General features: G+C 61.6%; 56 protein-coding genes, 2 tRNA genes and 1 pseudogene (1 of these 59 only partly in view). 28 read left to right on the forward strand and 31 right to left on the reverse strand.

Features of this window, described 5'->3' with window-relative positions; all coding sequences use genetic code 11:
* Positions 1–227: 227 nt before the first annotated feature.
* The 9 genes from AC788_RS13685 to pilB form a co-directional block, all read right to left on the reverse strand.
* The gene (locus AC788_RS13685) at positions 228–1,130 is read right to left on the reverse strand and encodes an alpha/beta hydrolase (RefSeq protein WP_049861145.1); all 903 of its coding nucleotides are present in this window, start codon (positions 1,128–1,130) and stop codon (positions 228–230) included.
* Positions 1,130–3,367, reverse strand: a complete 2,238-nt coding sequence (locus tag AC788_RS13690; protein WP_049861146.1) for a TonB-dependent siderophore receptor — start codon at positions 3,365–3,367, stop codon at positions 1,130–1,132. The genes AC788_RS13685 and AC788_RS13690 overlap by 1 nt, the downstream gene beginning before the upstream one ends.
* Positions 3,368–3,452: 85 nt before the next feature.
* Positions 3,453–4,817, reverse strand: coding sequence for a HAMP domain-containing sensor histidine kinase (locus AC788_RS13695; RefSeq protein ID WP_049861147.1), 1,365 nt, complete (start codon positions 4,815–4,817; stop codon positions 3,453–3,455).
* Complete coding sequence (locus AC788_RS13700; RefSeq protein ID WP_330218331.1) at positions 4,817–5,527, reverse strand: response regulator transcription factor; 711 nt, start codon at positions 5,525–5,527, stop codon at positions 4,817–4,819. The genes AC788_RS13695 and AC788_RS13700 overlap by 1 nt, the downstream gene beginning before the upstream one ends.
* A gap of 58 nt (positions 5,528–5,585) precedes the next feature.
* A complete protein-coding gene (gene yacG / locus AC788_RS13705; RefSeq protein ID WP_049861149.1) occupies positions 5,586–5,789 on the reverse strand; it encodes a DNA gyrase inhibitor YacG in 204 nt (67 codons plus the stop codon).
* The gene (gene coaE, locus AC788_RS13710; RefSeq protein WP_049861150.1) at positions 5,786–6,409 is read right to left on the reverse strand and encodes a dephospho-CoA kinase; all 624 of its coding nucleotides are present in this window, start codon (positions 6,407–6,409) and stop codon (positions 5,786–5,788) included. Before coaE ends, yacG begins: the two co-directional genes overlap by 4 nt.
* Positions 6,406–7,278 carry a prepilin peptidase gene (locus AC788_RS13715; RefSeq protein WP_049861151.1) on the reverse strand — a complete coding sequence of 291 codons (873 nt, stop codon included), beginning with the start codon at positions 7,276–7,278 and terminating at the stop codon, positions 6,406–6,408. The genes coaE and AC788_RS13715 overlap by 4 nt, the downstream gene beginning before the upstream one ends.
* Before the next feature lies 1 nt (position 7,279).
* Positions 7,280–8,497: a type II secretion system F family protein gene (locus tag AC788_RS13720; RefSeq protein WP_049861152.1), complete on the reverse strand. Its 1,218-nt coding sequence runs from the start codon at positions 8,495–8,497 to the stop codon at positions 7,280–7,282.
* A gap of 2 nt (positions 8,498–8,499) precedes the next feature.
* Positions 8,500–10,206, reverse strand: coding sequence for a type IV-A pilus assembly ATPase PilB (gene pilB, locus AC788_RS13725; protein WP_049861153.1), 1,707 nt, complete (start codon positions 10,204–10,206; stop codon positions 8,500–8,502).
* A 223-nt stretch (positions 10,207–10,429) separates the two neighbouring features.
* Here pilB and AC788_RS21405 point away from each other — a divergent pair, with 223 nt between their 5' ends.
* From AC788_RS21405 to AC788_RS13740, 5 genes are all read left to right on the forward strand, one after another.
* Positions 10,430–10,849, forward strand: a complete 420-nt coding sequence (locus AC788_RS21405) for a pilin (RefSeq protein ID WP_082223673.1) — start codon at positions 10,430–10,432, stop codon at positions 10,847–10,849.
* A gap of 88 nt (positions 10,850–10,937) precedes the next feature.
* On the forward strand, positions 10,938–11,354 hold the full coding sequence (locus AC788_RS22230) for a prepilin-type N-terminal cleavage/methylation domain-containing protein (RefSeq protein ID WP_082223678.1): 417 nt from the start codon (positions 10,938–10,940) through the stop codon (positions 11,352–11,354).
* Positions 11,355–11,394: 40 nt separating this feature from the next.
* Positions 11,395–11,470 (forward strand) — tRNA-Thr (locus tag AC788_RS13730).
* Between the two features lie 89 nt (positions 11,471–11,559).
* On the forward strand, positions 11,560–12,105 hold the full coding sequence (yecR, locus tag AC788_RS13735) for a YecR family lipoprotein (protein WP_049861154.1): 546 nt from the start codon (positions 11,560–11,562) through the stop codon (positions 12,103–12,105).
* A 77-nt stretch (positions 12,106–12,182) separates the two neighbouring features.
* Positions 12,183–12,584: a VOC family protein gene (locus AC788_RS13740; protein ID WP_049861155.1), complete on the forward strand. Its 402-nt coding sequence runs from the start codon at positions 12,183–12,185 to the stop codon at positions 12,582–12,584.
* Here AC788_RS13740 and AC788_RS13745 read toward each other — a convergent pair.
* Positions 12,581–13,354 (reverse strand): hypothetical protein, encoded by a 774-nt coding sequence (locus AC788_RS13745; protein ID WP_049861156.1) that lies wholly within the window; start codon positions 13,352–13,354, stop codon positions 12,581–12,583. The two genes, AC788_RS13740 and AC788_RS13745, sit on opposite strands and share 4 nt — an antisense overlap.
* Positions 13,355–13,515: 161 nt before the next feature.
* Here AC788_RS13745 and AC788_RS13750 point away from each other — a divergent pair, with 161 nt between their 5' ends.
* Positions 13,516–13,779, forward strand: a complete 264-nt coding sequence (locus AC788_RS13750) for a hypothetical protein (RefSeq protein ID WP_049861157.1) — start codon at positions 13,516–13,518, stop codon at positions 13,777–13,779.
* A 142-nt stretch (positions 13,780–13,921) separates the two neighbouring features.
* Positions 13,922–14,167 (forward strand): hypothetical protein, encoded by a 246-nt coding sequence (locus AC788_RS13755; protein WP_049861158.1) that lies wholly within the window; start codon positions 13,922–13,924, stop codon positions 14,165–14,167.
* Positions 14,168–14,222: 55 nt separating this feature from the next.
* On the opposite strand, the gene AC788_RS13760 is transcribed toward AC788_RS13755, so the two are convergent.
* Positions 14,223–14,402 carry a hypothetical protein gene (locus AC788_RS13760; RefSeq protein WP_049861159.1) on the reverse strand — a complete coding sequence of 60 codons (180 nt, stop codon included), beginning with the start codon at positions 14,400–14,402 and terminating at the stop codon, positions 14,223–14,225.
* A 123-nt stretch (positions 14,403–14,525) separates the two neighbouring features.
* Here AC788_RS13760 and AC788_RS13765 point away from each other — a divergent pair, with 123 nt between their 5' ends.
* From AC788_RS13765 to AC788_RS13785, 5 genes are all read left to right on the forward strand, one after another.
* Complete coding sequence (locus AC788_RS13765; RefSeq protein ID WP_043192846.1) at positions 14,526–14,744, forward strand: hypothetical protein; 219 nt, start codon at positions 14,526–14,528, stop codon at positions 14,742–14,744.
* A gap of 260 nt (positions 14,745–15,004) precedes the next feature.
* On the forward strand, positions 15,005–15,604 hold the full coding sequence (locus AC788_RS13770; protein WP_049861160.1) for a LemA family protein: 600 nt from the start codon (positions 15,005–15,007) through the stop codon (positions 15,602–15,604).
* Entirely contained in the window at positions 15,601–16,362 is a 762-nt protein-coding gene (locus AC788_RS13775) for a TPM domain-containing protein (protein ID WP_049861161.1), read from the forward strand. The genes AC788_RS13770 and AC788_RS13775 overlap by 4 nt, the downstream gene beginning before the upstream one ends.
* An 18-nt stretch (positions 16,363–16,380) precedes the next feature.
* Positions 16,381–16,998, forward strand: a complete 618-nt coding sequence (locus AC788_RS13780) for a TPM domain-containing protein (RefSeq protein WP_049861162.1) — start codon at positions 16,381–16,383, stop codon at positions 16,996–16,998.
* 90 nt (positions 16,999–17,088) lie between these two features.
* Positions 17,089–17,862, forward strand: a complete 774-nt coding sequence (locus AC788_RS13785) for an EAL domain-containing protein (protein ID WP_049861163.1) — start codon at positions 17,089–17,091, stop codon at positions 17,860–17,862.
* Between the two features lie 13 nt (positions 17,863–17,875).
* On the opposite strand, the gene AC788_RS13790 is transcribed toward AC788_RS13785, so the two are convergent.
* From AC788_RS13790 to nadC, 5 genes are all read right to left on the reverse strand, one after another.
* Complete coding sequence (locus AC788_RS13790) at positions 17,876–18,232, reverse strand: type II toxin-antitoxin system HicB family antitoxin (protein ID WP_049861164.1); 357 nt, start codon at positions 18,230–18,232, stop codon at positions 17,876–17,878.
* Positions 18,229–18,480 (reverse strand): type II toxin-antitoxin system HicA family toxin, encoded by a 252-nt coding sequence (locus AC788_RS13795; RefSeq protein WP_049861165.1) that lies wholly within the window; start codon positions 18,478–18,480, stop codon positions 18,229–18,231. Before AC788_RS13795 ends, AC788_RS13790 begins: the two co-directional genes overlap by 4 nt.
* A gap of 210 nt (positions 18,481–18,690) precedes the next feature.
* A complete protein-coding gene (locus tag AC788_RS13800) occupies positions 18,691–19,275 on the reverse strand; it encodes an SMI1/KNR4 family protein (protein WP_049861323.1) in 585 nt (194 codons plus the stop codon).
* 238 nt (positions 19,276–19,513) lie between these two features.
* On the reverse strand, positions 19,514–19,768 hold the full coding sequence (locus AC788_RS13805) for a hypothetical protein (RefSeq protein ID WP_049861166.1): 255 nt from the start codon (positions 19,766–19,768) through the stop codon (positions 19,514–19,516).
* A gap of 44 nt (positions 19,769–19,812) precedes the next feature.
* Complete coding sequence (gene nadC / locus AC788_RS13810) at positions 19,813–20,661, reverse strand: carboxylating nicotinate-nucleotide diphosphorylase (RefSeq protein WP_049861167.1); 849 nt, start codon at positions 20,659–20,661, stop codon at positions 19,813–19,815.
* Between the two features lie 281 nt (positions 20,662–20,942).
* Here nadC and AC788_RS13815 point away from each other — a divergent pair, with 281 nt between their 5' ends.
* The 3 genes from AC788_RS13815 to ampE all read left to right on the forward strand — a co-directional run bounded on the left by AC788_RS13815 (position 20,943) and on the right by ampE (position 24,653).
* Positions 20,943–23,165, forward strand: coding sequence for a DUF1631 domain-containing protein (locus tag AC788_RS13815; RefSeq protein WP_049861324.1), 2,223 nt, complete (start codon positions 20,943–20,945; stop codon positions 23,163–23,165).
* Between the two features lie 91 nt (positions 23,166–23,256).
* Positions 23,257–23,820 carry a 1,6-anhydro-N-acetylmuramyl-L-alanine amidase AmpD gene (gene ampD, locus AC788_RS13820; protein ID WP_049861168.1) on the forward strand — a complete coding sequence of 188 codons (564 nt, stop codon included), beginning with the start codon at positions 23,257–23,259 and terminating at the stop codon, positions 23,818–23,820.
* The gene (ampE, locus tag AC788_RS13825; RefSeq protein ID WP_049861169.1) at positions 23,817–24,653 is read left to right on the forward strand and encodes a regulatory signaling modulator protein AmpE; all 837 of its coding nucleotides are present in this window, start codon (positions 23,817–23,819) and stop codon (positions 24,651–24,653) included. Before ampD ends, ampE begins: the two co-directional genes overlap by 4 nt.
* Before the next feature lie 76 nt (positions 24,654–24,729).
* On the opposite strand, the gene AC788_RS13830 is transcribed toward ampE, so the two are convergent.
* Together AC788_RS13830 and cra are read right to left on the reverse strand one after the other, a co-directional pair.
* On the reverse strand, positions 24,730–25,518 hold the full coding sequence (locus AC788_RS13830; protein ID WP_049861170.1) for a TatD family hydrolase: 789 nt from the start codon (positions 25,516–25,518) through the stop codon (positions 24,730–24,732).
* Between the two features lie 2 nt (positions 25,519–25,520).
* Complete coding sequence (gene cra / locus AC788_RS13835; RefSeq protein ID WP_049861171.1) at positions 25,521–26,516, reverse strand: catabolite repressor/activator; 996 nt, start codon at positions 26,514–26,516, stop codon at positions 25,521–25,523.
* A 335-nt stretch (positions 26,517–26,851) separates the two neighbouring features.
* On the opposite strand from cra, the gene ptsP reads away from it, so the two are divergent.
* The 3 genes from ptsP to AC788_RS13850 are packed head-to-tail and all read left to right on the forward strand — an operon-like array spanning position 26,852 to position 32,408.
* Entirely contained in the window at positions 26,852–29,725 is a 2,874-nt protein-coding gene (gene ptsP / locus AC788_RS13840) for a phosphoenolpyruvate--protein phosphotransferase (protein ID WP_049861172.1), read from the forward strand.
* On the forward strand, positions 29,725–30,666 hold the full coding sequence (pfkB, locus tag AC788_RS13845; protein ID WP_049861173.1) for a 1-phosphofructokinase: 942 nt from the start codon (positions 29,725–29,727) through the stop codon (positions 30,664–30,666). The genes ptsP and pfkB overlap by 1 nt, the downstream gene beginning before the upstream one ends.
* Before the next feature lie 11 nt (positions 30,667–30,677).
* Complete coding sequence (locus AC788_RS13850; protein WP_049861174.1) at positions 30,678–32,408, forward strand: PTS fructose-like transporter subunit IIB; 1,731 nt, start codon at positions 30,678–30,680, stop codon at positions 32,406–32,408.
* Positions 32,409–32,487: 79 nt separating this feature from the next.
* Here AC788_RS13850 and AC788_RS13855 read toward each other — a convergent pair whose 3' ends face one another.
* Positions 32,488–35,013 carry a PepSY domain-containing protein gene (locus AC788_RS13855; RefSeq protein ID WP_049861175.1) on the reverse strand — a complete coding sequence of 842 codons (2,526 nt, stop codon included), beginning with the start codon at positions 35,011–35,013 and terminating at the stop codon, positions 32,488–32,490.
* A gap of 160 nt (positions 35,014–35,173) precedes the next feature.
* A complete protein-coding gene (locus AC788_RS13860) occupies positions 35,174–37,483 on the reverse strand; it encodes a TonB-dependent receptor (RefSeq protein WP_049861176.1) in 2,310 nt (769 codons plus the stop codon).
* Between the two features lie 205 nt (positions 37,484–37,688).
* On the opposite strand from AC788_RS13860, the gene AC788_RS13865 reads away from it, so the two are divergent.
* A complete protein-coding gene (locus AC788_RS13865) occupies positions 37,689–38,369 on the forward strand; it encodes a Fe2+-dependent dioxygenase (RefSeq protein ID WP_049861177.1) in 681 nt (226 codons plus the stop codon).
* Positions 38,366–39,124 (forward strand): tetratricopeptide repeat protein, encoded by a 759-nt coding sequence (locus AC788_RS13870; RefSeq protein WP_049861178.1) that lies wholly within the window; start codon positions 38,366–38,368, stop codon positions 39,122–39,124. The genes AC788_RS13865 and AC788_RS13870 overlap by 4 nt, the downstream gene beginning before the upstream one ends.
* A gap of 41 nt (positions 39,125–39,165) precedes the next feature.
* On the opposite strand, the gene AC788_RS13875 is transcribed toward AC788_RS13870, so the two are convergent.
* Complete coding sequence (locus AC788_RS13875) at positions 39,166–40,329, reverse strand: type III PLP-dependent enzyme (protein WP_049861179.1); 1,164 nt, start codon at positions 40,327–40,329, stop codon at positions 39,166–39,168.
* A gap of 348 nt (positions 40,330–40,677) precedes the next feature.
* Positions 40,678–41,547: an isocitrate lyase/PEP mutase family protein gene (locus AC788_RS13880; RefSeq protein ID WP_049861180.1), complete on the reverse strand. Its 870-nt coding sequence runs from the start codon at positions 41,545–41,547 to the stop codon at positions 40,678–40,680.
* Between the two features lie 228 nt (positions 41,548–41,775).
* Between AC788_RS13880 and AC788_RS13885 the strand changes: the two genes are divergently transcribed.
* Together AC788_RS13885 and AC788_RS21415 are read left to right on the forward strand one after the other, a co-directional pair.
* Positions 41,776–42,993 carry an MFS transporter gene (locus AC788_RS13885; RefSeq protein ID WP_049861181.1) on the forward strand — a complete coding sequence of 406 codons (1,218 nt, stop codon included), beginning with the start codon at positions 41,776–41,778 and terminating at the stop codon, positions 42,991–42,993.
* 22 nt (positions 42,994–43,015) lie between these two features.
* Positions 43,016–43,201, forward strand: a pseudogene (locus AC788_RS21415) (VapC toxin family PIN domain ribonuclease); the annotation flags it as partial.
* A 73-nt stretch (positions 43,202–43,274) separates the two neighbouring features.
* Here AC788_RS21415 and ychF read toward each other — a convergent pair.
* From ychF to AC788_RS13925, 8 genes are all read right to left on the reverse strand, one after another.
* Positions 43,275–44,375, reverse strand: a complete 1,101-nt coding sequence (gene ychF, locus AC788_RS13890; protein ID WP_049861182.1) for a redox-regulated ATPase YchF — start codon at positions 44,373–44,375, stop codon at positions 43,275–43,277.
* A gap of 21 nt (positions 44,376–44,396) precedes the next feature.
* Positions 44,397–44,981 carry an aminoacyl-tRNA hydrolase gene (pth, locus tag AC788_RS13895; RefSeq protein ID WP_043192904.1) on the reverse strand — a complete coding sequence of 195 codons (585 nt, stop codon included), beginning with the start codon at positions 44,979–44,981 and terminating at the stop codon, positions 44,397–44,399.
* A 73-nt stretch (positions 44,982–45,054) separates the two neighbouring features.
* A complete protein-coding gene (locus AC788_RS13900) occupies positions 45,055–45,660 on the reverse strand; it encodes a 50S ribosomal protein L25/general stress protein Ctc (protein ID WP_049861183.1) in 606 nt (201 codons plus the stop codon).
* Positions 45,661–45,798: 138 nt separating this feature from the next.
* Positions 45,799–46,740 carry a ribose-phosphate pyrophosphokinase gene (locus tag AC788_RS13905; protein ID WP_043192909.1) on the reverse strand — a complete coding sequence of 314 codons (942 nt, stop codon included), beginning with the start codon at positions 46,738–46,740 and terminating at the stop codon, positions 45,799–45,801.
* A 47-nt stretch (positions 46,741–46,787) separates the two neighbouring features.
* Positions 46,788–46,862 (reverse strand) — tRNA-Gln (locus tag AC788_RS13910).
* Between the two features lie 39 nt (positions 46,863–46,901).
* Positions 46,902–47,747: a 4-(cytidine 5'-diphospho)-2-C-methyl-D-erythritol kinase gene (gene ispE / locus AC788_RS13915; RefSeq protein WP_049861325.1), complete on the reverse strand. Its 846-nt coding sequence runs from the start codon at positions 47,745–47,747 to the stop codon at positions 46,902–46,904.
* Between the two features lie 19 nt (positions 47,748–47,766).
* The gene (gene lolB / locus AC788_RS13920; protein WP_442965543.1) at positions 47,767–48,378 is read right to left on the reverse strand and encodes a lipoprotein insertase outer membrane protein LolB; all 612 of its coding nucleotides are present in this window, start codon (positions 48,376–48,378) and stop codon (positions 47,767–47,769) included.
* 27 nt (positions 48,379–48,405) lie between these two features.
* Positions 48,406–50,133, reverse strand: coding sequence for a tetratricopeptide repeat protein (locus AC788_RS13925; RefSeq protein ID WP_049861185.1), 1,728 nt, complete (start codon positions 50,131–50,133; stop codon positions 48,406–48,408).
* Positions 50,134–50,297: 164 nt separating this feature from the next.
* Here AC788_RS13925 and hemA point away from each other — a divergent pair, with 164 nt between their 5' ends.
* From hemA to AC788_RS13955, 6 genes are all read left to right on the forward strand, one after another.
* Entirely contained in the window at positions 50,298–51,575 is a 1,278-nt protein-coding gene (gene hemA, locus AC788_RS13930) for a glutamyl-tRNA reductase (RefSeq protein WP_049861186.1), read from the forward strand.
* A complete protein-coding gene (gene prfA / locus AC788_RS13935) occupies positions 51,572–52,654 on the forward strand; it encodes a peptide chain release factor 1 (RefSeq protein WP_049861187.1) in 1,083 nt (360 codons plus the stop codon). The genes hemA and prfA overlap by 4 nt, the downstream gene beginning before the upstream one ends.
* A gap of 3 nt (positions 52,655–52,657) precedes the next feature.
* A complete protein-coding gene (prmC, locus tag AC788_RS13940) occupies positions 52,658–53,488 on the forward strand; it encodes a peptide chain release factor N(5)-glutamine methyltransferase (RefSeq protein WP_049861188.1) in 831 nt (276 codons plus the stop codon).
* Positions 53,482–54,237 (forward strand): molybdopterin-synthase adenylyltransferase MoeB, encoded by a 756-nt coding sequence (locus AC788_RS13945; RefSeq protein ID WP_049861189.1) that lies wholly within the window; start codon positions 53,482–53,484, stop codon positions 54,235–54,237. The genes prmC and AC788_RS13945 overlap by 7 nt, the downstream gene beginning before the upstream one ends.
* Complete coding sequence (gene murI, locus AC788_RS13950) at positions 54,230–55,021, forward strand: glutamate racemase (RefSeq protein ID WP_049861190.1); 792 nt, start codon at positions 54,230–54,232, stop codon at positions 55,019–55,021. The genes AC788_RS13945 and murI overlap by 8 nt, the downstream gene beginning before the upstream one ends.
* Before the next feature lie 116 nt (positions 55,022–55,137).
* Complete coding sequence (locus tag AC788_RS13955) at positions 55,138–55,656, forward strand: acyloxyacyl hydrolase (RefSeq protein WP_049861191.1); 519 nt, start codon at positions 55,138–55,140, stop codon at positions 55,654–55,656.
* Positions 55,657–55,729: 73 nt separating this feature from the next.
* Here AC788_RS13955 and phrB read toward each other — a convergent pair whose 3' ends face one another.
* Positions 55,730–56,142, reverse strand: the final stretch of a protein-coding gene (phrB, locus tag AC788_RS13960) for a deoxyribodipyrimidine photo-lyase (protein ID WP_049861192.1). The gene runs 1,009 nt beyond the window's last position; the window shows 413 of its 1,422 coding nt (coding positions 1,010–1,422); its start codon lies beyond the right edge, outside the window; it ends in the stop codon at positions 55,730–55,732.

Below are 56,142 nucleotides of genomic sequence, written 5' to 3' on the forward strand. Positions count from 1 at the left end.
GGAACCGGCCCACCCCGCGCGCGCGGTTCGCGCCGCGCCTCCGACAGCCCCCACTCCCGGGAGGACGCGGACACTACCCGCGAGGACAGCGCAGTCCCCTGTAGGAGGGATCTCTGCCCGGGAAGGCCCCTCTGCGGTGACTCAGCCAGGCCGCTTGCAACCCGGACGCGGCTTGCGCCCCCTCCCCCGCTAAACGCCCACCCCCCGGCAGAACGGGGCCAAACGCCTCACCCGTACACCCCATTCTCCAATACATATCGCAGCGAGGCAGGCAGCATCGGCCCATGCCCTAGCCCGGGAAATACGTGGTAATCGACGCGCAAACCGGGCACGCCGCGAACACCTTTCAACAACCGCTCCATGGCCACCCCCGGCCCCTGCGTCGAGCGCCCCGGCCCACCCGGCCCAGCTGATTCGGCGTCACCCCGCATCAACGTCAACCCCACCTCGCTCTGGCCGACTCGGTCCGCCAGGCCGTCCAACGGCTCGAGCGCCGCACCGTTTCCCCACCACAGCGAAGGACTGGCCGCGGCGTAATGCTGAAACGCCCCAGGCCGGGTCAGCAGGGCATGCAGCACCAGCAATCCGCCATAGGAATGCCCCCACAACGTTTGCCGTTTCACATCCACCGGTACGGCGTGCTGCACCAGCGGTTTGATTCGCTGCTCCAGCAGGTCGAGAAACTGATCGGCACCGCCGCTGGGCAACCCGGAGGGCGCATCGATCTGCGTGTCGCCGGTCACTTGAGGCGTGTAATCGAAGGTTCGCGCCGGACGGTCGATACGCAGCGGCGTGGTCGAGCCGATGGCGACGATCAGCGGTGCGTCCGCGCCTTCGTTCAAGCGCCGTAGCAGTGTCTGGTCCAATGAACCCACGGCAGCATTGCCATCGAGCAGGTACACCACCGGGTAGCCAGCGGCCGGGGCGGGCTGGTCCGGGCGGCCGATGTACAGCCGGTAATGCCGCTGCCCGTCCGCCGAGTCCAGGGTTCGGGTGGTGAACCCATAGCCAGTGTCGGGCCGTTCCAGCACCGGGGCCACCATGGGCTGCTGCGGGTCCGGACGTGCTTGCGCGGCGCCGTGTGAAATCAGGGCGGCCATTGCCAGTTCGCTGATGATCGTATGCTTCATCAGAACGACGCCGTCAGGCTGGTGTAGAGCGTGCGGCCCGACTCGTTGTAGGTGGCGGCACCCGCGCCTTCGATGTTGTTCACACCCTGGGCATTACCCTCGCGGTACAGGCGCTTGTCGAACAGGTTGTCGATGCCCGCCGTCAGGCTCAGGTGCTGAGTCAGCGCGTAGGTGCCACTGACGCCGACCAGCGCGTAGGGCGACAGCTGATTGTTGGATGTGCCGGTCACTCGTGCACCGTGGTAGTCGTATTTCTTGGGCTTCTGCTTGCCGTACCAGGCCACATTGGCCTGCAGCGACAGCGCTTCGCTGGCCTGCCAGTCGAGCATCGAATTCAGGGTGTACTTGGGCGTCACCGAAAGCACATCACCGGTTTCCTTGTTCAACGAACGCAGCATGTAGGTGAAGTTGTTGGTCCAGTTCAGATCATCCGTTACGGGCAAGGTCAGGTTGCCTTCCAATCCCTCGACCAAGGCCTTGGGCACGTTTTCCCACTGGAAGATGCTGGCGTTGGCAGTCGTCCCGCTGCCACCGATGGCGGTGCCGACCGGGGTCAGGCCCGATTCGATCTTGTTGCGGTAGTCGTTGCGAAAGTAGGTCAGGCCGGCCACCACGCCGTCTTTGCGATATTCCACGCCCAGCTCCTTGTTGACGCTGGTTTCGGCTTCCAGGTCGGCATTGCCCTGCAGGTAGCAACTGGTGGTCTGGCCGTAGCAACCCTGACCGTTGCTGTACAGCAGGTAGTTGGGGTTCAGTTGGTAGAGGTTCGGCGCTTTGTAGGCACGGGCGATGCCGGCCTTCACGGTCACAGTGTCAGTCAGCACCTGGGACAGGTTGAGCGACGGACTCCAGTTGTCGCCGACGATGTCGTGATGGTCCAGGCGCAAGCCGGGGGTCAGCTTGGTGCCGGGGAACAGCTCGATGTTGTCCTCGACGAACAGCGAAGCGATGCGTGCCTCCGAACTACCGCTGCGGTTGCTGCTGGCCAGGCCCGGTATGGCGCCACCGGCCGTGGTGGTCTGCACGTTGGAATTGGGGTCGCCAAGGCTCTGCTCGACCCACTCCGTGCCCAGGGTCAGCATCTGATCGACGCCCCAATGCAGCGGCAGGCTGACCTCGCCGTGGGCAGTCAGGTCGCGCACCACGTTGGTGGTGAAATCAGTGCTGGAAAAGATGCCCTCGGTGCCACCTGCCAGGCCTTCCTTCACGCGTCGATTGCGGGTCTTTTCATACTGCAGATAGGCCAGCGAGGTGCCGAAATCCCAGTCGCCGCGGTGGGTCAGGGCGTAGTTCTCGCGATAGAGAATGTTGGTTTCATGGCCCACCAGGCTGCGCACCGTGGCGTTGCTGTTGGTGTTCTGGGTATCACCGGTGTAGATGTTGCCCTGGCGGCTGTAGCCCGCTTCCAGATCTACAGTCTGCTCGGGGCTGAGCTTCCAGCTCAGCAGCCCGTTGATGTCCTTGTTGCGCACGCCTTCGCGCCCGGCCGGCAGGGTGCCGATCTGGTTGCCGGTGCGCCGCGACTCATGGCCGCTGTTGATGTCCTGATCGTCGGCATCGCTCTTGGCGACATTGCCGAACACGCGGTAGCTCAGCGCATCGGTCAGCGGCCCGTTCAGGCCGAAAGTGACCCGCTTGGTGGCGCCTTCCGCGCTGTGTTGCGAAAAGGATTGGTAGACCGTCGCCGAACCGTGGGTCTGGGTACCCGGCTGCTTGGTGATGATGTTCACCACGCCGCCCGCCGCGCCATTACCATAACGGGCCGCGGCCGGACCCCGAATGACTTCGATACGCTCCACCTGGTCCGCGGGCACCCAGTTGGTGTCACCGCGGCTGTCGCGCTCGCCGCGCCAGCCATAACGCACCGAATTGCGGCTGTTCACCGGTCTGCCGTCGACCAGGATCAAGGTGTTTTCCGGCCCCATGCCGCGAATATCGATCTGCCGGTTGTTGCCGCGCTGGCCGCTGCTGGAGTTGCCGGTCAGGTTGACTCCCGGCATGGTGCGGATGATCTGCGACAGGTCGTTGGCCGGCGGACGCTTGCGAAGGTCTTGCGCCGTGATAATCGACACACCGGGCGCCTGCTTGATCTCTTCTTCGGCCGTGGCCACCACCGAAGACGCTTCCAGCTCCACGGGCTCGGCTGTCGTGTTGTCGGCCAACGCGGTTGCGGGGAGCAGATGGCAAGCGCCCAGAAGTACGGCGAAATAGGGCAGGGGCGGCAGGCGCAGGCGCATCGTTGGATCTCCATGAACTGGCCAGGGTGGCCGGAAGATCGAAGATGATAATAATTGCTAAATGATAGTAAAGCGCATTAACTTTCTAAACACTTGGCGTCTGGCTCGACGAGTCATGGGCCAACAGACGCAGGTTCATGCGCAGACCGTGATCCCCGCGGCTGGCCCACAGCTGGCCGCCCTGCAACTCGATGGCACGGCGAGCGATGCTCAAGCCCAGGCCGAAGCCCTTGCCCGGCGTGCCATCCAGGCGCAAAAACGGCTCGAAGATCCGCTCCAGGTCGGCGACGTCGACACCGGGCCCTTGGTCCTCTACGCACAAATGCCAGAAGAGGCCATCACGGTGGCCATGAAGTGTCACCCAGCCTTGCGCTGGCGAGTGCCGGACCGCATTGCGCAGCAGGTTTTCCAACGCCTGAGCGAGGCTGTTCAGGTGGGCCTGCACCACGCAGTCGTCCGGCACCTCGCAGCGCAAGCGATGGGCCGGCCAGTGGCTCTCGAACTGTACGTCTTGCACCAGCGCCTCCCATACCGAACGTACCCGCACCTCTTCTCGGGGCAGGTCGGGCCGTTCGGTATCGAGCCAGGCCAGATCCAGCGCGTCCTCGACCAGTCGCTGCATCTCGTCGACTTCGCGCGACACGCGCGCCTGCAATTGCCCGTCCGGCGGGCCGCTGTCGCTGGCCACACGCAGACGGGTCAGCGGAGTACGCATCTCGTGGGACAACGTGCGTAACAATTGACGTTGCTGTTGCAGGCTCTGCCGCACACGCTGGGCCATGTGCTCGTAAGCCTGGGCCAGTTCGCCCAGTTCGTCTCGCCGTTGCGCGACCGCACTGCTGGCGACCGGCTCGAGGTCGTCGGCACGCAGCGCGTTGGCGCGTTCGCGCAGTTCATTGAGCGGCACCACCAGATGCCGATAAAGCAACAGCCCCAACAGCAGCGCCAGCGCAGCCGGCATCAGGCCGTGAGTGACGATGTGGGTCCAGGGCGTGAGCCCCTCCGGTAGCAGCCGTTCCGGCAGTTGCAGTACCAAGCGACCTTGTTCGGGATGCCGAGGAAAGGCGATGCTGACATACGGCAGTTCGTCGTCCAGGCGTCGGCTCATGGGCCAGTCGAGCTTGCGCATGAAGGTCAGGTGGCTGGATTCATCGTGGCTCAAGGCGCTGGTGCCCAGGCTTTGCAGTTGCGGACCGATCACCGCTGCCCAGGTTCGCTGATCGGCCATGAACCGTTCGCGCCATCGCTCCACACCGTCTGCGCCTTCGTTCAGCCAGCGCTGTTCGGCCTGCTCGGCATGGGCCGCCAGACCCTGTCGGGTGGCAGGGTCTAGAAAATAACTGCGCCGCTCCACGTGCAGGCCCCAGAACCACACCAGCCACACCAGCAGCAGGCAGAAACCCGTCTGCAGCAAAGCCAGCTTCCACAGCAGCGAATGACGCCGACGCATCACCCTGCGACCACCAGTACGTAACCCTGGCCGCGTACTGCCTGGATCTGCACATGGTCGGCACCGATCTGGCCCAGCTTGCGCCGTATGTTGCACACATGCACATCCAAGCCGCGGTCCAGCCGTGTGTAGCTGCGGTGCAGCACCTGTTGATAGAGGAACGCCTTGCTCAAGGCCTCACCAGCGTGGTCGAGCAGGGTGCACAGCAGCCGGTACTCGGAGCTGGTGAATCCAGCCGGGCGTTGGTGGTAGTGGATGTCCTGAGCATGGCCGTCACGGATCAACCCGGCCATATCGGTTTCAGCGCGGGTCGGCGTGGCGCGGCGGTCCAGGGCCACTCGGCGCAGCAGCGCGTCGATACGCGCATCCAGCTCGGCCAGGCTGAAAGGCTTGGGCAGGTAATCGTCCGCGCCCTGGGTGAAACCGCTGATGCGATCCTGCTCGGCGCCCAGGGCCGACATCAGCATGACCGGCGTACCGTGAGCCTGGCGCAATTGGCTCAAGACCTTCAGCCCGTCGAGGCCGGGCAGCATGATGTCCAGCAGAATCAGGTCGAACGGTTCACGCTGCGCCAGCAGCAAGGCTGCGTCACCGCGTTCGCACACCTGCACCACCAGACCGCGACGTTGCAGGTGCAGGCACAGCTGTTCGCGAAGCTCGGCGTCGTCTTCGACCAGCAGTACGCAAGGGGGGGGTTGATAGTCATTCACAATTGCGCAATTGTTGCATCCCGAAGACTGCATCACAATCGCGCAATGCAACGCTGCTTCAATGACCGCGCGGTGGCAGGTCCTCGCTGAACAGCTCGTCCTCGGCATCCGGACTGACCGGAATCTTGTGTTCCTCGGCCGCCCAGGCGCCCAGGTCGATCAGTTTGCAACGGTCGGAACAGAACGGCCTGTTCACATTCGCTGCCGTCCATTCCACCGGCGCCCCGCAAGTCGGGCAATCAACGGTCAAGGGTTGGCTCATTCTCGGCCTCCACGCAAAGTCAGGTAAAAAGTATGCAGCCGCTCGACTTCCGAGTGCAGCCAGGCCAGATCACGATCGTTGACCAGCACATCGTCCGCCAGCGCCAGCCGCTGCTCGCGGCTGGCCTGGGCTTTGAGAATCGCCTGGACCTGCTCCGGCGTAGTGTGGTCGCGCAGGAGGGTCCGCGCGACCCGCACCGCCTCGGGCGCATCCACCACCAGCAGGCGCTGAGTGATGCGGTATTGGCCGGACTCGACCATCAAGGGTGACACGAACACCGCGTAGGGCGACGTCGCCGATGCCAGCGATTGCGCAATTTCCTCGGCGATCAGTGGGTGCAACAACGCTTCGACCCAGCGCCGCTCCTGCGCATCCTCGAAGATCACCTTGCGCAGCGCTCCGCGATCCAGGCTGCCATCGGCCTGCAACAGCGCCGCGCCATAGCGCTCGACCAGCGCCGCCAACGCCGGACGCCCCGGCTCCACCACCCAGCGCGAGGCCTGGTCGGCGTCCACCACGTGCACGCCCAAATCGGCAAAGCGCTGCGCCGCCGCGCTCTTGCCGCTGGCAATGCCACCGGTCAGACCCAGCACCCACGGTTTATCCACAGCTGTTGTCATCGGAACCCGGCAAACTGCATGTATGAAGTGGTTATTTGATCACCCCACAGCAATGCAATCCACCCCGCGATGGCCAGATAAGGTCCGAACGGGATCGGCGTACTGGTTTGCGCGTTGCGCATCCGCAGCATGATCACCCCCAGCACCGCCCCCACCAGCGACGACAGCAGAATGGTCAGCGGCAGAATCTGCCAGCCACCCCAGGCCCCCAGCATGGCCAGCAACTTGAAATCGCCGTAGCCCATGCCTTCCTTGCCGGTGATCAACTTGAACGCCCAATACACCAGCCACAAGCTCAGATAACCGGCCACCGCGCCCCACAGCGCGTCATACAAGTTCGTGAACAAGCCCTGCCCATTGACGATCAACCCCAGCCACAACAGCGGCAGCACCAGTACATCCGGCAACAACTGGTGATCGGCATCGATCAGACTCATGGCCAGCAGCCCCCAGGTCAGCACCAGAAACGCCGCCGCCTCCCAGCCCAGGCCGAAGTGATACACCACGAACGCACTGAGAATGCCCGTGGCCAACTCGACCAGCGGATAACGCAGACTGATCTTCGCCCGACAACTGGAGCACTTTCCCCGCAGCATCAGGTAGCTCACGACTGGAATGTTCTCCCAGGCGCGGATCTTGTGCGCGCAGTGCGGACACTCGGAGTGGGGGAGCAGGAGGTTATAGGTGGCGCCCGCGGGCTCCGGTGGCAGGCCGAGCATTTCCCGGGACTGCGTGGTCCAGTCGCGGTCGAGCATGATGGGCAGGCGATGGATAAGGACGTTGAGGAAGCTGCCGATGATGAGGCCGAGGAGGAGGGCGCTTGGAAGCGAAATGAATTGTGAGTTGAAGAGCGATTCTGGAAAAGGCATGTTAAACAATGGCACCGAGTTTGAAGATAGGTAGATACATAGCGATGACCAAGCCGCCCACGACCACGCCCAAGACTGTCATGATCATCGGCTCCATCAGGCTCGTGAGACTGTCAACCGCGTTGTCTACCTCAGCCTCGTAGTAAGTTGCCACTTTCTCGAGCATTTCATCAAGCGCACCAGATTCTTCACCGATAGCAGTCATTTGGATCGCCATGCTCGGGAAGATCGCTACAGACCGCATAGAGACGTTGAGCTGCGTGCCGGTCGAGACATCCTGCTTGATGGTGTTCACTGCGTTTTTGAATACCACGTTGCCTGTTGCGCCCGCTACTGAGTCCAGTGCATCTACCAGTGGAACACCAGCCGCGAAGGTAGTAGATAGAGTACGTGCGTACCTGGCAACCGCTGATTTATAGAGTATTCCTCCCACGATAGGTGCTTTTAGCAGCGCCCGGTCAATAGTATCCCGTACTGGCTTGCTTGTTCTGTACACGTGACGGAAAGCGAAGAAAAAAGCGCACAAAAAAACCAGTACGATCAGCCACCATTCTTGTAAAGCATTTGAAAGATCAATAACCATCTGTGTAAACGCAGGGAGCTCGGCGCCAAATCCCGCAAATACAGATTGAAATTGAGGTACTACTTTTATTAATAGAATTCCAGATACGATAAAGGCTACGACAAGTACTGCGGCGGGATAAGTCATCGCTTTCTTGATTTTTGCTTTAAGTGCTTCGGTTTTTTCTTTGTAGGTCGCGATTCTGTCCAGCAACGTCTCAAGTGCACCAGCTTGCTCGCCGGCATCCACTAGATTGCAATACAGTTCATCAAAGTATAAAGGGTGCTTTCGTACCGAGGAAGCCAAGCTGTTGCCAGCGGCGACATCTTGCTTCACGTCTTCTACAAGCCTCCTCATGTTGGGATTATCAACGCCTTCGGCAATGATATCGAAAGATTGGAGTAGGGGGACTCCAGCTTTCATCATCGTAGCTAGCTGTCGCGTGAATAACGCTACAGCAAGTGGTTTGATTTTCTTTCCTTTATTGAAAATAGAGGTGGTTTTCTTCTTTATTTTTACAGGTGTGACTCCTTGCTTCCTTAGGTATGCCTTTGCGAGTGCAGGGCTAAGTGCCGTTAACTCACCTCTGACAAGATTGCCTTTTTTGTCAGTGCCTTCCCACGCAAATGTTGGAGGCTTTGCCGGTTTAATGGCCATAGTTAATCCTTGGTTACTCGGTTGACTTCTTCAAGGCTGGTGACGCCTTGCATGACCTTGATCAAACCAGAGGTTCTGAGATCATTGAAGCCTTCTTTTCGCATTTGCTCGGCAATTTCTATCGCATTAGCCGCAGCCATGATCATACGCTGCAGTTCCTTTGTGTTTTTGACGACTTCATATATTCCCACTCGGCCTCTGTAGCCGCCGTTACACTGGTCGCAGCCTTTGGGTTCGTAAATTTTGAACCGACCGATCTCTTCTTTCGGAAATCCTTCCTCGATTTGAGCTTGAACAGGAATGGATTTTTCTGTCTTACAGACAGGACAAAGCTTTCTAGCTAGACGTTGGGCGATGATCAGGTTTACAGATGTGGCGATGTTGAAGCCAGCAACGCCCATGTTTTGCAGGCGAGTCAACGTTTCTGCTGCACTGTTCGTATGGAGCGTGGAGAGCACCAAATGCCCTGTTTGCGCCGCTTTTATCGCGATTTCTGCCGTTTCTAGATCTCGAATCTCGCCCACCATAATGACATCAGGGTCCTGTCGCAGAAAGGAGCGCAGCGCTTGGGCAAAATCAAGGCCTTGGCGAGGGTTAACGTTGACTTGGTTAACGCCCTCCATATTGATTTCAACCGGATCTTCAGCAGTGGAGATGTTGATATCGACGGTGTTGAGTATATTAAGTCCCGTATAAAGCGAGACCGTTTTGCCCGAGCCGGTAGGACCAGTTACCAGAATCATACCTTGAGGCTGACGGAGTGCCTGGAGATACAATTCCTTTTGAATCGTCTCGTAGCCAAGCGCATCGATACCCATTTGCGCGCTGGACGGATCCAAGATCCGCATTACGATTTTTTCACCCCATAGCGTCGGTAGTGTATTGACTCGAAAATCTATCGTTTTGAGCTTGGATATCCTCATTTTAATGCGGCCGTCTTGAGGCTTTCTCCGCTCTGAAATATCAAGGCTTGCCATGACCTTGAGTCGTGCAGCAATTCTACCTGCAAGATTGATTGGCGGACGAGCAACCTCTTTAAGCATGCCATCAGTGCGGATTCTAACTCTGTAGATTTTCTCGTACGGTTCGAAGTGCAGGTCCGAGGAACCGCCTCGGATAGCGTCAAGGAGCATCTTGTTAACGAATCTTACGACGGGTGCATCATCCGCATCTTGCCCTTGCCCAACTATGTTATCTTCTCTGTCCACGCCATCGGCTGTAATATCGACACCATCAAGGTCAATATCAGCCATCTCTTCCAGGCCGGTATGCCCGTTTTCAAAGTATCGCTCGATTGCGTCAGATAGCTTGTCATCCTCTACCAGAATTGACTCTGTAGTTAATCCTGTGCTGAACTGAATATCGGTTATGGCTTGATGGTTCGTTGGATCAGCTAGAGCAACAAATAGTTTATTTCCGCGGCGCCAAAGGGGTAGCGCATGATGCTGACGTATAAGTTTTTCACTGACAATATTTCTAGGCTGATGTTCTTTGTCGATCGCAGATAGGTCGAATAGAGGACTGCCAAATTGATCGGCAGCTATTTCTGCGACAGCTTTGCTACTGGCGAGTTTTGCCTGCACAAGATAGTGGACCAGTGACAACTTGCTTTTTTGGGCTTGATGTACTGCCTGCTGAGCCGCTTTTTCTGTTAGCAGTTCCGCTACCACCAACTGTTTGGCAAGGCCAGTAAGGGCCAAATCGTTCATCTCAGCACCGATCCTTTCAAATTTACGTGGTTATAGCGCACAAGCACCAGTTAAGCCAAGCTCGGTTAATCGTGGTGACAAAATGCGTCACTTTGTGTCCTGCTTGCGGTTTCAATGCTATGTTCTAGCTGAGGACTAGCCTTCCTGTGTGCATTGGCTCGTTGGCACGGCTCGTGCTTGGGCTTCTGTAACGACGAATACCCGTCATTTTCGGAGATGTGCAATGAGCTCGCAAAAAGGCTTTACGCTGATTGAATTGATGATCGTAGTGGCAATTATTGGTATCCTGGCAGCTATCGCGCTTCCTGCTTATCAAACTTATACCGGTAAGTCGCAAGTCACTGCTGCTTTGGCCGAAGTGACTCCTGGAAAAACTCAAGCTGAAGCGAAGCTGAACGAAGGACTTACCGCCGAGATCACTACTGCAGCGGATGTTGGTCTTACGACATCCGCTCGCTGCACGGCATATGCTGTATCGGTCAAAACTACCGGTGAAGCATCTATCGCCTGCACCATGGCAGGTAATCCTGACATCGCCGGAAAAGCTTTGACTCTTGCACGTACCACTGCCGGTGTTTGGAGCTGTACCACAGCGGCGCTTGCCAAATACGCGCCTGCCGGCTGCACCGGTGCTGCAAAGTAATGACTTTGCGATAGTTTTTGAGGGTGGTGGATCCTGTTCACCCCCTGTTTTTTTGCAGTTTTTGCGGTTGCGCCGAAGAGTGATCAGCATGATACGCTCACGAAACCATGGATTCACGCTCATTGAAGTGATGGTCGCCATCGCAATCGTTGGTATTTTATCTTTCTTAGCGGTCTATATGTTTCAGACGTACTCTAGCAAAGCAAAAGTATCGGCTGGTGTAAGCGAGCTCAAGAGTTTATCTATACGGTACGACGCTCTACATGTTGGTGGGAATGGTAATCCCAGTCTTGCCGATCTCGAAGTTAATGACTCGAATCGATGCAAGTTTTCAATGAAATCAGCTCTTGCCGATGAAGTGAGCATTGCATGCGAGCTTGTCAGCGTATCTGGCTCAATAGTCGGTGGTATTTTGACTTACTCAAGGTCTGCAGATGGCCGTTGGAAGTGCAGCGCTAACGCGGTACTTGCGTCTGATGTTCTCCCTATGGGTTGCAAGCTATAGGATTATCATTGTGCAGAAAAAAAGCTAAAATGATTACATGGCCGGTGTAGCTCAGTCGGTAGAGCAGCGCACTCGTAACGCGAAGGTCGTAGGTTCGATTCCTATCTCCGGCACCATCTGAAATCACCTGTGTCAGCTTCAGATTTTCAGACCCAGCAAGCCTGATGTAGCACCGCTGCTCAAGAACTCAGAATACGGATATCACATGCCTCTCCTAAACTTCAGCCGCCGAACAGCGGCTTTCGTGTTTTTGGCGACCCTTGCAGGCTGCGCCACGCACAAGGACTTCCAAGCCACAGGCGGAAGTCGCGCAGATGGCGTCATTGACGTTGCGTACGAATTCAGTAGCTTCGAAACCCCCGTGGTCGATCAGCAGCAGGCGTATGCCATCGCCCGCTCCAAGTGTTCTTTATGGGGTTATGTCGACGCAGAGCCTTTTGGTGGAACAAACCAGGAATGCACGCTCAGACGCGGTTACGGCGACTGTTCCGCATGGCGTGTATCGAAGAAATATCAATGCCTTGGCAACCTCGGCAGCGTATCTGCGCCACCCAACTACCTTGGCCCAAGCCAAGCTCCTGTTGCCGTCCCTGCGCGACAGACGACAGCACCCTACCAAGCCGCGCCCAGTACCGCGCCTGCGCCCTTATCCTCCTCTGAATATCGCGAACGGCAGATCGATTTGCTGATGCAGCAGAACTTGCCTTACGACGAGTATCAAAAGAGATATCAGACGATCATGGCGCAGTAGCGAATCGGAGGCAGGGCAGAAGCTGTCCAGCTCGGTTGCTCTCACGCATAGCCCACACTACATGCCCAGGAGCCCCCATGTTCAGCCACATCCAAATCGGCGCCCGCGATCTCCCAAAAATGCTCGCCTTCTACGACTGCGTCCTCCAAACCCTGGGCCTCATCCGCATCCCCGAGGAAGACGACGGCGGTCCAGCCGGCGCCGGTTGGCAGCGGCCGGGCAAGCCCTGGCCTCAGGTCTACGTCCAGCTCCCGTTCAACGGCCTGCCAGCCACGTGGGGCAACGGCATGCAGGTGAGTTTTGCGGCGCAGTCGCAGCAGCAGGTGCGGGACGCGTGGCAGGCGGCGTTGGATAACGGCGGCACGGACGAGGGCGTGCCGGGTTTGCGGCCGCAGTATGCGCAGGACTATTTCGGGGCCTATTGTCGGGATCCCGAGGGCAACAAGTTATGTTTCGTGCACACCTCTGATATGGCTTAGGCCGCTTTCCGGCGCAGGTTGGCCAGTCGCGCGACGACGGCCGTGATTACTACGGCCAGGACCACGCCCGTCGCCACGGCGTGCAGTATGCCCAGTTGCGTCGCCATCCCCTGCAGGCTGAGGTAGAAGCCGATCACGCCGACGGCGCCAATGGCGTTGCCGCGCACGATGGCGGCGAGTTCCTGGCGTCCGCCCTGGACGTGGGCGAACACGGCCAATGGCCACGCGATGATGGGGATGGGTGCCAGGTAGCCACTGACGACGGGGCCTAGCCACTGTGCGCCGGCGGTGATCAGCAGGAGCAGCAGGGTGGCGGTGAGCATCCGCATCGGGATGATCCAGCTGGGCAGCGGCACCGGTTTAGCCGGCCGCTCGCCGGTTCTTGAGGTGGCCATGATCAGTACGACGATCAGGCACAGGGTGACTGCGATGGACGCCGGGAGTGAGCCCAGCCAGTTCATGAGCAAGGCGGCGACCACGTAGAAGGCCAGCGCTGCCACGCAGCCGAGGAATGCCGAAAGGCGCCGGGTCACGGTGAGGTAGAACAGGTAGGTGGCCTGAATCGCCGCAACGCCCGCCAGCGCACCCGGTACTGCCATCGCTACGAATCCAGGGCCTTGTTCAAGGCTCAGAAACAGCATCACCACGGCCGAGGTCACCGGAAGCCCCGACAGCAATCCGCCGACATGGGTGCCCCAGCGTTTGGCGGCGATGGAGATCGAGAGCATGAGCAGCGGGGTGATGAGCAGCTTGAGGTAGAAGACGGTCATGAGCGTGCGTCGTTGTTTTTGGTTCGTACGTTTTACAGGATTCGATAGCCCGGTGTGTGAGCGCTCATCTGTCTGGCGCACTCTGGCGCGGTTTGTGGGCATCTACTACCGTTAGAGTCGATGGAGTCAGTGGCTCCGGCCGTTCAAACAGGAGTGTTGCCATGGGTAAGTGGGTCCCTTCAATCGCTACCGCTTTGCTGCTGATCTGTGCCGTGGCGCCTGCCACGCAGGCTGAAGATGAACTGGACAAGGGCATTCGTCACGACAATCGTGAACTCGACAAAGGTGTCGAGCACGATGCCAAGGAAATCGACAAGGGCGTCAAACACGACGCCGCCGAGGTCGATAAAGGTCTTAAGCACGACGATGATGAGCGGCACAAGGCTGACAAACACCTCGACAAGGAGGCGAAAAAGCATTTGTGACGGTGGGCTGTGACGTGATCGGCAGACGCAATGGAGGGGAGCACTCCCACAATGGCGATTGTTCGCTTCGACCTGTATCGTTTTCACCGCGTCTGTCGACCGCACATGCGCCCGCATTACATTTTGGGCAAGGAAGCCAACCGTGAAGTACCTTCTTGTCATTCTCGCCAGTTACGCGTCGGTCTATCTGTGCGTCTCGCCGCTGCTCGATGCGCGGGTGCAGGACATTATCGAAGGTCTGGAGATGCGCCGCCGAGCGGCTGACATCGAGGTCTACATCGAGCAGGTAATCGACTCGTTGAATCGCACCAAGCTGGAGTACGCCTTGTTCGGCGGTACGCTGCTCGCCGGGTTGATCTGCGCCGGGGTCTGGTTGCTTAGCCGTTAGGCGCAGCTGCGGGGCCTGACGTGCAAATCAGCTGGGTTCTGCACGCCACCCGTAGTCACTCGTTGCCTTGGTCCTTTTCGCTGAACTCCACCGCCAGGGCGGCGGCCTCTTCGTCGTTGGTGCGGATGTGCAGCTCGCCCTCGGCGTCCTGTACTTGAAACACCAGGTCCATGCCTTGTGCACGGTATTGCTCGGGGACGTCATCGCCTTCGAGTTTCTTCACTGAAATGGTCATGGTTTTCCTCCCAAAGAAACTGTGACCCGTGCCTGTGGGTAACGTGCGGTCAAAAGTTATGCACAGGAACTTACCTCGCCTGCAAAGCCTCGAATCGTTACCTAACATCAGAGGCTTCCTACCATGACCACACGCGATGAAATCCAGCCAAAAGCTCCGACCCTCGACGCGAGCGGCAAGCCCGTGAACGTGGTCGAGCGCGATATCGAGAACGAAACCCCGGCGACCGAAGGCGTCGACAAGGTCATCACGCCCACCTCCATCAAGGAGAAAGAGCAGGACGCCGAGACCTTGCAGCGCAAGACCGCCGAGATCGAACGCAAGATCGCAGACGGTCGTTGATGTCGTGAAAAAGGAGAAAAGTGCAGCTAACTGTCCGTTCACATCCGTTTCACGCGGTGTTCACATTCTCGGGCGTAATGTTGACCTTGCTCCTTCTTCAAGCCCGCTTTCCTCCCCGTCGGCGGGCTTTTCTTTGCCTGCGATTTGGCGTTTCGCCCATCCAGGCCTGCTAACCTCTCTTATTCAAGCGTCGACCCGAACCGGATGTCGGCGCGTTGCAGCGCCTTGTTGCGCTGCCTTCCAAGGAGCTTGACCCCGCCATGACCATTTCTCTGCGCACACGGCTGCTGACCGTGTTGATGTTCACCACGCTGCTCAGTGGCTGCGGCATCAATAACATTCCGCAATATGACGAACAGGTGAAATCGGCCTGGGCTCAGGTGGAGAACCAGTACCAGCGTCGTGCCGACCTGATTCCCAATCTGGTGGAAACGGTGAAGGGTTACGCCAAGCAGGAACAGGACACCCTGACCCGGGTCATCGAGGCGCGGGCCAAGGCCACTTCGATCCAGGTCGACGCCAATACCCTGGACGATCCGGCCAAGCTGCAGCAGTTCGACCAGGCTCAGCAGCAACTCAGCGGCGCCCTGAGCCGGTTGATGGTGACGGTCGAGCGCTATCCTGACCTGAAATCGAACCAGAACTTCCTGGCCTTGCAGTCGCAGCTTGAAGGGACCGAAAACCGCATCGCGGTGGCACGTCGTGACTTCATCGCCTCGGTCGAGAAGTACAACACCGAGATCCGCACCTTCCCCGGCAAGCTGTGGCAGATGACCATGTACCGTGACCAGAAGGTTCGCGAGAACTTCAAGGCCACGGCACCCAATGCCGAGCAAGCGCCGAGCGTGAAGTTCCAATGAAGCCATGGCGGTGCCTGCCGCTGCTGATGCTGCTGTGGGTCGCCACCGCCGGAGCGCTGGAGTTTCCAGCGCTCAGCGGCCGGGTGGTGGATCAGGCGGGCCTGCTCGACGGGCAGACCCGCAGTCAGCTCAGCCAGATGCTCGAAGCACACGAGCAGGCGACCTCCGAGCAGGTCGTGGTGGTGACCGTACCGGATCTGCAAGGCACGGATATCGCCGACTACGGCTATCAACTCGGACGCGCCTGGGGCATCGGGCAGAAGGGCAAGGATAACGGCGCCCTGCTGATCGTGGCCAAGGCCGAGCGCAAGGTGCGCATCGAAGTGGGCTACGGTCTGGAAGGGCAGCTCACCGACGCGCAGTCCTCCATCATCATCAATAACGTGATCGTGCCGTCGTTCCGCCAGGGCGATTTCGCCGGTGGCATTCGTGCTGGCGCGGCCGCCATGTTGCAGGTGCTGGGCGGTGATCCACTGGCCGAGCCTCAGCGCAGCAATGCGCAGGCTGAAGGTCGGGAACAGCAGCGCTTGCCGTGGCCGGCGTTTCTCATCTTGATCATCATCGTGATCGTGATGATCCGTGGTGGGGGAGGCGGACGTGGCGGCCGAGGCGGTGGTGGCGGTTCGGTACTCACCGGTGCGGTGCTGGGCAGTGTGCTCGGCGGCGGCCGTGGCGGCGGTGGTTTCGGCGGCGGCGGTGGCGGTTTTGGTGGCGGTGGCGGCGGCTTCGGCGGCGGGGGTGCATCGGGTGGCTGGTAAATCGAGCAGGTACGCAGCATGACATTACTGGACGAAAGCGCGCAGAAGCGCGTTGCCATGGCGATTGCCGAGGCGGAACTGCACACCGACGCCGAACTGGTCACAGTGCTCGCACCGCAATCCGACGACTACACCTACATTCCGCTGCTGTGGGCGGGGCTGATCGCGTTGTTGGTGCCGGGCCTGATCAACTATTACCCCGGTTGGCTGAATGCCCATCAGTTGTTGCTGGTGCAGTGGGCGACCTTCATCGTGATGGGGCTGCTGTTCCGCATTCCTGCATTGACCACGGCATTGGTGCCGCGTCGTGTGCGTCACTGGCGGGCGGCCAACATGGCCCGTCGGCAGTTCCTGGAGCGCAAGTTGCACCACACCCAAGGCGCGACGGGAATGTTGATCTTCGTTTCGGAGGCGGAACGGTACGTGGAAATCCTGGTGGACGAGGGGATTTCCAGCCGAATTGGCGATGACACCTGGAACGCGATCGTCGAGGCGTTTACCGCGCGGGTCAAGCGGGGTGAAACGATGGAAGGATTCGTGGGTTGTATCCAGGCGTGCGGTGAGGTATTACGTCAACACGTACCTGTAACCCATCCTCGCAACGAGTTGCCTGATCGGTTGGTCGTGCTGGGCTGACCGCTCAGCCCTGCCAATGGACCTAACGAGGTTACGAGCTGTCAAAGTGGCATTACGCTATCATTCGCACTTTGCCCACGGAGCCTCGCCATGAGCTCGATCATTTTTCCTCAGCCGTTCAAAGCGGTTGGCTGCTCCGACTGTCGAAACCTGGATGCCCTGGGTTTCGACTTCACCATGGCATTCCAGCCGATCCTCAACGTGCGCAGCGGGCAGCCATGGGCCTATGAAGCCCTGGTGCGTGGCATCAACGGTGAGTCTGCGTACAGCATCCTGAGCCAGGTCAACGACGGCAATCGCTACCGTTTCGACCAGTCCTGCCGCGTCAAGGCCATTGAGCTGGCCACCCGGTGGGGTCTGCTGGACCTGCCTGACTGCCTGCTCAGCATCAACTTCCTGCCCAAGGCCGTCTACCGCGCTGAAACGTGCATCCGCGCCACGCTCGAAGCAGCCCGCGAATTCGGCTTTCCGTTGAATCGGCTGATGTTCGAAGTGACCGAAGGCGAGCGTGTAGACGACCCGCTGCATCTGCAGTCGATTTTCAGCGAATACGAGAAACAGGGATTCGTCACGGCGATCGATGATTTCGGGTCAGGGTATTCCGGCCTGAACCTGCTGGCGACCTTCCAGCCCAAGGTGCTGAAGATCGACATGGCACTGACTCGCGATCTGGATCATGACGCCGTGCGCCAAGCCATCGTGGCGGGGATCGTACTGGTGGCCGGCAAGCTGAACATCACCGTCGTGGCCGAGGGCGTGGAAACCGTCGGCGAAAGCACGGCCCTGCAGGGGCTGGGGATCGACCTCCAGCAAGGCTACCTGTTCGCCCGTCCGGCCATTGGCATGCTTCCGCTCAAGCATTGAGCAAGAGGTTGCTTCAACTTGCGCGAGTCGCTGACTCCTGGTGAAGGTAGCTTGCAAGGGCCTGCTTGGTCAGGTCGTTGAGCGTAATGCTTTGCCGGTTAGCAGCAATACTGGCTGCCAAGTGCAACTCGTGGCCTATTCGCACATTGAACGACCCTTTACAGGGTACTTCCGGCGCCACCTTCAGGTTGGCGCATGTTTCCAGATAATCGTCTACGGCTGTGTGAAACGCTGCGATGAGTTGTGAGACTGTTTGTCCTTCATAGCTGATCAGCGCCCGCACGAACTGCGCTTTGCCATATAGGCAGTCGTCTTCAGCGCTCGCCTCGATCGATCCGAAATAGCCGCGGTATTGAAGCAATGGGTTCATGGGATCAGGCCTCCGTTTTTCAATTGAGCAATGATCTGCCGCCGGATATAGGGTTTGATTTCATTACCCGGATGAGCACGATGTAGGCTGATTAAGGCCTTCGGATCACCATTGTAGAATTTGACACGGCTACCACTGCCTTGAATTGGCTCGTAGCCAAACCCCTGCAGTACTTTCACCAGTTCATTCCATGTGAAATCGCCATCCTGCGAGATCAGTTTGGCGATGAGCTTTCCTTGCCTGGACATACCTCTCCCTAGGTGCGACTAAATTTAGTTGCTCATCAATTGCGCGTCAATATCTGCTGCTTGGCTAGGTTTAGATCAGGAATGAGGATGTAGGCGAGGGGAAATGATACGAAGGATGTGCAGGAGTGCCCGAGGGAAGCATAGGTGGGGGGTCAGACCGTCTTGCCAGTAGACGAGCTCACCAGGCAGGTGGGCTCGTCTGCTGCAGCATCAATCCTCGAGAATGAACGCGAACTTGTCGTCGATCAGCATCTTCAGGTAGGCGTCGAAGCTGTCGGCGATGACCACGTATTCGTCCGGGTCGTGGACGAAGCGGATCACTTGGCCTTTGGTGCCTTTGCTCGTGGGGTTGAAGTCGATGAACAGCGTGGAGGTACCACCGTTGTTCATGCAGTGCGAGAAGCACAGCCGTTCGCCCAGAATGACATCGGGATCGATGCGTTTGTCGACCATGTCCGGGTTTTCCAGGAACAAGTCGTCGTAGATGTCGGCAATGCTTTTGTCGTTGGCGGTGCGGTCTTCGAGGATCTGTTCGACCGAGCGCAGGTAGTACGGGTACTCGGCGATGTCGGAGCCCAGGATGAGCACTGAGACTTCACCTTTTTCGTACTTCTGCCAGTGCGTGCCGTTCACCTTGGCGAGCAGGTGAAGGAGGCTGTCCGGGCAGTCGGGGTAGACTTCTTTGAGCGCATCCAGTTGGGTGGAAGAGGCGCCGATGGCGAACGCGAGTTCGTCAAGGCTGGCGGCGGGCAGGGCGGCTTTGAGGCCTGAGTGAAACTGTTCGACGATGCTCAAGGCTGCTTCCTTACGCGAGTTTTGTTTGAGCACCATTGGGCGATTCGTGGGGGGGAGTCAAGGGAATTTACTGTTTGGGGGATTTGTGGGGGCTTGGGATGTGTGGGGAGGCGACTGGCCTCTTCGCGGGCAGAGCCCGCTCCCACAGGGCCTGCTTCCACAGGGCCTGCTCCTACAGGGCCTGTTTTCACAGGGCCTGCTTTCATAGGAGCTGCTTGCACAGAGGCCAGCGGGGGTGTCAGCGCCAGCGGACGGTGTAGTGCGCGGGGACGTCGCTCATCTGGGGCTGGAAGTGGGTGTTGGAAATGACGTGGGTCTGCACGTCTCCGGCGGCGTCGTGCAGTTCGATGCGGTCGCCGGCGCCAGCATTGAGGGTCACCTCGTAGATCAGGGCCTTGTTGGGCTCCAGGGACGATTCGAAGGGGCCGAAACGGGTGCCGTCGATGCGAACGATGTAGACCTGGTGGGCGCCTTGGGTGGATGTGCTGGTCACTGCTAAAACTCCATACCTTTGCTGGTCGATATCTATGTGGGCTGTCACAGGCTCAGGCGCATGGACAGGTCTACCGCTTTTACATCCTTGGTCAGGGTGCCGATCGAGATGTAGTCCACACCCGTTTCGGCAATGCTGACCAAGGTCGAATCATTGATGCCGCCGCTGGCTTCGAGCTTGGCCTGGCCGGCATTGATGCTCACCGCTTCGCGCATGTCCGCAAGGCTCAGCTCGTCGAGCATGACGATGTCGGCGCCCGCGGCCAGTGCCTCGCGCAACTCGTCCAGGCTTTCGACCTCGATTTCCACGGGCTTGCCCGGTGCGATGCGTTGCGCAGCGGTGATCGCCTGGGCCACGCCGCCGCACGCGGCGATGTGGTTTTCCTTGATCAGGAATGCATCGTACAGGCCGATGCGGTGGTTGTGGCAACCGCCGCAGGTCACTGCATACTTTTGCGCCAGGCGCAGGCCCGGCAGGGTTTTGCGCGTGTCCAGCAGCTTGACCTGAGTGTGGGCAACCCGCTCGGCGAACGACTGCGCGCGGGTGGCGACGGCTGACAGCAACTGCAGAAAATTCAGCGCACTGCGCTCTCCGGTCAGCAGCGACCGTGCCGGGCCTTCGAGGTGAAACAACGGCTGGTTGGCTTGTGCCTGCTGCCCGTCCACTACCTGCCAATGCACTGCCACGCGGGGGTCGAGCTGACGAAACACGGCATCGACCCAGGCGGTGCCGGCGATGGTGCAGGTGTCGCGGGTAATGATGGTGGCCTTGGCCAGGCGCTCGGCCGGGATCAGTTGCGCGGTGATATCGCCGCTGCCCACATCTTCGAACAACGCACGGCGCACGTTGGCTTCGATTTCAGCGGTCAGATCGGCAAGACGAAGATTGGGCATGACGCGCTCCATCGGCAAAGTGGGGCGGATTATAGGATACTGCGCGGCTCGGAGCGAAGCCCTGCGCCTGGCGCCGTAATGTGGTGCAAAAAGAGATGCATTTGGTCGGCTCAGATGAGCTTTTCAGCTTATTTACGGTCAATCTTCTACTTAGCTCCGTGCTCGCTGAACTGCTTGTCACCTTGGTAGTCAGAGATCACTGTCTGTGAGGTCAGGTGGGCGATGACGTCACGCGGTTGGCAGGGATGTCGACGCTCTTTTTCGTGGGTGGGGGGTTCTTGATGGCGAACGATGGGAAAGTGGTTTCACTGAACAAGGCGGCCGTCGATCCAGCGAGCCAGCCTGCCAGTGTGCGCCTGCCTGTCGTCCTGTTGCAGGTGCGCGACAAAGCCGCGCTGCAACTCAAGCAGGCCCTTCAGGTGTTGTTCGACAACGCTGACGACACCCTTTTCGAAATGGCCGACCGGGCGTTGAACAACGTCGATCAGAACACCTTCTTCGAAGCCATGCGCGACTTGCGCCTCAAGCGCAAGAGCATCGAGCGCGGCTTCCTCGAGAAATTCTACGAAAGCTTCGTGCGCGTGGGTCAGTACGACACGGCCGACACCAATGCACCTGCGCCGCTGAGCTACGACAAGCTGGCCTTGGTGCCCAACGACGAGCTTGAGCGCACGGTGGCGCTGGACGCCATGGTCAGCAAGGTGCTGAGCCGTGACAGCTTCGCCCTTGGCCAGTTGACCACCCGTTTGAACGTGCTGCTCACGCGCCGCCTGGATGATTCCACCAATCCCCTTGGCCCGGTCATGCTTTGCGACTATTTCCTTCAAGCCGGGCGCAGCCTGGGCGTGGAGATCAAGGTCAAGCTGATCATCCTCAAGCTCTTCGAAAAATACGTCCTGACCGATACCGATCAGCTCTACGCCGAGGCCAATCAGTTGCTTATCGCCGCCGGAATCTTGCCCGAGCTCAAGGCCGCGCCGGCCCGTCGCGCCGCCGATCGCTCCAGCGACCGTGCGCGCCCCGCGGCCGTCGAACCGGAAACGCGCACCGAAGCACCGAGCAAGCCTGCCCAGCGCGATGAAAGCGTGCAGGAAGTGTTCGGGGCCCTGCAGGATCTGCTGCACGATCTGCGTGGCAGCATGGCACCGAAGATGGAGCCGCCCAGCGAGGCCATGCCGATCTCGACCAGCGACCTGATGCGTCTGCTGTCTCATCTACAGCATCACGTTCCCCAGCAGACGCCGCAGAACGATTACGACCTGCGCCAACAACTGGAGCAATTGCTGACCCGAGTCAGCGTCAAAAGCGGCAAGTTTCGCGTGGTGGGGGTGGTGGACGAGGACGTCATCAACCTCGTTGCCATGCTCTTCGAATTCATTCTCGACGATCGCAATCTGCCTGACTCGCTCAAGGCCTTGATCGCGCGTCTGCAGATTCCCATGCTCAAGGTCGCAGTGCTGGACAAGAGTTTCTTCAGCCGTGGCGCCCACCCGGCCCGGCGCCTGCTCAACGAAATCGCCTCGGCGGCGATGGGGTGGGGCAGCCGCGACGATTACCAGCGCGATGCCTTGTATTTGCGGATCGAGCAGATCGTCCAGCGCCTGCTCAACGATTTCGTCGATGACACCTCGCTGTTCTCCGAACTGCTGGTCGATTTCCTTGCCTTCAGCAATGACGAGCGCCGCCGCAGCGAGTTGCTCGAGCAGCGCACCCGCGATGCCGAAGAAGGCCGCGCTCGCGCGGACCTTGCACGTCATCTGGTGGAGAAGGAACTCAACAGCCGCTTGCTGGGCCGCACGCTGCCGCTGGTGGTGGTCAATCTGCTGCAGGATGCGTGGAGCCGAGTGCTGTTGCTGGTGTGCCTGAAGCATGGGGCCAACTCGGATGAGTGGCAGGCGGCATTGGCGACTGTCGACGATTTGATCTGGAGCGTCGAGCCTCACGATGACCCGGACATGCGCATGCGCCTGCTGGAATTGGTGCCGGGTCTGCTCAAGTCCCTGCGCGACGGCCTCACCAGCACCGCGTTCGACCCGTTCGCCACCAGTGAATTCTTCAGCCAGCTGGAAGTGCTGCATGTCCAGGCATTCCAGCGCGAACTGGCGGATGTCGAGGGGACTTCGAACGGCGACGAGTCGTTGGTGCAGGTGGTTGAGGAGATCGTCCTGGCACCGGTCGGTGAAACCGCCGATGGTGAAGCCCAGCTGCGTCTTCCGGAGGATGACCCAGGCCTGCTGCAGGTCGACAAGCTGCGCGTCGGCACGTGGGTGGAACTGCAGGAAAACGAAGAGTTCAAGCTGCGCTGCAAGCTGACCGCGATCATCGAGACCTCGGGCAAGTATGTGTTCGTCAACCGTACTGGTATGAAGGTGCTGGAAAAGACTCGCATGGGGCTGGCGGTCGAGTTCCGCCGCGGTACCGTGCGAGTGCTCGATGACACGCTGTTGTTCGACCGGGCACTGGATTCAGTGGTCACCAACCTGCGCAAGCTCAAGGCGAATTGACCGGCCCTGGGTGCAGGCCGTCTTCCTGGGTCTGACTTCTCAGGTCTGAGAGTTCATACTGGGGCTCCTTGATTGGCCAGCAGGACTCCAGATGCGGTTGAACGGTTTCACGGGATGGTGCGAAGGCGCTCGGCATTGTCCCTCGCCCAACTTCAACGAGCGCCCTGACGGCGAAGTCTCGCTGTTGGTCATCCACAACATCAGCCTACCGCCCGCGCAATTTGCCACGGGCAAGGTGCAGGCCTTCTTCCAGAACCGTCTCGATGTCACTGAGCATCCCTATTTCGAAGGGATTTCCCATCTGCGGGTGTCCGCGCACTTTCTGATCGAGCGCGACGGTGGGGTGACGCAGTTCGTCTCTTGCCTGGACCGCGCCTGGCACGCTGGGGTGTCGTTGTTCGACGGCCGCGAAAACTGTAATAATTTTTCGGTAGGCATCGAACTGGAAGGCACCGATGATCAGCCCTTCGCCGATGCCCAGTACGAGGCGCTCGTCACCCTGACCCGGCTGTTGCTGGAGCGCTTCCCGGCGTTGAGCGTGGAGCGGATACGCGGTCACAGCGATATCGCCCCGGGTCGCAAGACCGACCCCGGCCCCTGTTTCGATTGGGCGCGTTACCGTGCCGCCTTGCTCAATGAAGAGGATGCTCGATGATCTTTCTAGTGCTGCTGTTGGTCTTGCTGGCGGAGAAGTTTTCCGGTCTGCGCCAGCGCGTGCAACGTGATGGGTTCTTCCTCGGTGAACTGCACCGGCTAGAGGCGCGGTCGGGCCTGGCGCGCGAGCCATGGCTGGTGCTGGGTATCAGCGTGGCACTGCCAACGCTGCTGCTGGCGTTACTGCTGTATGTCTTGCAGCCGGTCGCGTATGGCTTGCTGGCGTTGCCGGTGCATCTGCTGGTGCTGATCTACAGCCTGGGCCGTGGTGACGTTACTGTAGGGCTGGGGCCGTTTCGCGACGCCTGGCGCCGTGAAGATACCCAGGCGGCGGTACACGTGGCTGAACGTGACATGGGGGTCACTGCCGAAGATGGCGACAGCCTGCTGCAGAGGGTGCAGGGCCATCTGCTCTGGGAAGCCTATCAAAGCTTTTTCGCGGTGATCTTCTGGTACGCCGCGCTGGGCCCTGTGGCGGCGCTGATCTATCGGCTGGTGGCCTTGGTGGCCGAGCAGTCTCGGCATCCCGCAGTGGCGCTGCGGGCGCAGCGCCTGCGTCATGCCCTGGACTGGCTGCCGGTGCGCCTGTTGGCGGCCAGCTTCGCACTGGTCGGCAACTTCGTGGCGGTGAGCCGAGTGATGTTGCCCGAAGTGCTCAGCTGGGAAATCGACGCAGCGACGCTGATCGGCCGGGTCGGTCGTGTGGCAGGCGATGTGCCGACGCCGGTGGTAGGGCCGACAGGCGTGGAAACGCTGGACAGCCTCTGGCAAATGGTCGTGCGGGCCGGGGTGTTGTGGTATGCGGTGTTGGCGGTGGTTTCGGTTGTGGCGTGATTTTTCAGGTTCATCGTATCGAACCCGGACGCGGCTCGCGCCGCTTTTGTAGCAGCAGCGCGAGCCGCATCAGAGGTCACTGCCCATCGGGCCAGCCGAACAGGGCATTGGCATTCTGGGTGCTCGCAGCGGCCAGGGTCTGAACGTCGGTGCCGATGATCTTCGCCAACGCTTCGGCGATGTCCGGCAGGTGCTCCGGGCTGTTGCGTACGCCAGGATGCATCGCTGGCGCCATGTCCGGCGCGTCGGTTTCCAGAACGATGGCGTCCAGCGGCAAGCGCGGCAGCACCTTGTGCATGCGTAACGCCTGAGGCCAGGTCGGCGCGCCACCCAGGCCCAGCTTGAAGCCCAGCTTCAAGTACTCCCGCGCTTCCTCCCAACTGCCGGCAAACGCATGGATGACACCGGCCCGCGGCAGCTTGAAACGCTTCAGCGTCGCAATCACGGCGGCATGGCTGTGGCGCACATGCAGCAGCACCGGCAGCGCCAGATCCGCCGCCAGTTTCAGCTGCGCTTCGAATAATGCCTGTTGCCGGTCGCGATCCAGATCCTTGAGGTAGTAATCCAGACCGAACTCGCCAATGGCGCAGAGCTTGGGGTGTCCGTGCAACCGTTCCAGCCAGTCGCGCAGTGCGTTCACATGGTCGGGCTGATGTTCTTCGAGAAACACCGGGTGCAGGCCCAGGGCCGCGTACACCCGCTCATCCGCCAGGGCCAGGTCCCACACCCGTTGCCAGTTGGCCTGGTGCACGCCCAGGACCACTACCCGTTCCACGCCTCGCGCCGCAGCGCTGTCCAGCACGCGCGGGCGATCGGCATCGAAGTCGGGGAAATCCAGGTGGGTGTGGGTGTCGATCAAGCGCACGATCAGGCCTCGTGAATCCTCTGTTTGAAGGTCCGGGCCAGGGCATTCACGCCGGGCTCGTAGTGCTTTTGTTCAACGGCGGCCAGGGCCAGTTCCAAGGCCTTGCTGGCGATCATGTCGTGCTGCTGGGCCATGGCGTTGACCGGTAGCGGTAAAAAGTCCAGCAGCTGGGTGTCGCCGAACGTGCCTAGGTGCAGCGCCTGGGAATCCAGCGGGCGCTGCTGCAGGACATCGAACACACCCTGCAGCAGGACGTAGGAGGTGGTCACCAGTGCATCGGGCAGGTGGCCAAGCTGGTCGAGCAGGGCGAGCATGGACTGCTGGCCGCCTTCGCGACTGAAATATTCGCTGTGCTCGACCAGCACCGTGCCGTCGAAATCGGCCAGCGCGGTGTTGAAGCCCTCGGTTCGTGCCTGACTGATGCTCAGCTCTGACCGAGCGCCGATCAGAGCGATGTGCCGTGGCTTGGGCAACAGCAGGCTCTGGGTCAATTGCAGGCTGGCGTTGCGGTCATCGCTGATGACCGAACAGAACTGCGCCGGGTCCATCATCCGGTCGATGGCGATCACCGGCGTGCCTTTGGCCTGCAACTCGCGGTAACTGTCGTCACTGGCCGGCAGGCAACTGGCGACGAACAGCGCGTCGCAGCGGCGGGCGCGAAAAAGTTGCAGCAATTGCAGTTCACTGGCAGCGTCGTCGTCGGAACTGGCGATCAGCAGTTGATAGCCGTGAGCGCGAGCGCCCTGTTCGAGCCGCTTGGCGATGCGCGCGTAGCTGGGGTTTTCCAGGTCCGGCAGGATGAAACCCAGGGTGCGGGTGTGCCGACTGCGCAGACCGGCCGCCTGGGGGTTGGGCGTGAAACCCTGTTCCTGAACGATGGCTTCGACGCGTGCCACCGTCGCCTTGCTGATGCGTTGTTGGGCAGCCTTGCCATTGATGACGTAACTGGCCGTAGTGACCGAGACGCCAGCCAGGCGAGCAATATCGCTGAGTTTCAACCGTTGATTCCTTGTGGTCGACGCGCCGGTGCCAGAGCATCTGGAACGCGCTTATTCATCGTTGGTCAGGTTGCGTCGGGCCGTGATCAGGCAACGTAACCGACAGGTTGGACTTCAATCATGGAAGATTATCGAGTAACGTGCGCTGCATTCTAGATTAAACGTTTCAGCCTGCGCGTTTCCTGCCGTAAAACATCTCTCGTCGAGGTCTCACCCTTACCCTCGGCAACGCAGGCCGGACGTATCGAGAGTACAAAGCCCGCCCATCGGTGCTCTATGCTCAAACTTCACAACAATACCTCAGCGCGCTGCCGCCGCTGTAAAGGAGAGAGGCAATGCTGGAGCTCACTATAGAGCAGATATCCATGGGCCAGAGTGCCGTGGATAAACCCGCCGCCCTGCAATTGCTCGCCGACAAACTGGTTGCCGATGGTTTGGTGGCCGAAGGTTACCTGGCCGGCTTGCAAGCGCGTGAAGCTCAAGGCTCGACCTTTCTTGGCCAAGGCATCGCCATTCCCCACGGTACGCCCGATACCCGCGACCTGGTGTTCACTACCGGCGTGCGCCTGCTGCAATTCCCCGAAGGCGTGGATTGGGGCGATGGCCAGATGGTTTACCTGGCCATCGGCATTGCCGCCAAATCCGACGAACACCTGCGCCTGCTGCAATTGCTGACCCGCGCACTGGGTGAAACCGACCTGGGTGAAGCGTTGCGCCGGGCCAGCGATGCACCAGCGCTGCTGAAACTGCTGCAGGGGGCGCCGCAGGAATTGGCGCTGGATGCGCAGATGATCAGCCTGGGGGTGATGGCCGAAGATTTCGAAGAGCTGGTGTGGCGCGGTGCGCGTCTGCTCCGCCAGGCCGATTGTGTAAGCAATGGTTTCGCGGCGCTGCTGCAGCAGGTCGAAGCGCTGCCATTGGGCGATGGCCTGTGGTGGCTGCACAGCGAGCAAACGGTCAAGCGTCCGGGCCTGGCGTTCGTCACTCCGGACAAGCCCCTGCGCTATCTGGGGCAGCCGTTGACCGGTCTGTTCTGCCTGGCGAGTCTGGGTGAAGCCCACCAGGCGCTGCTCGAACGCCTGTGCGCCTTGCTGATCGAAGGCCGCGGCAACGAATTGGGCGGCGCCACCAGCACGCGGGCAGTGCTCGAAGCGCTCGGTGGCGAGCTGCCAGCCGACTGGCCCAGTGCGCGTATCGTACTGGCCAACGCCCACGGCCTGCATGCCCGCCCGGCGAAGATCCTGGCGCAGCTGGCGAAGAGCTTCGATGGCGAGATTCGCTTGCGGGTAGTCGAGTCCGGCGGCCTTGCCGTGTCCGCCAAGAGCTTGAGCAAGCTGCTCAGCCTCGGTGCGCAGCGCGGCCAGACCCTGGAGCTGGTGGCCGAACCCACCATTGCAGACGACGCCCTGCCGGCGCTGCTGAAGGCCATTGAAGAAGGTCTGGGCGAAGAAGTGGAGCCGCTGCCAGCGGTCACCGAAGCGGCGCCGCAGCAGGCACCGGTCGCCAAGGCGCCCAAGGCCAAGCCGCAGGCACCGCGCACCGGGGCCCTGGTCCAGGGCGTCGCCGCTGCCCCCGGCATCGCCATGGGGCCGGCGCACATCCAGGTGCTGCACGATTTCGAATATCCCCAGCGCGGTGAATCCGTGGCGCTCGAACGCGAGCGTCTGCAGGCCGCCCTGGGCCAGGTCCGCCAGGACATCGAAGGGCTGATCCAGCGGGCTCAGGCGCAGGCCATCCGCGAGATCTTCGTCACTCACCAGGAAATGCTCGACGACCCGGCGCTGACCGATGAAGTCGCCGCGCGTCTGCAGCAGGGTGAAAGTGCTGCGGCAGCCTGGAACACGGTGATCGAGGCTGCCGCCGTGCAACAGGAAGCGCTGCAGGATGCCCTGCTGGCCGAGCGCGCAGCCGATCTGCGCGACATCGGTCGCCGCGTGCTGGCACAACTGTGCGGCGTACCGACGCTGGAAGAGCCCAAGGAAGCCTACATTCTGGTGATGGACGAGGTCGGTCCTTCCGATGTGGCCCGTCTGGACCCGGCTCGTGTGGCCGGGATTCTCACCGCGCGCGGTGGTGCCACCGCGCACAGCGCCATCGTCGCGCGTGCTCTGGGCATTCCGGCCGTGGTCGGCGCAGGCGAAGGCGTGTTGCAGATCGCTGCCGGTACCGCGCTGCTGATCGACGGTCAGCGCGGTCTGTTGACTGTGGCACCGGCGCCCGAGGTGCTGGAACGTGCCTTGGCCGACCGTGATCGCCGCGAGCAGCGCCTGCAGGCCGCGGCCGAGCGACGCATGGAAAGCGCGGTGACTCTCGACGGGCACGCCGTGGAAGTATTTGCCAACATCGGCGAAAGCGCCGGTGTTGCCAAGGCCGTGGAGCAGGGCGCCGAGGGCGTTGGCCTGCTGCGCACCGAGCTGATTTTCATGGCCCATTCGCAAGCCCCGGATGAGGCCGTGCAGGAAGCCGAGTACCGCCGTGTGCTCGATGGCCTGCAAGGTCGACCACTGGTGGTACGCACCCTCGATGTGGGCGGCGACAAGCCGTTGCCGTACTGGCCGATCGACAAGGAAGAGAACCCGTTCCTGGGTGTGCGCGGCATTCGCCTCACGCTGCAGCGCCCCGACGTGATGGAAGGCCAGCTGCGCGCATTGCTGCGCGCCGCCGACAATCGTCCGTTGCGGATCATGTTCCCCATGGTCGGCAGCGTCGAGGAGTGGCGCCAGGCCAAGGACATGACCGAGCGCGTGCGTCGCGAGATTCCGGTCAAGGACCTGCAACTGGGCATCATGATCGAAGTACCGTCGGCGGCCTTGCTCGCTCCGGTACTGGCCCGCGAGGTCGACTTTTTCAGCATCGGCACCAACGACCTGACCCAGTACACCCTGGCCATCGACCGTGGCCACCCAACCTTGTCGGCCCAGGCCGATGGTCTGCACCCGGCCGTACTGCAATTGATCGACATCACCGTGCGTGCAGCCCATGACTACGGCAAATGGGTCGGCGTGTGCGGTGAGCTGGCAGCCGACCCGTTGGCTGTGCCGTTGCTGGTCGGCCTGGGTGTGGATGAACTGAGTGTCTCGGCGCGAAGCATTGCCGAGGTCAAGGCGGGGGTGCGCGAGCTGACGCTCAGCCACGCGCAACAATTGGCCCGGCATGCGCTCGGGTTGGGCACCGCCACGCAGGTGCGTGCTTTGGTGGAGAAATCTTGATGGCACGCATCCTGACCCTGACGCTCAATCCGGCGTTGGACCTGACCGTGGAGATCGACGGCCTGGAACTGGGCGAAGTCAATCGCAGCAATGCCCTGCACCGTCACGCGGCCGGCAAGGGCCTCAATGTCGCCCAAGTGCTGGCCGACCTCGGCCATCAGGTGACCGTGAGTGGTTTTCTCGGCGATGCCAATGCGCAGCCGTTCGAGGCACTGTTCGCGCAGCGCGGTTTTACCGATGCGTTCATTCGCGTGCCGGGTGAGACGCGCAGCAACATCAAACTGGCTGAGCGCAGTGGCCGTGTCACCGACGTCAACGGTCCGGGTCCGGTGGTCGACGATCAGGCCCAGGCGGCGCTGCTGGCTCGTCTGCAGGACATCGCGCCGGGGCACGATGCGGTGGTGGTCGCCGGCAGCTTGCCGCGTGGGGTGAATCCGCAGTGGTTCCAGGCGCTGCTCGAAACGCTTGCGCGCATGGACCTGAAAGTGGCGCTCGACACTAGTGGCGCGGCCCTTCGCGCCGGCTTGCTGACCCGTCCATGGCTGGTCAAGCCCAATACCCATGAGCTCACCGAGGTGCTCGGCAGCTCGGTGGAAACGCCTGCCGAGCAGTCCGCTGCGGCCCAGCGCCTGTTGGCTGATGGGGTCGGCAACGTGGTGATCTCCCAAGGCGAGCGCGGCGTCAACTGGTTCGCGGCCGACCTGGCCTTGCAGGCCTTGCCGCCCACCGTCGACGTGGCCAGCACCGTAGGTGCCGGGGACTCGTTGCTGGCCGGGCTGGTGCACGGTCTGCTCAGCGAACGGACGCCGGAACACAGCCTGCGCACGGCCACGGCGATCGCCGCCATGGCGGTGACGCAGATCGGCTTCGGAATCAGTGATGCCGCGCACTTGGCGCGGCTTGAAAGCGGCGTCAGTGTACGTCCGCTGACAGAACAATAAGAGGGTTGAAGATGAAACTAGCTATCGTCACCGCGTGCCCCAGCGGGCGGGTGTCCAGCGTCTTGAGCGCACGTCTGCTCGACGCGGCGGCCCGTCGCCAGGGTTGGAGCACCAGCGTTGAAGTGTTCGACCCGCAAAACCCCGAGCAGCGTCTGACCGAGGCTGATATCGAAGCCGCGGACTGGGTGCTGGTGGTCAACACCGGTGCCATGGACCTGAGCCGTTTCGTCGGCAAGCGTCTGTTCCAGAGCAGCCCGGCCCATGCCCTGCAGGATGTCGACGGCTTTCTGCGGCAGGCTGCCGAACAGGCCAAGCCCTACGCAGCCGCGCCGGCGGCAGCCGCAACGGCGTCGCGTGCACCGCGTCTGGTGGCGGTCACCGCCTGCCCGACCGGGGTGGCGCACACCTTCATGGCGGCCGAAGCGTTGCAGCAGGGCGCCAAGCAGTTGGGCTACGAGTTGCAGGTGGAAACCCAGGGTTCGGTGGGCGCGCGCAACCCGTTGAGCGTACAGGCCATCGACGAGGCCGACGTGGTGTTGCTGGCCGCCGATATCGAAGTGGCCACCGAGCGTTTTGCCGGCAAGAAGATCTATCGCTGCGGCACCGGCATTGCCCTGAAACAGGCTCAAGCGACCCTCAACAAAGCGCTGGCCGAAGGTGAGGTGGAATCCACCGGCAGCGCCGCCGGTGCACCCAAGAAGCAGGAAAAGACCGGTGTCTACAAGCACCTGTTGACCGGTGTGTCGTTCATGCTGCCGATGGTGGTGGCGGGGGGCTTGCTGATCGCGCTGTCGTTCGTGTTCGGTATCGAGGCGTTCAAGGAGCCCGGCACCTTGCCGGCCGCCCTGATGCAGATCGGTGGCGAAGCCGCGTTCAAGCTGATGGTGCCGTTGCTGGCGGGCTACATCGCCTATTCGATCGCCGACCGTCCGGGGCTTGCGCCGGGCATGATCGGTGGCTTGCTGGCGAGCACCTTGGGTGCCGGCTTCATCGGTGGTATCGCGGCGGGTTTCATTGCCGGTTACGCGGCCAAGGCGATCAACCGCTATGCGAAGCTGCCGGCCAGTCTGGAAGCCTTGAAGCCGATCCTGATCATTCCCCTGCTGGCCAGTCTGTTCACGGGCCTGGTGATGATCTATGTCGTCGGCAAGCCGGTGGCTGGAATGCTGGCAGGTCTGACGACCTTCCTCGACAGCATGGGCACCACCAACGCACTGCTGCTGGGGGTGCTGCTGGGGGCGATGATGTGCGTTGACCTGGGCGGTCCGATCAACAAGGCAGCGTATGCGTTTTCGGTAGGGTTGCTGGCGTCGCAGAGCTATGCGCCGATGGCCGCAACCATGGCAGCGGGCATGGTGCCGCCGATCGGCCTGGGGCTGGCGACCTTCTTCGCCCGGCGCAAATTCGCCCAGACCGAGCGTGAGGCGGGCAAGGCAGCGTTGGTGCTGGGGTTGTGCTTCATTTCCGAGGGCGCCATCCCGTTCGCCGCCAAGGACCCGTTGCGGGTCATTCCGGCGAGCATTGTCGGTGGGGCCTTGACCGGTGCGTTGTCGATGTACTTCGGCTGCAAGCTGATGGCGCCGCACGGTGGCTTGTTCGTGCTGCTGATTCCGAACGCGATCAACCATGCCTTGTTGTATCTGATGGCCATCGTCGCCGGTGCCCTGTTGACCGCGGTCGTGTATGCCGTGATCAAAAAGCCCGAGACCCAGGAAATCGCCGTAGAACCGGCCAAAGCCTGACCCTGTAGCAGCGGCGCAAGCCGCGTCCGGCCTTGACGCGGTTTTCCAGATACACCGCACGCACCGCCGACGCGGTGGGTCAATAGACGTCGCGGCGGTAGCGGCCGGTTTCGATGAGGGCGTCCAGACGTTCGCGGCTCAACACATCGGTCAGCACCTGATCCACGCCGCTGGCCATCCCCTGCAGGCTTCCGCACACGTAGATCACCGCGCCGTTCTCCACCCATTCCAGCAACTCGTCAGCCGCCTCGCGCAGCCGATCCTGCACGTACACCTTGTGCGCCTGATCACGCGAAAACGCCACGTCCAAGCGCGCAAGGTCACCACTGGCCAACCACCCCAGTAACTCCTCCCGGCAATGAAAGTCATGGGCCCGGTTGCGCTCGCCGAACAACAACCAGTTTCGCTGTCGTCCCTGTTCGATACGCGCCTTGAGCAAGCTGCGCAAGCCTGCCAGACCGGTACCGTTGCCGATCAGAATCACCGGCACCGGGGCCTGCGGCAGATGAAACCCTGCATTGCGTCGCAGGCGCAGGCTGACCGCGCCATGCAGTTCAGCGTGCTCGGTCAGCCAGCCCGACCCCAGCCCCAAACTACCGTCGTCGTGCCGTTGCTGACGCACGATCAGTTCCAGGCGACCGTCGCCGGGCAGGGAGGCGATGGAGTACTCGCGCCCCGTGATGGGGATCAACGCGTCTACCAGCGCCTGCGCATGCAGCCCGACCAGATGACTGCGGCTGGCTGGAAGCTGGCGGCTGGCCAATGCTTGCCCCAGCGGCTCCTGCAGGCCATCGACCCAGACCGGGGTCGACGCCTCCAGACCCAGCCCTGACAGGCACTGTTCGATGGCCAGGCGGCCGTTGCGCGGCAGCACATCGACCAGATCGCCAGCCTCCCACTGGGCTTGACCATCGTCGCGCAAGGCGATGCGGTAGACCGGATCGCCTGAACTGCCGGGGTTCAACAGTTCGCGTTCGACCAAGGTCCACGGACTGAATGCCGGGGCCTGCCACACGGCCTGGGCCACCCCCCCGGTGAGCAGGCTCAGCTGCTGCTGCCAATGCTGCAAGGCCGCCGGGTCGGCGTTGTCCACCTCGATCGAGGCGAACAGCGGCTGCGCACCCCGGGCATCGAGCCACTGATCGAGACGGTGGGCGAAACCGCAGAACTGCTGGTATTGCCGGTCACCCAGGGCCAGCACCGCGTAGCGCAAGCCGTGCAGGGCGCAGGCGCTGCCCAGCACCTTGCGCTCGAAGCCGCGGGCGGTGTCGGGCGCCTCGCCGTCGCCGAAGGTGCTGACCACGAACAAGGCCTTCTCGGCCTGCTGGAGTTGTGCCTCGTCCACCTGAGCCAAGGCACGGACCTGAACGCTATGGCCCGCCGACTGCAATTGCCCGGCGGTCTGCCATGCCAATTGCTCGGCGAAGCCACTCTGGCTGGCGAAGCCGACCAACCAACCTGCAGAGGCATCGTCCTGCACGCTCAAAGCACCGCGCGCCAGGCGCACCTGGCGCTTCTTGCGCCGCCGATCCAGGTACAGCAACCAGCCGGTGATCAGGAACAACGGCATCGTCAGGCTGGCCAGCATCATCAGAATGCGCCCGACCAGCCCGAAGTAGCTGCCCACGTGCAGGGCATAGATGCTGGTCAGCAGTTGCGCCTTCAGCGACTTGTCTTCGTAACGCTGGATGTCCTTGACCTGCCCGGTACTGGGGTCGAGGCTGAGCAAGCCGAACGCGCGGTCGTGCGGCGAATCCTTGCGCAGGTAGAAGACCGTCGCCGGCAGCCCGACATTGCCGGGAATGCGCACATTGATCACGCTCAGCTCGGGCCCGACCGCTGCGCGAATACTGGCCCACAGTGCGTCGTAGTCGACCACCGGCGCCACGTCGGAAGACGAGGCCGTGCGCCGTTCGATGCGCGGGGCGGTGGGGGTGTCGGAGAGCATCCTGTTCACGGCGTTGCCGAACCATTGATACGACCAGGTCAGGCCGGTCAGGGCGGCGAGCAGATAGAACAGCAGGCACCAGGTGCCGAACACCGCGTGCAGGTCCCAGTTGAAGGCACGACCTTTCTTGGCCCAATCCAACGTCAGCCAGGTGCGCCAGTTCAATGCCTTGCGCGGCCAGCGCAGGTACAGGCCCGAGAGGCAGAAAAACACCAGCATCAGGGTGCAGGCCCCGGTGATCTGGCGGCCGGTGCCACCCATGGCCAGGAAGCGGTGCAGGTCCAGCATCAGGTCGAAGAAACCTTCGCCAAACACCTCGCCCTGCAACTCTCCCGTGTACGGATCGAAATAGGCCGATGGCCCACGCCGCTGTCCCGCCGGCGGAGTGAAGGACACCCGCGCGGCGCTGCTTTCGACCAGGTCCACGCGCAAGGCAGCGACCTTGCTGCCCTGGCGCCGCTCGAGAATCTCCACCAGCTGCGCGGCAGGCAGGATCCCCGTGTCGCGGATCTGCACCGTCAGGCTCTGCGGGTTGAGCGCGCGCAGAATTTCATCCTCGAACGAATAACTCGCGCCGGTGATGCCCATCAGGGCCAGCACCAGGCCACCGGTGATGCCGAAAAACCAGTGCAGTTGGAAGAGGACGTTCTTGAACACGGATCACCTTGAGCGGGCCAATCGAAAAGAAGGCGGACGGCATTATGCAGTACGCGCTGAGAATCGGTCTCAACCGTACCGATTCCGTTCATTGCCGTTGCGACGTAAAAACGCCCTGCGTCGCGTGAACGAGCAGGGCGCAGAAACGGCCAGGCGGCCTCTAGAAGTGGAAGTTGGTGCTCAGCAGCGCCGTACGACCTGCCGCCTGGTTGGCGAAGTGTGTGCTGAAGGCCTTGTCGTAGTAGGTCTTGTCGGCCAGGTTCTGCACGTTCAACTGCACATCGAAATGCTTGTTGATCTTGTAGCTGGCCATGGCATCCAGGCGCACGTAGCTGTCGACCATCGTGGTGTTGGCAAGGTTGCCGAACACGTCATCGACGTAGAACGCGCCGCCGCCGATGGTTAGCTTGGGCGTCAGGTTGTAGGTGGTCCACAGGCTGGCGCTGTTGTTCGGCGTGTTGGGCATTTGGTTGCCGTTGTTCGCCGCGCCCAGCGGGCCGTTGTCCACCACCCGTGCTTCCAGGTAGCTGTAGCCGGCAAACACCTGCCACTGCTCGGTGAGCTTGCCGGACGCCGACAGCTCCAGGCCGTCGACACGGGTCTTGCCGGCGTTCTCGTAGGCGTAGGTATTGGTCTGCACCCGGGTGTTGTCTTTCTCGGTGCGGAACAGCGCGGCGGTCAGCGACAGACGCTGGTCGAACAGATCCCACTTGGTCCCGATTTCGTAGTTGGTGGTTTCCTCAGGCTCCAGGTCGCTCGTCAACAGGTTGCCGGAGCGGTCCGGTGCACCACCCAACGGGTTGCCTTCCATGCCCTCACCGACCAGCGAGCCGGGTGGCGTGGCGGACGTGGCATAGGACACATAGACGCTGCCGTTCTCGGCCGGTTTCCACACCAACCCCAGTTGGCCGGTGACGAACTCGCTGGTGTCCTCGCTCTTGGCCGTGGTGACGCCGGCGGCTGTGAAAGTGCGGTAGTCGGTTTCGAAGTGGTCGTAGCGCAGGCCGGCGTTCACCTGCCATTGCGGGCTCAGCTCCAGCGTGTCGAACACGTAGATCGCCCGCGTCTTGCTCGACGTGTCGGTGCCGGCATAGTTGCGGGCAATGGCACCGTTCCACGGATCGTCCGGGCTGGGATTGGCCAGCGAGGTGCAGTTGTAGCCGCTGGAGACGATGCTGCCCAGGCTGCAGTTGCTGCTGGAACCGGCGGTACGCGGCGTGGTGTCGGTGTTGACGGTGTAGCTGCTGCGGTCGCTGTCTTCGCGGCTGAATTCGATACCGGTCGAGAAGCTGTTCTTGAATCCGGCCACATAGAAATCGCCGAACAGGTCGGTCTGGTTGGTGGTGGTCGCGGTATTGCCGACGCGGCTGTTGGCCCGGCGCCAGACGCTGCCGTTTCTGACGTTACGCTGGCTGTCGTCGGGCTGGGTGAGGATGTAGTCCTGCATGGTGTTGCCGTGGCGCAGGGTGTTCTTCACGGTCAAGGCGTCGGTCAGATCGTGCTCGATGGCGAAGGTGGCGATGTCGCTGCGGGTCTTGCGGAAATCACGGTCGCTCAGGCCATAGAAGTTGCTGCTGCGACCGCCGTCCTGCGGCGTGTCCGGATTGGCCGAGGTACGGCCCGCGTTCCCGGCAGCCGGGATGCTGTAGGGAATGCCCGAATCGGGGAGGTCGTCGCTCTCCAGGTGGTAGTAGTCGAGAAAGACCCGCGTCTCGGTGCCCAGGCCGAAGGCCAGCGACGGCGCGATGCCCCAGCGGTCGTAGTCGACCTGATCGCGGCCGGCCACGTTGCTCTGGTGGCTCATCAGGTTGAGTCGCCCGGCAGCGCTGTCGCTGAACTGGTAGTTGCCGTCCAGGGTATAGCGCTGGGTCTGGTCCGAACCCCAGGTGAAGCCGCCGTCCAGCGAGTCACCCAAGTGTGCCTTCTTGCTCACCAGGTTGATCGTACCGCCGGCGGCGCCACGGCCGCCAATGGCCGAGTTGGGCCCCTTGCTGACCTCGATGGATTCCACGGCGAAGATTTCCCGGCTCTGCGCGCCGGCATCGCGCACGCCATCCAGGTAGGTATCGCCCTGGGCATCGAAGCCGCGGATGAAAGGCCGGTCGCCCTGCGGGTTGCCGCCTTCACCGGCACCGAAGGTGATGCCGGGCACGGTGCGCAGGGCATCCTGCAGATTGAGCGCGCCGGTGTCCTTGATGACCTGTTGCGGCACTACCGTCACCGAGCGCGGTGTGTCCACCAGCGGCGCGGTGTACTTGGTGGATGAGGCACGTTCGGTCTGATAGGACGTCGGCTCCTGGGCCTCTCCGGTGATGCTGGTGGCACCCAGTGACAACGGAGCGGCCTTGGCCTCGTCGGTATCAGCCGCGTGCGCGGCGGGCGCTACGCAGGTGGCGCCCAGGGCCATGCCGATGGCAGAGGCAAGCAGCCGTGGCGATGAGCCGGGAATGAAATGGTGTTGGCGCGACATGATGGAAACCTTCCCCAAGGTTATGAGGCGGCGGAGAATAATGTAAGTGAATATTTGTAGCAATTGCGAAATATTGCTATTCGCGAAGTACTTACATTCTTTACAATTTCCCGCGCAGTTTTCGTCCCATTCTCACGACCACACCCTTGTGCTTCGGCAATGGGAATCAATACCATTGCTGCCCCTCGGCCTGCGGTGAATTTCCATGCTCCTACACATTCCAGGATTGTTCGCGCGCGACGAAGTGCTGCGCATCCGCCAGGCTCTGGAGCAGGCCGACTGGGCAGACGGCCGAATCACCGCTGGCCACCAGTCCGCGAAGGCCAAGCACAACCTGCAACTGCCCGAGGGCCATCCACTGGCCGTGGAAATAGGCGCCGCGCTGCTCGAACGCCTGTGGGCCAATCCGTTGTTCATGTCGGCGGCGTTGCCGAACAAGGTCTTTCCACCGCTGCTCAACTGCTACACGGCAGGCGGCAGTTTCGACTTCCACATCGATAACGCCGTGCGCCAGGCCAAGGGTGGCGTGGAACGCGTGCGCACCGACCTGTCCTCGACGCTGTTCTTCAGCGATCCGCAGGATTACGACGGCGGTGAACTGGTGATCCAGGACACCTTCGGCACCCGCGAGGTCAAGCTGCCCGCAGGGGATCTGCTGCTGTATCCGGCCACCAGCCTGCACAAGGTGCGCGCCGTCAGCCGCGGCGCCCGCTTCGCGTCTTTCTTCTGGACGCAAAGCCTGGTCCGCGAGGACAGCCAACGTGCGCTGCTGTTCGAGATGGACGGCGCGATCCAGCAATTGACTCGTGATGTCCCCGATCATCCGTCATTGATCCAACTCACCGGCACTTATCACAACCTGCTGCGGCGTTGGGTGGACGTATGAGCGCCGACTGGCGCCTGCGTCGCCTGGAAGTCCTGGACAACGAACAGCTGCAGGCGATGCTCATCGCTGAACCGCGCAAGGCTGCGCAGGCGCTGGTGATCGCCGCAGGGCAGGGCGTTGTCGACGCCCAGGCGCTGCTCGGGCAGATCCTGCTCGATGGCCGCGGTATCGAACGCGATACAGCGCTCGCGGTGAAGTGGTTTGCCATCGCGGCCCATCATGGCCACCCCATGGCGCACAACATGCTCGGGCGCTGCCACGAGCACGGTTGGGGCTGCGAGGCCAACGTCGAACGTGCCGCCGGGCATTATCTGCAGGCGGCGCAGGCAGGGCTCGACTGGGGCCTGTACAACCTGGCCAACCTGCTGGGGACAGGGCGCGGCATCGGGCTCGACCATGCGCGGGCCTTCGCGTGCTACCTGCAGGCGGCGACCATGGGCCATGCCAAGTCCATGAATCTGGTCGGCCGCTATCTTGAACAGGGGCTGGTGGTCGGTGCTGACCTGCCCAAGCCAAAGGTGTGGTACATGCGTTCGGCGCAGGCAGGTGATTTCCGCGGGCAGTTCAGCCACGCCGCGATACTGGCGGAGGAGGGGGATGTCGACACGGCGCTGATCTGGCTGCATCGAGCTCTTGAAGGCGGGAACAGCAATTTTCTACGTAGTAGTGTGGCGGTGCTGGAGCAGGCCAGGCAGCCAGCCATCAGGGCGATGGCAACGCTCTATGCGCAGCGCCTGCAGGCGCTGGAACAGTAGACCTGCAGACAGCCGATGGCTGCCCGCAGGTTACCGGTGCATCAGATGTAGAACGACTTCAAGGGCGGGAAGCCGTTGAATTCCACCGCGCTGTAACTGGTGGTGTAGGCACCGGTGGACAGCCAGTACAGGCGGTCACCGATGGCCAGGTTCAACGGCAGGCCGTACTTGTAGTGCTCGTACATGATGTCGGCGCTGTCGCAGGTCGGCCCGGCGATCACCACTTCTTCCATCTCGCCTTTCTTCTCGGTCCAGATCGGGAACTTGATGGACTCGTCCATGGTTTCGATCAGGCCGCTGAACTTGCCTACGTCGGTGTACACCCAGCGCTCGACCGCGGTGCGCGATTTGCGGGCTACCAGTACCACTTCACTGACCAGGATACCGGCGTTGGCGATCAACGAACGGCCGGGCTCGAGGATGATTTCCGGCAGATCGTCACCGAAGTCTTCCTTGAGGAAGCGGATGATTTCCTCGGCATAGGTTTCCAGGCTGTTGGTACGGGTGATGTAGTTGGCCGGGAAGCCACCGCCCATGTTGATCAGCTTGAGGACGATGCCGTCTTCTTCCTTGAGGCGTTCGAAGATCACCTTGACCTTGGCGATCGCCGCATCCCATACGCTGATGTCGCGCTGCTGCGAGCCCACGTGGAAGGAGATGCCGTAGGGCACCAAACCCAGGTCGCGCGCCAGGATCAGCAGATCCATGGCCATGTCGGTCTGGCAGCCGAATTTGCGCGACAGAGGCCAGTCGGCCGTGGTCGAGCCTTCGGTGAGGATCCGCACGTAGACTTTCGAACCCGGTGCTGCCTTGGCGATGTTGCGCAGGTCGGCTTCGGAGTCGGTGGCGTACAGGCGCACGCCCTTGTCGTAGAAGTAGCGGATGTCCTTGGACTTCTTGATGGTGTTGCCGTAGCTGATCCGCTCCGGGCCCACACCCTGGTTCATGACCTTGTCCAGCTCGTAGATCGAAGCGATGTCGAAGTTCGAGCCTTTGTCGCGCAGCAGGTCGATGATTTCCACGGCCGGGTTGGCCTTGACCGCGTAATACACCTTGGCGAATTCGAAACCGGCGCGCAGGTCATCGTAGGCCTTGCTGATCATGGCGGTATCGATGAGTACGAAGGGGGTTTCTTGCTTGTCGGCGAAGGCCTTCATCTTGTTGAAGGTATCGCGTGCGAAGTAGTCTTCGACGTTGATCGACATGCTAGGGACTCCTGGTGGCAAACGTCGTGAATATAAATGGGCTCAAATGACCATCCTCCGTATCCCCACTTTGGTTCGCCTACTTCCCAAGGCATGTCGGGCGAAAGCAAAAAGGCCACGGAAAGCTGCTTTCCGATGGCCTGTTGTCTCGTCGTCAGTACTTGAGCCGGATGGATCGTTTCCAGCATGGACGGTCGGCGCGAACTTTAGGGCGTGGACGGCTTGAGAGCAACTAAAAATGTCGCCTTTTCGTACGTGGCCGATGGGGCCGGTAGCGGAACCCTTCGGCGGTTCCCTTTTAACCGACCCACATGACCGCATGATGTTCCCGCCCCGGCGCCCCGCCGGTCATTCCTTCACGTTCATGAACTCCTTGGCCCAGCCGACGTAGCTCTCCGGGTGGGTGTAGGTGTGGGTCAGTTCGGTGGCGCTCAGGTCGGTGCTCTTGCTGAACTGCTGGCGCTGTTCGCGCAGCGAATCGTAGGTGGCCTTGATGGCCGCGAAATAGGCACCGTGGCCAGCCACCACGACCCGCACACCCAAGGCCGCCAGGCGTTCGTCGTCATGCAGCGCCGGATTGCCGTAGGTCACCAGCATCAGCGGCACGCTGAGGTTTTCGGCGATCTGCTCCAGGTGCTCGAAGTCCTTCACGCCAACCATGCAGATGCCGTCGGCACCAGCGGCCTGATAGGCCTGGGTGCGGCTGATGACTTCCTGGGTGGAGAGCACACCGGCATGGGTACGGGCAATGATGGTCAACTCGGGATCGACCCGGGCCTCCAGCGCCGCGCGGATCTTGCCAACGCCCTCGGCCACCGAGATGAGATCGGTGGAACGGCGACCGAACTGCGCTGGCAGCAGGGTATCTTCGATGGTCAGCGCACCGATGCCGGCACGTTCCAGCTCCACCACCGTACGCATGACATTCAGCGCGTTGCCATAGCCGTGATCGGCGTCGGCGATCACTGGCAGTTGCGCGACACGACCGATGCGCGTGGCCTGTTCGGCGAACTCGGAGAGGGTGATCAGGGCGAAGTCGGGAGCGGCAAGCACCTGCAGCGAGGCCACCGAACCGCCGAGGATACCGACCTCGAAGCCCAGGTCGGCAGCGATGCGGGCGGACATGGGGTCGAACACCGAAGCGGTGTGATAACACTGTTTTGAAGACAACAGCTCACGGAACTGGCGACGCAGGGCCGTGTGAGAAACTTTGGGCATGATCGCTCCTGATTCTGGCGAAACCCCATTGCCTCATGCGGAGGGTTTCTGGAACTTTATCGATTCTTCATGGGTTTTTAGTGACTGGCGCCAGTTTATCACCGCCCGGTCGTTGTTGTATTCGTTGACGCCATTGCGCCGTGCCAGTTTCACCCGTGTCGGCAACTGGCGACGAGGCACGCAAAATGGCAGAGTGTCCGGCCATGCCTGCCAGCCAACGGAATCCCCATGGCCACCCCCACAACAACAAGCAACCCTGCCAGCGTGCCCGGCGCGGCCCAGACCAGCCCATTGGTCATGCGCATCCTCGGCGCCTGTGCGCTCGCACACCTGGTCAACGACCTGATCCAGGCCGTGCTGCCGTCGATCTACCCCATGCTCAAGGCCAGCTACGGCCTGACCTTCACCCAGGTCGGCCTGATCACCTTGACCTTCCAGGTCACCGCTTCGCTACTGCAGCCCTGGATCGGTTTCTACACCGATCGCCATCCCAAGCCGCTGCTGTTGCCGGCCGGCATGGTCTGCACGTTGATCGGCATCATGCTGCTCTCCACGGTGGGCAGCTTCCCGATGATCCTCCTGGCATCGGCCCTGATCGGCATTGGCTCCTCCACCTTTCACCCGGAAACCTCGAGGGTCGCGCGGTTGGCTTCAGGGGGACGCTTCGGTCTGGCGCAGTCCACCTTCCAGGTAGGTGGCAACACCGGATCGGCCTTCGGGCCGCTGCTGGCGGCCGCCATCGTCATTCCGTACGGCCAGGGACACGTGGCCTGGTTCGGTCTGATTGCAGTGTTCGCCGTGGCATTGCTGTACGCAATCAGCCGCTGGTACCGCGGCCACCTCAACCAGTTCAAGGCCCGAGCCGGCCAGCGCGCCACCCATGGCCTGTCCAAGGGGCGGGTCAAGGCGGCGCTGGTGGTGCTGGCGCTGCTGGTGTTCTCCAAGTATTTCTACATGGCCAGCTTCACCAGTTACTTCACCTTCTACCTCATCGAAAAGTTCGACCTCTCGGTGGCCAGTTCGCAACTGCACCTGTTCCTGTTCCTCGGCGCAGTGGCGGCCGGCACGTTTTTCGGCGGCCCCATCGGCGACAAGATCGGCCGCAAGGCGGTGATCTGGTTCTCCATCCTGGGGTCGGCGCCGTTCACCCTGATGCTGCCCTACGTCGACCTGTTCTGGACCAGCGTGCTGAGCGTGGTCATCGGCTTCATCCTGGCCTCCGCCTTCTCCGCCATCGTGGTGTATGCGCAGGAACTGGTGCCAGGCAACGTGGGCATGATCGCGGGCGTGTTCTTCGGCCTGATGTTCGGCTTCGGTGGCATCGGCGCAGCGCTGCTGGGCCATCTGGCAGACATACACGGCATCGAGTACGTGTACTGGCTGTGCTCCTTCCTGCCGCTGTTCGGCATCCTCACGATCCTGCTGCCGAGGACCAGCAAGGTCTAGCGAATGCGAAGTTCGGTCGATCGCCGCTGCCCACACCGGGCAGCTACGTGCCGAGCTGACGCGATCGGGTACGCCGATCGGAGCGTACGACCAGATGATCGCCGGACATGCACGCTCCAGAGGATTGATTCTGGTCAGCAACAATACGAGAGAGTTCGTGCGCGTGCCTGGGCTTCGGCTCGAAGATTGGGCAACGGCCGAAGCCTGAACGCAAAAAGCCCCGCATCGCAAGGCGACAGCGGGGCTTTCAGGGGACGCGCGAAGCGGTGTTGCAGACCGACTCAGACGTTGAAACGGAAGTGCATCACGTCACCGTCCTTGACGATGTACTCCTTGCCTTCCAAACGCCACTTGCCGGCTTCCTTGGTACCGGCTTCGCCGTTGTACTGGATGAAGTCGTTATAGGCGATGACTTCGGCGCGGATGAAGCCTTTCTCGAAGTCGGTGTGGATCACGCCGGCGGCCTGGGGCGCGGTAGCGCCGATCTTCACGGTCCAGGCGCGGACTTCCTCGACGCCAGCGGTGAAGTAGGTCTGCAGGTTGAGCAGGTCGTAGCCGGCGCGGATCACGCGGTTCAGGCCGGGCTCTTCCAGGCCCAGGGCCTCGAGGAACATGTCCTTCTCTTCGCCGTCGTCGAGCTCGGCGATTTCGGCTTCGATCTTGTTGCACACCGGCACCACGATCGCGCCTTCCTCTTCGGCAATGGCGCGTACCACGTCCAGCAACGGGTTGTCTTCAAAGCCGTCTTCAGCGACGTTGGCGATGTACATCACCGGCTTGGTCGTCAGCAGGTGGAAGCCACGGATCACGGCCTTCTCGTCGGCGCCCATGTTCTTCATCAGGCTGCGGGCCGGCTTGCCCAGGGTGAAGTGGGCAATCAGCTGCTCCAGCAGGCCCTTTTGCACCACGGCGTCCTTGTCACCGCCCTTGGCGTTGCGCGCGACCTTCTGCAGTTGCTTCTCGCAGCTGTCGAGGTCGGCGAAGATCAGTTCCAGGTCGATGATCTCGATGTCGCGCTTGGGGTCGACGCTGTTGGAAACGTGGATCACGTTTTCATCTTCGAAGCAGCGCACCACGTGGGCGATGGCGTCGGTCTCACGGATGTTGGCGAGGAACTTGTTGCCCAGGCCTTCACCTTTCGAGGCGCCGGCCACGAGGCCTGCGATGTCGACGAACTCCATGGTGGTCGGCAGTACGCGCTTGGGATTGACGATGGCAGCCAGGGCTTCCAGGCGCGCATCGGGCATCGGCACGATGCCGCTGTTGGGCTCGATGGTGCAGAACGGGAAGTTCTCGGCCGCAATCCCGGATTTGGTCAAGGCGTTGAACAGAGTGGACTTGCCGACGTTGGGCAGGCCGACGATGCCGCAGTTGAATCCCATGGTGAATCCCTCTTCGAAGAGTCAGGCCTTTTGGCTGTGCAGGTTTTTCATCGCGCGATTCCACTCGCCGGCGAAGATATCCGGCAGCACACCGAGGGCGAAATCGATACTGGCGTCCAGCTTTTCCTGTTCGGCGCGCGGGGCGCGGCCAAGAACGAAATTGGACACCAACTTGCTGTCACCCGGGTGGCCGATGCCAAGCCGCAGACGGTGAAAGCCATTGTCATTGCCGAGCTGCGCGATGATGTCGCGCAGGCCGTTGTGCCCACCGTGCCCGCCGCCCAGTTTGAGCTTGGCGACGCCGGGGGGCAGGTCGAGTTCGTCGTGGGCCACCAGGATCGCTTGCGGCGGTATGCGAAAGAAATTCGCCATCGCCGCGACGGATTGACCGCTGCGGTTCATGTAGGTGGTGGGGATCAACAGACGAACGTCATGGCCCTGATGGCTGAAACGCGCCGTCAGGCCGAAATACTTGCGATCGGCTACCAGGTTCACACGGTGGGCCTGGGCGATGCGCTCAACGAAAAGAGCCCCTGCGTTATGCCGGGTCTGTTCGTATTCGGGGCCGGGGTTACCCAGGCCAACGATCAGTTGTATGGCGGTCACGTCAGGGGCTCTTCCTTTTCGAGTCGTGGACGACACCCGAAGGTGTCATCCAGAGCTCGGCGTGCGAGTGAAATTACTCGGCAGCGCCTTCTTCGGTTTCTTCGTCGGCAACGATACGCGGAGCGTGGACGTTGGCGATTGCCAGGTCGGTACCATGAGCCAGTGCCACGAACTCGACGCCTTGCGGAGCCTTCAGGTCGGACAGGTGGATGATGGTGCCGATTTCAGCGTCAGCCATGTCGACTTCGATGAACTCAGGCAGGTCTTTCGGCAGGCAGGTCACTTCCAGCTCGGTCTCGGTGTGCGAGATCTCGCCGCCTTTCTTGACAGCCGGTTCCTGGTTCATGAAGTGCAGAGGCACGATGGCGGTCAGTTTCTGGCCGGCGATCACGCGTACGAAGTCAGCGTGCAGGACGTGACCCTTGGCTGGGTGACGCTGCAGCGCCTTGATCAGGACGTTCTGCTTGGTGCCACCGATGTTCAGTTCGATCACGTGGCTGAAGGCAGCCTCGTTTTCGAGCAGCTTGGTGACTTCCTTGGCCAGCATGCTGATGGACTCAGGGGCTTTGTCGCCACCGTAGACAACAGCTGGAACCAGGCTGGCGAGACGACGCAGGCGGCGGCTCGCACCTTTCCCCAGGTCGGAACGCGCTTCGGCATTCAAAGTAAAATCGTTCATGTGTTTCTCCAAAATAACCACGTTCGCCCAGCGTTTGCGACCAGCGCCAAGGCGATACGGGCAAAAAAGCCCCGGCCCGACAAGAGTGTCGGGCCGGGGCGCTTTTCGTCAGAGCGGTGCTTGCGAAGGGCAGGGCCCTCAGCGGAACATCGCGCTGATCGATTCTTCGTTGCTGATGCGACGCATCGCCTCGGCAACAACCGGAGCGATATCCAGTTGACGGATACGCCCACAGGCTTGTGCGGCTGCGGACAGCGGGATGGTGTTGGTCACCACCAGCTCGTCCAGCACGGACTTCTCGATGTTCTCGATCGCACGGCCCGACAGAACCGGGTGGGTGCAATAGGCGAACACCTTGGCCGCGCCATGTTCTTTCAAGGCCTTGGCCGCATGGCACAGGGTGCCGGCGGTATCGACCATGTCGTCGACCAGGATACAGGTGCGACCTTCGACATCACCGATGATGTGCATCACTTCGGAGTGGTTGGCCTTTTCGCGGCGCTTGTCGATGATGCCCAGATCGACGCCCAGGGACTTGGCCACGGCGCGTGCACGCACGACGCCACCAATGTCGGGGGAAACGATCATGAGATTCTCGAAGCGCTGGTCTTCGATATCGTCCACCAGAACCGGGGAGCCGTAGATGTTATCTACCGGGATATCGAAGAAGCCCTGAATCTGGTCCGCGTGAAGGTCGACGGTGAGTACACGGTCGATGCCCACGACGGTCAGCATGTCGGCGACGACCTTGGCACTGATTGCCACACGGGCAGAGCGCGGACGGCGGTCTTGCCGAGCGTAACCGAAGTAGGGGATCACGGCGGTGATTCGCGAAGCCGAGGAGCGGCGGAAGGCATCAGCCATCAGCACCAGTTCCATCAGGTTATCGTTGGTCGGCGCACATGTAGGCTGGATAATGAAGACGTCTTTACCGCGAACGTTTTCATTGATCTCGGTGCTGATTTCACCATCGGAAAACTTGCTGACGGAGACATCACCGAGAGGGATATGCAGCTGACGCACAACGCGTCGAGCCAGATCGGGGTTTGAATTCCCCGCAAAGACCATCATCTTGGACACGCGCAGTACCTGCCGGCTGAGGGTATACCTGGATGAGTATAGGAAAATGGCAGGGGCGGCTGGATTCGAACCAACGCATGGCAGGATCAAAACCTGCTGCCTTACCGCTTGGCGACGCCCCTGTAGCTTGAAACCTCCGAGTGCCCAGCACTCGTTTCCTGTTACAGACTTTGCAGCTTGCGATGCAACATCGAAACGTTGCTTCCCTTGGCTACGAACCCTGAAAGGGTGTCTGCAAGAAGGTGCGAAACTCTATCAGCTTCCGCTTTGCTTGGGAAGGCCCCAAACACACAACTTCCAGTGCCTGTTAGCCGAGCTTCAGTGAATTTGTTGAGCAAATTCAGTGCGTTACGTACATCCGGGTAACGGCGCTCTACTACTGGCTGGCAGTCATTACGACTGTTTCCCTCAAGAACGGGGCGCACTTTAATGGGCGCCGAGTCACGTGTCAACAACGGATCGGAAAAAATTTCCGCTGTACTAACAGAGACTTGCGGCACCAGCACGAGAAACCAGGGTTCGGGCAGTTCGACCGGGGTGAGTTTCTCGCCCACACCCTCGGCGAAGGCCGCGTGGCCGCGGACGAATACCGGCACATCGGCGCCCAGGGCGAGACCCAGCTGGGCAAGCTGGTCTTCGCTGCAGCCGGTCTGCCACAGGTGGTTCAGGGCCAGAAGCGTAGTGGCGCCATCCGAGCTGCCACCACCGATGCCGCCGCCCATGGGCAGCACCTTGCGCAGCCAGATGTCAGCACCCAGGGTTGTGCCTGTGAGCGTCTGCAACTGGCGCGCAGCCCTGACGATGAGGTTGCTGTCGTGGGGCACGTCGGCTATTTCGGTGTGCAGATGCACGACGCCGTCGCTGCGCAGGGAGAAGTCCAGTTCGTCGCCGTGGTCCAGAAACTGGAACAGGGTCTGCAACTCGTGATAGCCGTCCGGGCGGCGGCCTAGAATGTGCAGCATCAGGTTGAGCTTGGCAGGGGCGGGCAGGGTCAGCACGGGATTCATGGAAAGACCTTCGCTCACGTCACTGCCCCAACCGGCGCGGCTGCCAATCCTTGACCACCAGGGTCACGTCCAGATCCTGGCCATGCAGCTTGATGCGCTCGGGCAGCCAATAGCCGTTCTGTTCGGCGTAGCTCAGGTACTCGACCGTCCAGCCGTCCTGCGCCAGGCCCGCCAGGCGGCTGTTGCCGTCCAGGGTCAGCTGGCTCTTGCTGTCGGGAGCCGGCAGGCCGCGGACCCACCAGGACAGGTGCGATACCGGCAGCTTCCAGCCCAGTTGCTGTTCCAGCAATTCTTCGGGAGTGGTCGCCTGATAGCGGCCCTGATTGGCCACTTCCAGGCTGACATCGCCCGGACGTCCGGTCAGACGCGCTGCCCCGCGGCCCAATGGGCCAGACAGGCGGATGTCGTAATAGTCCTGGCGCTGCAGCCAGTACAGCGTGCCGGAACCGGAGTCCTTGGGCGCGCGGATGCCGATCTTGCCGTTGATTTCCCAGCCGTCGAGCTGGGTCAGCTGTTGCTTGTGCGCCTGCCACAGCTGGGGGTTGCCCTGGCCTTGCAACGCTTCGTGGGAGCCCATGCCGGCGCAGCCGGTGAGTACGGCGATGAACGTGGCAACCAGCAGGTGACGCATGTAGGAGGTAGGACGAACAGACATGGATTAAAGATTCTCTGAACCGGTCAGGCGCAGGATGGTGCTGCGCAGGATAGGGCTGTCGGGTTGTTCTTGCAGGGCTTTGCCCCATATGCGGCGGGCCTCGCGCTGTTTGCCGTTGGCCCACAGCACTTCGCCCAGGTGGGCTGCCACCTCATGATCGGGAAAGCGTTCGAGCGCGCTGCGCAGATAGCCTTCGGCAGCGTCGAGGTTGCCCAGCCGATAGTTGACCCAGCCCAGGCTGTCGAGTACGGCCGGATCTTCCGGGTTGATCTGATGCGCCCGCTCGATCAGCGCGCGGGCTTCTTCGAAGCGGGTGGTGCGATCCGACAGCGTGTAGCCCAGGGCATTGAGCGCCATGGCGTTGTCCGGCTCGCGAGCCAGAATGGCCCGCAGGTCCTTCTCCATCTGCACCAGGTCGTTGCGCTTCTCGGCCAGCATCGAGCGGGTGTACAGCAGATTCGGATCGTCGGGGTTCTTCTTGAGCGCGTTCTGCAGCACCAGCCAGGCGGACTGATCCTTGTCGTTGTTCGACAGGGTTTCGGCTTCGATCAGGTACAGCTGGATGGCGTAGTCGGGCTGGGCATCACGCGCTGCGGCCAGGCGCCGTGAAGCTTCGTCGGCGCGGCCGTTGGCAATGAGGATGTCGGCCTGGCGCAGCTGCGCGGGCAGGTAGTCGGTGCCCACGCCGACCTGTGCATACTCCTCGAGCGCGGCCTGCGGATCGCCGCGCTCTTCGGCGATGCGGCCCAGGTTCAGGTGCGCGGAATCGACGTGACTGCCACGTTCCACCAGCTGTTGCAGGTAGTTGTAGGCTTCGTCCCACGCCTTGCCTTCCAGACAGACCAGCGCCAGCGAGTAACGCAGTTCGTCATCGTCAGGGTATTGCTGCACGAGAATGGCGAACTGCACCTTGGCATCGTCCATGCGGTTCTGCTCGACCAGCATGCGGGCATAGGTGAGGCGCAGGCGCTTGTCGTCGGGGATCTTCTTGAGGTTCTTTTCCAGCAGCGGCATCGCTTCGCTGCCACGATCGAGCGCGGCCAGCAAGCGGGCGCGGAGCAGGATCGGGGCAATTTCACCTTCCTGCGGCGGATTGTCTTCCAGCAGGGTCAGGGCGCCCTCGGTATTGCCATCCTGTTGCATCAGCAAGGCCTTGCCGAAGATCAGCTGGCCGTTGCCGGGGTATTTGCCGAGCAGGCGTTCGAAGCTCTGCAGCAGGCCACGCCGGGTGCTTTCGTCGGTGTCGGCGGCCGACAGCGCGAGAAAGTCGAAATGGGTATCGCCCTGGCCCTGCAGGACTTTTTCCATGTACACCAGCGACTCGTCGTACTTGCCATTGCGTGCCAGTTGAATCGCGGCAGCGCGCTGGGCGTCCAGGTCGGTGGGCGCATTCTTGGCCCACAGCAAGGCGGTTTCCAGCGCCGATTGATCGGCGCCCAGGTACTCGGCGATGCGGAAGGCGCGCTCGGAAATGCCCGGGTCCTGGGTCTTGCGGGCCTGGGTGACGTAGTTGCCCAAGGCAAGATCGAAACGGTCGCGCTGGCCGGCCAGTTCCGCGCTGAGCAGGCTGAACACGGTTTCCTCGCTGAACGAGCCGTAGACCTTGGGCGTCTCGTCCGGCGTGGGCGCCGGCTGCGCCACGGGGACCGGAGTCGCTTGCTCTCTGGCTGGCCAGGACTGGCAGCCCTGCAGCAAGGCGAAGGCGAGGAGCAACGTGGAGGTTCTATTCATAGAGGGGATTTTGGCGGCTTACCTGCGGTCGGATCATCATGACACAAGCCACAGGTCAAACCCATAACTCGAGGTTGCCTATTAGGACAATAGATAGCGGTGGTTGTTCTGGACCGGACGAAGTAGGACAATTACCGGCTCCTCGACATCATCAGCGACCTTGAATGGCCTTTCTCGCCCTCGGTATCAACCACAAGACTGCTTCGGTAGACGTGCGTGAGCGCGTGGCGTTTACCCCGGAGCAGCTGGTAGAGGCCCTGCAGCAGCTTTGCCGACTGACCGACAGCCGTGAGGCTGCGATCCTCTCGACCTGCAATCGCAGCGAACTGTACATCGAACAGGATCACCTGGCCGCCGATGCCGTGCTGCGCTGGCTGGCCGAATACCACCGTTTGAGCGTCGACGAGCTGCGCGCGAGCGCCTATGTGCATGAAGAGGATGCGGCTGTTCGTCACATGATGCGGGTGGCGTCCGGGCTCGATTCGCTGGTGCTGGGCGAACCGCAGATTCTGGGGCAGATGAAATCCGCCTACGCCGTGGCCCGCGAGGCCGGCACCATCGGGCCGCTGCTGGGTCGCCTGTTCCAGGCCACCTTCAGCGCTGCCAAGCAGGTGCGCACCGACACCGCCATCGGCGAAAACCCGGTCTCGGTGGCCTTCGCCGCCGTCAGCCTGGCCAAGCAGATCTTCAGCGATCTGGCGCGCAGCCAGGCGTTGCTCATCGGCGCGGGCGAAACCATTACTCTTGTCGCACGCCACCTGCACGAACAGGGGGTCAAGCGCATCGTGGTCGCCAATCGCACGCTGGAACGGGCGAGCACCCTGGCCGCGCAGTTCGGCGCCCATGCGGTGCTGCTGTCCGACATTCCGCAGGAGCTGGTGAACAGCGACATCGTCATCAGCTCCACGGCCAGCCAGCTGCCGATCCTGGGCAAGGGTGCGGTCGAAAGTGCGCTCAAGCTGCGCCGACACAAACCGATCTTCATGGTCGATATTGCCGTGCCACGCGATATCGAGCCCGAGGTCGGCGAGCTGGATGACGTCTACCTTTATACGGTCGACGACCTGCACGAAGTGGTTGCCGAGAACCTGAAAACCCGCCAGGGTGCCGCTCAGGCGGCCGAAGAACTGGTGAGCGTGGGCGCCGACGACTTCATGCTGCGCCTGCGCGAGCTGGCGGCCGTGGATGTGCTCAAGGCCTATCGCCAGCAAGGCGAACGCCTGCGCGACGAAGAATTGCAGAAAGCCATGCGCCTGCTGGCCAACGGCGGCAATGCCGAAGAGGTGCTCGCGCAACTGGCGCGGGGCCTGACCAACAAGTTGCTGCACGCCCCCAGCGTGCACATGAAAAAGCTCTCCGCCGAAGGCCGCGTCGATGCGCTGGCCATGGCCCAGGAACTCTTTGCCCTCAATGAGGGCTCAACGGATAAACCGCCGCAATGAAAGCGTCACTGCTCAACAAGCTGGACACGATCCAGGATCGATTCGAGGAACTGACCGCCTTGCTGGGCGACGCTGAAGTCATTTCCGAGCAAACCCGTTTCCGCGCCTATTCCAGAGAATATGCCGAACTTGAACCGGTGGTGCTGGGCTACCAGCAGTGGTCCAAGGTGATGGCGGACCTCGAAGGCGCGCAGGCGCTGCTCAAGGACAGCGACCCGGACATGCGCGAAATGGCCGCCGAGGAAGTGCGCGAGGCCCGCGAGCAGTTGGTGCAACTGGAAAGTGCCTTGCAACGCATGCTCCTGCCCAAGGACCCTAACGACGGGCGCAACGTCTTCCTCGAAATCCGCGCCGGTACCGGTGGCGATGAAGCGGCGATCTTCTCCGGCGATCTGTTCCGCATGTATTCGCGCTATGCGGAGCGTCGCGGCTGGCGTCTGGAGATTCTTTCCGAAAACGAAGGCGAGCATGGCGGCTACAAGGAGGTCATTGCCCGGGTCGAAGGCGAAAGCGTCTACGGCAAGCTGAAGTTCGAGTCCGGGGCGCACCGCGTCCAGCGCGTGCCGGAAACCGAATCCCAGGGTCGCATCCATACCTCGGCCTGCACGGTCGCCGTGTTGCCCGAGCCGGACGAGCAGGTTGCCATCGAGATCAATCCGGCCGACCTGCGCGTGGACACCTACCGTTCCTCCGGCGCCGGCGGCCAGCACGTCAACAAGACCGACTCGGCCATCCGCATCACCCACTTGCCGACCGGCATCGTGGTGGAGTGCCAGGAAGAACGTTCGCAGCACAAGAACCGCGCCCGTGCCATGAGCTGGCTGTCGGCCAAGCTCAACGACATGCAGAGCAGTGCCGCGGCCAATGCCATCGCCAGCGAACGCAAGCTGCTGGTGGGGTCGGGCGATCGTTCCGAGCGCATCCGCACCTACAATTTTCCGCAGGGCCGGGTGACCGACCATCGCGTCAACCTGACCCTGTACTGCCTGGATGAAGTTTTGGCCGGCGGAGTCGATGCAGTGATAGAGCCGCTTCTGGCTGAATACCAGGCCGATCAGTTGGCCGCGTTGGGTGAATAGAACATGACCATCATTGCCAGCCTGTTGCGCGCCGCCGAACTGCCGGAATCACCGACCGCGCGCCTGGATATCGAACTGTTGCTGGCCGCCGCGCTGGGCAAGTCGCGCAGCTACCTGCACACCTGGCCCGAGCGTATCGTGCCGAGCGAAGCCGCCCATGCGTTCGCTGACTTCATGCGTCGTCGCCAGGCGGGCGAGCCGGTTGCCTACATCCTGGGCCAACAGGGTTTCTGGAAACTCGACCTGGAAGTGGCTGCGCACACGCTGATCCCGCGTCCCGAAACCGAGCTGCTGGTGGAAGCTGCGCTGCAGTTGCTGCCGCCTCGTTCGGCGCGGGTGCTCGACCTGGGCACCGGTACCGGGGCAATCGCCCTGGCCCTGGCGTCCGAATGCGGTGCCTGGCAGGTCACTGCCGTCGACCGTGTCGCCGATGCCGTGGCGTTGGCCGAGCGCAACCGGGTGCGTCTGAATCTGGGCAATGCCCGGGTACTGGAGAGCCACTGGTTCAGCGCCCTGCCGGGCGAGCGTTTCGACCTGATCGTCAGCAACCCGCCATACATCGCCAGCGCCGACCCGCATCTGAGTGCCGGTGACGTGCGCTTCGAGCCTGCCAGTGCGCTGGTGGCCGGGGAGGATGGCCTCGATGATCTGCGCCTGATCATCAGTCAGGCACCGCAGCACTTGCAGCCGGGCGGCTGGCTGTTGCTGGAGCATGGCTACGACCAGGCGCCGGTGGTGCGTGAGCTGCTGGCGCAGCATGATTTCGAGCAGATCGAAAGCCGCGTCGATCTCGGCGGCCATGAACGTATCACGCTCGGACGGTTGCTGTGCTGACCGACCAGGAGCTGCTGCGCTACAGCCGGCAGGTGCTGTTGGCGCAAATCGATATCGAGGGCCAGTTGAGGCTCAAGAACAGTCGTGCGCTGATCGTCGGTCTGGGCGGGTTGGGTTCGCCGGTGGCGATGTACCTGGCCGCTGCAGGCGTCGGCGAGCTGCACCTAGCGGACTTCGATACGGTCGATGTGACCAACCTGCAACGTCAGGTCCTGCACGACAGCGCCTCGGTCGGCGTCAGCAAGGTCGATTCGGCCATCGCCCGGTTGAGTGCGATCAACCCCGAGATCGATCTGATCGCGCATCGTAACGCACTGGATGAAGATTCACTGAGTGCCGCCGTGGCCGCCGTCGACCTGGTGCTCGACTGCTCCGACAACTTTGCCACCCGCCAGGCGGTGAACGCGGCCTGCTTCGCGGCCGGCAAGCCGCTGGTCAGTGGCGCCGCGATCCGCTTGGAAGGGCAGTTGTCGGTGTTCGATCCGCGGCGTCCGGAGAGCCCCTGCTACCACTGCCTGTACGGTGAAGGCAGCGATGCCGAGTTGACCTGCAGCGAAGCCGGCGTAGTCGGCCCATTGGTGGGCCTGGTCGGCAGCCTGCAGGCGCTGGAAGCCTTGAAGCTGCTGGCACAGTTCGGCGATGTACTGGTCGGTCGGCTGCTGTTGATCGATGCCTTGGGCACGCATTTCCGCGAAATGCGGGTCAAGCGCGACCCCAAATGCCCGGTCTGCAGCGCACGGCATGTCTGAAGCACCGGTCGGCGTGTTCGATTCCGGTGTCGGCGGCTTGTCGGTGCTGGGTGAAATCGAGCGACTGTTGCCCGATGAGTCGCTGCTGTACGTCGCCGATACCGGCCACATGCCCTATGGCGAGAAATCTCCGGAATTCATTCGCGAGCGTTGTGTCCAGGTCGCGCAATTTTTCCGCGAACAAGACGCGAAGGCTTTGGTGCTGGCCTGCAACACGGCCACGGTCGCTGCCGTGGCCGATCTGCGCCAACGCTATCCCGACTGGCCGATCGTGGGCATGGAGCCGGCGGTCAAGCCCGCGGCTGCGGCCACTCGCAGCGGTATCGTCGGTGTGTTGGCGACCACCGGTACCCTGCGCAGCGCCAAATTCGTGGCACTGCTCGATCGCTTTGCCAACGAAGTTCAGGTCATCACCCAGCCTTGCCCTGGGTTGGTAGAGCTGATCGAAACCGGCGATCTGCACAGCCCGGAACTGCGCCTGCTGCTGCAAGGCTATGTGCAGCCGCTGCTCGCAGCGGGTTGCGATACGCTTATTCTGGGCTGCACCCATTACCCCTTCCTGAAGCCGTTGCTGGCCACCCTGGTCCCGGCCGACGTGGTGCTGGTCGATACCGGGGCCGCCGTGGCTCGTCAACTGCAACGGTTATTGAGCAGCGGGGCGGTTCTGGCCAAGGGCCCGGCACGACCTGCACAGTTCTGGACGAGCGGGTCCGTAGATATTTTCCGAAATGTCCTACCGAAGCTGTGGAATTTTTCTGACAATGTGCAAAGATTCACGTTGTAAAAAAAATGTGAAAAAATCGATGTGTAACGCTGAACTTACGTTCCAACTCCGGTTTCTATAGCTTGTCCATTTTTTCGACAAAAATTCTTACAACTGCATTCGGTAGGATGTTTCTCATGAAGAGACTGTTCAGTTTGGCTGCGCTTGCAGCCTTGATGTTGGGGCAATCGGTAACCGCGAACGCGGCTGACCTATCGTTCTCTGCAGGTGAGACGGGCGAATCGTCGCAGGTCTACCGCATTGGTCTGCAATCCAATTGGGACAAGAGCTGGTTCCAGACCGACGTCGGTCGCCTGACCGGCTACTGGGACGCTGGCTATACCTACTGGGATGGCAAGGACTTCAAGGATAACCACAGCCTGTCGTTCGCTCCGGTGTTCGTCTACGAGTTCGGCGGTGGTTCGATCAAGCCCTACATCGAGGCCGGCATCGGCGTCGCGGCTTTCGCTCACACTCAGATCGAAGGCAACAAGCTGGGCTCCTCGTTCAACTTCGAAGACCGTATCGGCTTCGGCGTGCGCTTCGGCGGCGGTCACGAGCTGGGCGTGAGAGCGATCCACTACTCCAACGCCGGCATCAAAGAGCCGAACGATGGTATTGAAGCCTACACCCTGAACTACCGCATGCCGTTGTAAGCTTTTTCTCGGCCAGCATTGGCCGTCGCGCGGGCAGGGTCCTCTGCCCGCGATCGTCTTCCAATAACTTCTTCTATTTGGCTTTGCGTGGCAGATTCTTGAACGCCGCCAGGGCACGTTCACGTCCTTGCTTCAGGTCCACGATCGGGCGGGGATAGCCGCTCTGCTTGAGTGCGTCGGCGGTCGGTGCATGGACCTGCTTGCGATCCAGTCCTTCCAGCTCGGGCAGCCACTGCTTGAGAAACCCGCCTTGCTCATCGAATCGTTGCGACTGGCTTACCGGATTGAAGATCCGGAAGTACGGCACTGAATCGGTCCCCGTGGACGCGCTCCATTGCCAGCCACCGTTGTTGGAGCACAGGTCGCCATCGATCAGGTGCTGCATGAAGAAACGCTCGCCTTCACGCCAGTCGATCAGCAGGTTCTTGCTGAGGAACATCGCCGTGATCATGCGCAAGCGATTATGCATCCAGCCGGTGGTCACCA

Source organism: Pseudomonas sp. RIT-PI-a (assembly GCF_001187875.1).
In the GTDB taxonomy this organism is placed as follows: Bacteria; Pseudomonadota; Gammaproteobacteria; order Pseudomonadales; family Pseudomonadaceae; genus Aquipseudomonas; species Aquipseudomonas coleopterorum.

Coding starts and splice junctions, on each gene's coding strand:
- AC788_RS13685 (WP_049861145.1), bottom strand. CDS start 1,130: ATGAAGCATACGATCATCAGCGAACTGGCAATGGCCGCCCTGATTTCA.
- AC788_RS13690 (WP_049861146.1), bottom strand. CDS start 3,367: ATGCGCCTGCGCCTGCCGCCCCTGCCCTATTTCGCCGTACTTCTGGGC.
- AC788_RS13695 (WP_049861147.1), bottom strand. CDS start 4,817: ATGCGTCGGCGTCATTCGCTGCTGTGGAAGCTGGCTTTGCTGCAGACG.
- yacG (WP_049861149.1), bottom strand. CDS start 5,789: ATGAGCCAACCCTTGACCGTTGATTGCCCGACTTGCGGGGCGCCGGTG.
- coaE (WP_049861150.1), bottom strand. CDS start 6,409: ATGACAACAGCTGTGGATAAACCGTGGGTGCTGGGTCTGACCGGTGGC.
- AC788_RS13715 (WP_049861151.1), bottom strand. CDS start 7,278: ATGCCTTTTCCAGAATCGCTCTTCAACTCACAATTCATTTCGCTTCCA.
- AC788_RS13720 (WP_049861152.1), bottom strand. CDS start 8,497: ATGGCCATTAAACCGGCAAAGCCTCCAACATTTGCGTGGGAAGGCACT.
- pilB (WP_049861153.1), bottom strand. CDS start 10,206: ATGAACGATTTGGCCCTTACTGGCCTTGCCAAACAGTTGGTGGTAGCG.
- AC788_RS21405 (WP_082223673.1), top strand. CDS start 10,430: ATGAGCTCGCAAAAAGGCTTTACGCTGATTGAATTGATGATCGTAGTG.
- AC788_RS22230 (WP_082223678.1), top strand. CDS start 10,938: ATGATACGCTCACGAAACCATGGATTCACGCTCATTGAAGTGATGGTC.
- yecR (WP_049861154.1), top strand. CDS start 11,560: ATGCCTCTCCTAAACTTCAGCCGCCGAACAGCGGCTTTCGTGTTTTTG.
- AC788_RS13740 (WP_049861155.1), top strand. CDS start 12,183: ATGTTCAGCCACATCCAAATCGGCGCCCGCGATCTCCCAAAAATGCTC.
- AC788_RS13745 (WP_049861156.1), bottom strand. CDS start 13,354: ATGACCGTCTTCTACCTCAAGCTGCTCATCACCCCGCTGCTCATGCTC.
- AC788_RS13750 (WP_049861157.1), top strand. CDS start 13,516: ATGGGTAAGTGGGTCCCTTCAATCGCTACCGCTTTGCTGCTGATCTGT.
- AC788_RS13760 (WP_049861159.1), bottom strand. CDS start 14,402: ATGACCATTTCAGTGAAGAAACTCGAAGGCGATGACGTCCCCGAGCAA.
- AC788_RS13765 (WP_043192846.1), top strand. CDS start 14,526: ATGACCACACGCGATGAAATCCAGCCAAAAGCTCCGACCCTCGACGCG.
- AC788_RS13770 (WP_049861160.1), top strand. CDS start 15,005: ATGACCATTTCTCTGCGCACACGGCTGCTGACCGTGTTGATGTTCACC.
- AC788_RS13775 (WP_049861161.1), top strand. CDS start 15,601: ATGAAGCCATGGCGGTGCCTGCCGCTGCTGATGCTGCTGTGGGTCGCC.
- AC788_RS13780 (WP_049861162.1), top strand. CDS start 16,381: ATGACATTACTGGACGAAAGCGCGCAGAAGCGCGTTGCCATGGCGATT.
- AC788_RS13785 (WP_049861163.1), top strand. CDS start 17,089: ATGAGCTCGATCATTTTTCCTCAGCCGTTCAAAGCGGTTGGCTGCTCC.
- AC788_RS13790 (WP_049861164.1), bottom strand. CDS start 18,232: ATGAACCCATTGCTTCAATACCGCGGCTATTTCGGATCGATCGAGGCG.
- AC788_RS13795 (WP_049861165.1), bottom strand. CDS start 18,480: ATGTCCAGGCAAGGAAAGCTCATCGCCAAACTGATCTCGCAGGATGGC.
- nadC (WP_049861167.1), bottom strand. CDS start 20,661: ATGCCCAATCTTCGTCTTGCCGATCTGACCGCTGAAATCGAAGCCAAC.
- AC788_RS13815 (WP_049861324.1), top strand. CDS start 20,943: ATGGCGAACGATGGGAAAGTGGTTTCACTGAACAAGGCGGCCGTCGAT.
- ampD (WP_049861168.1), top strand. CDS start 23,257: ATGCGGTTGAACGGTTTCACGGGATGGTGCGAAGGCGCTCGGCATTGT.
- ampE (WP_049861169.1), top strand. CDS start 23,817: ATGATCTTTCTAGTGCTGCTGTTGGTCTTGCTGGCGGAGAAGTTTTCC.
- ptsP (WP_049861172.1), top strand. CDS start 26,852: ATGCTGGAGCTCACTATAGAGCAGATATCCATGGGCCAGAGTGCCGTG.
- pfkB (WP_049861173.1), top strand. CDS start 29,725: ATGGCACGCATCCTGACCCTGACGCTCAATCCGGCGTTGGACCTGACC.
- AC788_RS13850 (WP_049861174.1), top strand. CDS start 30,678: ATGAAACTAGCTATCGTCACCGCGTGCCCCAGCGGGCGGGTGTCCAGC.
- AC788_RS13860 (WP_049861176.1), bottom strand. CDS start 37,483: ATGTCGCGCCAACACCATTTCATTCCCGGCTCATCGCCACGGCTGCTT.
- AC788_RS13865 (WP_049861177.1), top strand. CDS start 37,689: ATGCTCCTACACATTCCAGGATTGTTCGCGCGCGACGAAGTGCTGCGC.
- AC788_RS13870 (WP_049861178.1), top strand. CDS start 38,366: ATGAGCGCCGACTGGCGCCTGCGTCGCCTGGAAGTCCTGGACAACGAA.
- AC788_RS13875 (WP_049861179.1), bottom strand. CDS start 40,329: ATGTCGATCAACGTCGAAGACTACTTCGCACGCGATACCTTCAACAAG.
- AC788_RS13880 (WP_049861180.1), bottom strand. CDS start 41,547: ATGCCCAAAGTTTCTCACACGGCCCTGCGTCGCCAGTTCCGTGAGCTG.
- AC788_RS13885 (WP_049861181.1), top strand. CDS start 41,776: ATGGCCACCCCCACAACAACAAGCAACCCTGCCAGCGTGCCCGGCGCG.
- ychF (WP_049861182.1), bottom strand. CDS start 44,375: ATGGGATTCAACTGCGGCATCGTCGGCCTGCCCAACGTCGGCAAGTCC.
- AC788_RS13900 (WP_049861183.1), bottom strand. CDS start 45,660: ATGAACGATTTTACTTTGAATGCCGAAGCGCGTTCCGACCTGGGGAAA.
- ispE (WP_049861325.1), bottom strand. CDS start 47,747: ATGAATCCCGTGCTGACCCTGCCCGCCCCTGCCAAGCTCAACCTGATG.
- lolB (WP_442965543.1), bottom strand. CDS start 48,378: ATGCGTCACCTGCTGGTTGCCACGTTCATCGCCGTACTCACCGGCTGC.
- AC788_RS13925 (WP_049861185.1), bottom strand. CDS start 50,133: ATGAATAGAACCTCCACGTTGCTCCTCGCCTTCGCCTTGCTGCAGGGC.
- hemA (WP_049861186.1), top strand. CDS start 50,298: ATGGCCTTTCTCGCCCTCGGTATCAACCACAAGACTGCTTCGGTAGAC.
- prfA (WP_049861187.1), top strand. CDS start 51,572: ATGAAAGCGTCACTGCTCAACAAGCTGGACACGATCCAGGATCGATTC.
- prmC (WP_049861188.1), top strand. CDS start 52,658: ATGACCATCATTGCCAGCCTGTTGCGCGCCGCCGAACTGCCGGAATCA.
- murI (WP_049861190.1), top strand. CDS start 54,230: ATGTCTGAAGCACCGGTCGGCGTGTTCGATTCCGGTGTCGGCGGCTTG.
- AC788_RS13955 (WP_049861191.1), top strand. CDS start 55,138: ATGAAGAGACTGTTCAGTTTGGCTGCGCTTGCAGCCTTGATGTTGGGG.